Raw genomic sequence first — 56519 nt, forward strand, 5'->3', positions numbered from 1 at the left:
CCACCGCACCCCAAGCCAATCATCCCCCAGCCTTATCGCGCACCATTCACCCCCACCCGTATTTATTGTGACCACAAGCCCCGTGCCTGACACTCCACCCATCCATCCCCATCGCCCCCGGAGTCCCCAATGAGTGAGCCTGTGCAGTTCCAAGACAAGGTCGTGATCGTCACCGGTGCCGGCGGCGGATTAGGCCGCGCCCACGCACTGCTGTTCGCCAAACACGGCGCCAAAGTGCTGGTCAACGACCTTGGCGGCTCCACCCAGGGCGAAGGCGCCAACGCCTCAGCTGCCGACCGCGTCGTAGCCGAAATTCGCGAGGCCGGCGGAATAGCTGAAGCCAACCACGACTCCGTCACCGACGGCCACAAAATCGTCCAGAACGCCCTCGACGCCTTCGGCCGCATCGACGTCGTGGTCAACAACGCCGGCATCCTGCGGGATAAAACCTTCCACAAAATGGAAGACAGCGACTGGGACCTGGTCTACCGCGTACACGTCGAAGGCGCCTACAAAGTCACCCGCGCCGCCTGGCCACACCTGCGCGAACAAGCTTACGGCCGGGTGATCTTCACCGCCTCCACCTCCGGCATCTACGGCAACTTCGGCCAGTCCAACTACGGCATGGCCAAGCTCGGCCTGTACGGCCTGACCCGCACCCTGGCCCTGGAAGGCCGCAAGAACAACATCCTGGTCAACGCCATCGCCCCCACCGGCGGCACACGCATGACCGAAGGCCTGATCCCGCCGCAAGTCTTCGAGCGCCTCAAGCCGGAACTGGTCAGCCCACTGGTGGTGTACCTGGGCAGCGAAGCGTGCCAGGAAACCTCCGGGCTGTTTGAGGTCGGCGGTGGCTGGATCGGCAAGACCCGCTGGGAGCGCAGCCTCGGCGTTGGGTTTGACCCCGAAGCCGGTTTCTCGCCGGATGACGTCGCCGCCCACTGGCAGAAAATCTGCGACTTTGAAGGGGCCGCTCACCCCAAGGACAATATCGAGGCCTTGAAGGAGATGATGGCCAACCTGCAGAAGTACAGCCTGTGATCGTTGCATGAAGAAGTTTTAATCAACCGGGGCGCCATGGCGCCCCGCTTTATTTCAGGCATAAAAAAAGCCGCTGCAAAGGCAGCGGCTGAAGTAAGACGTTTGATCAAGGAGCAATAAATCAACGTCAGTGAACACCGGTAACAGATTGAAAGTAATGATCAATCCATAAAATATTGCTGTTCTTCCAGGTTTTGGAAGCGGGCGGTTCGCCCTGAAAGCCAAGAAATAATAAGCTTTTGTTACAGGATGAAAAATAGCGATTCAGGACAAGGACTGTTACCAAACCGGCAACAGTGTCGGCAACGCCTCATCCATCCTCCTGATAACCCTTCATCCATCTCGTCCATGCCCCCGCCAATACCCCGGCCAGAGCGCCTGTTCATCCTTTCGAGCGACAACACGAATACCTCCTTGGTGCGCTTATCGCTCCTCATCGCGGGCAGTAGGGTGGGGCCTTCTGTCACACCACCGGGGAAGACGCATGACAAAAACAACAATGCGCGCCATCTTCAGGCCACAGGCGCTGGCCGCTGCGGTTGCTTTGGGTTGCTGTGCCCAGGCGCAGGCTGTTTCGTTCAACATCGGCGAGATCGAAGGGCAATTCGATTCCTCGCTGTCGGTAGGTGCCAGCTGGGGCATGCGCGATGCCGACAAAAAACTGGTGGGCATTCCCAACGGCGGCACCGGCCAGGCGTCCACGGGCGATGACGGTCGCCTGAACTTCAAGAAGGGCGAGACCTTCTCCAAGATCTTCAAGGGTATCCACGACCTGGAGCTTAAGTACGGCGACAGCGGCGTGTTCGTGCGCGGCAAGTATTGGTACGACTTCGAACTGCAGGACGAAGACCGCGAATTCAAGCAGATCAGCAATAACCACCGCGACGAGGGTGCGCGCTCTTCCGGCTATGAATTGCTGGATGCGTTCGTCTATCACAACTACTCGATCGGCGATTTACCGGGCAACGTGCGCGTCGGCAAGCAGGTGGTCAGTTGGGGCGAAAGTACCTTCATCGGCAACTCCATCAACAGCATCAACCCCATCGACGTTTCCGCGTTCCGCCGGCCCGGTGCCGAGATCAAGGAAGGGCTGATTCCGGTCAACATGCTGTTTGCGTCCCAGAGCCTGACCAACCAGTTGAGTGTGGAAGGTTTCTACCAGTTGAACTGGGAAAACACCGTGGTGGACAACTGCGGCACCTTCTTCGGCAACGACGTGGTGGCCCATGGCTGTAACAGCAACTACACCGTCGGCAGCCCGGCGATTGCTCCGCTGCAACCCGTGGCGGCGGCGTTTGGCCAGGGCTTCCAGGTAACGAAGGAAGGCGTTGTGGTGCAGCGTGCGCCGGATCGGGAAGCGCGCGATGGTGGCCAGTTCGGTGCCGCCTTGCGCTGGCTGGGCGATGACACCGAGTACGGGTTGTACTTCATGAATTACCACAGCCGCACGCCTACTGTGGGCACCATCACTGCAAACACCAACCTGGCGACGCTCGGCAGAATCATCAACACCGGTAACGCGATTGCACCTGGCAATGGTGTTGGCCTGGCCACCAGCGCGCTGCTCGGCAACGGCCAGTACTACCTCGACTACCCGGAAAATATCCGCCTGTTCGGCGCCAGCTTCTCCACCACCTTGCCCACCGGCACCGCGTGGACTGGCGAGATCAGCTACCGCCCGAACGCCCCGGTACAACTCAACACCACGGACCTGACCCTGGCGATGGTCACTCCGCTGTCGGCTTCGGCCTCACCGATCAAAAGCACCTTCGGCGCCGACAACTCGGGTTACCGGCGCAAGGAAATCACCCAGATCCAAAGCACCATGACCCAATTCTTCGACCAAGTGCTGGGCGCTGAACGCCTGACCCTGGTGGGCGAAGCGGCCTTCGTTCACGTCGGCGGCCTTGAGGCCAAATCCAAGCTGCGTTATGGCCGTGATTCGGTCTACGGCCAGTACGGCTTTGGCGGCGATACCGACGGTTTTGTCACGGCCAACTCCTGGGGTTATCGCGCCCGGGCCATCCTCGATTACAACAACGTGTTCGCCGGGGTCAACCTTAAACCCAATGTGTCGTGGTCCCAGGACGTCAGCGGCTATGGCCCCAACGGCCTGTTCAACGAAGGGGCCAAGGCGATCAGCGTTGGCGTGGATGCGGACTACCGCAACACCTACACCGCGAGCCTGAGCTACACCGACTTTTTTGGCGGGGACTACAACACCCTCACCGACCGCGACTTCATCGCCTTAAGCTTCGGCGTGAACTTCTGATTTGGCTTAAAGAAGGACAAGAGACTATGCGCAAGATGATTCTGCAATGCGGCGTGTTGGCGCTGAGCCTGTTGGCTGCCAACGTGATGGCCGCGGTGTCGCCGGAAGAAGCGGCCAAGCTGGGCACCACCCTGACCCCGGTGGGCGCCGAAAAAGCCGGTAATGCCGACGGCTCGATCCCGCCATGGACCGGTGGCATCCCGAAAAACGCCGGTGCGGTGGACAGCAAAGGCTTCCTCGCCGACCCGTTCGCCAATGAAAAACCACTGTTCGTGATCACCGCCGCCACGGTCGACAAGTACAAGGACAAACTGTCCGAAGGCCAGGTGGCGATGTTCAAGCGCTACCCGCAAACCTACAAGATCCCGGTCTACCCGACCCACCGCACGGTCAACCTGCCGCCGGAGATCTACGACTCGATCAAGCGCAGCGCGCTGAACGTGCATGCGATCAACGACGGCAACGGCCTGGAGAACTTCACCGGCAACCGCTACTACGCGTTCCCGATTCCGAAGACCGGCGTGGAGGTGCTGTGGAACCACATCACCCGTTACCACGGCGGCAACCTGCGCCGCATCATCACCCAGGCCACGCCGCAGACCAACGGCAGCTACACCTCGATCCGCTTCGAAGAAGAAGTGGCCGTGCCGCAACTGATGCCCGACCTGGACCCGGCCAAAGGCGCCAATGTGTTGAGTTTCTTCAAGCAGTCGGTAACCGCCCCGGCGCGCCTGGCGGGTAACGTGCTGCTGGTGTACGAAACCCTCGACCAAGTGAAGGAGCCGCGTCTGGCCTGGATCTACAACGCCGGCCAGCGCCGTGTGCGCCGTGCGCCGCAAGTCTCTTATGACGGCCCGGGTACTGCCGCCGATGGCTTGCGCACCACCGACAACTTCGACATGTTCTCCGGCGCACCCGACCGCTACGACTGGAAGCTGGTGGGCAAGAAGGAAATGTACATTCCGTACAATAGCTACAAGCTCGACTCGCCGACCCTCAAGTACGACGACATCATCAAGGCTGGCCACATCAACCAGGACCTGACCCGCTATGAGCTGCACCGGGTCTGGGAAGTGATTGGTACCGTCAAGCCGAGCGAACGGCACATCTACGCCAAGCGCCACATGTACATCGACGAAGACAGCTGGCAAGTCGCGCTGGTGGACCACTACGACGGCCGTGGCCAACTGTGGCGTGTCGCTGAAGGTCATGCGCAGTTCTACTATGACCACCAGGTGCCGGCCTACACCGTCGAGACCCTGTACGACATCATCGCCGGGCGCTACATCGCCTTGGGGATGAAGAACGAAGAGAAGAGCAGCTTCGTGTTCGGCTTTGCGGCCAAGGCGGCGGACTACACACCGGCGGCATTGCGCTCTGAGGGCGTGCGCTAAAACCGGATTGAAATACAGTCAACCTGTGGGAGCGGGCTTGCTCGCGAAGGCGGTGTATCAGTCATACATGTGCTGGCTGACCCGCCGCCTTCGCGAGCAAGCCCGCTCCCACATTTACTGTGTTCCACCTTTAGGACTGATGCCGGGTTGCCTTTTGGCTCCCGGCTTTTTTATGTCCGGCAATCAGCCTGCTGAATACTCCTCAACAACCGTCAACCATAGGACTAGGGTAGGGCGCACGCCGCCTAATAATAAAAAACAGGGACGCAGTAATGACCGCCATGACCCGTTGTCTGGATCGTCCTGGATTCATGCCACGTTTGTCGCCCCACCACCTGTTGCGCCCGCGACTGGCCGGGCCGTTGCTCAACGCCTCGGCGCGGGTGAAGTTGCTCTGCGCCCCGGCCGGCAGCGGCAAGAGCGCGCTGCTCGCCGAGTGCGCGTTGCAGGCGCCTTCGGATTGCCTGGTGTATTGGCTGCCGCTGAACGGCGCCGCCCTGGATTTGTGTCAGCGCCTGGCCCAAAGCCTCGGCCTGGATTTTGTCGACGAACCCACGCTGCTGCTGGCCCTCAACCGCTGGCAAGCGCCTGCCTGGCTGTTTCTCGATGATTTTTGCCGGGTGCCGGCACCTGAACTGGATGCATTGCTCGATCGCATTCTGGCGGCCAGCAGTCCCGTTTTATCCTGGTGGATTGGCGCGCGGCGGCGGCCGGCCTGTAACTGGCCACGGTTGTTGCTCGACGATGAATTGTGGGAGTGCAGTGCTGCCGAGTTGGCGTTTGATCACACCGAGGTCCAGCACTTGGCCGGACCCTGCGCCGACAAGGTGCTGAAGTTCAGCGCCGGCTGGTGCGCCGGCGTGCGCATCGCATTGCTTGAAGGCGACGGGCACCCCGACAAAACCCTGCTCGACTACCTGCAACACGAACTGTTCAGCGGCCTGGCCCCGGAGCTGGCCGAAGCCTGGCGCGTGCTTGCGCACCTGCCACGCTTCAATCCGAGCTTGTGCGATCACCTGTTCGGCTTTGGCGACGGTGCCGACTACCTGCGTGACTTGCAGACGTTGGGGGCCTTCATCGAGCCCTGGGAAGACGCCACCGACTGGCTGCAAATCTTCCCGCCGCTGGCGCAGCTGTTGCTCGACGAGCCCTGGCCGGCCAAGCGCTCCTGGCACCGGCGCGCCTGCCAATGGTTTACCGCCGCTGAAGACTGGCAAGCGGCGTTTGAACAGGCGCTGCTGGCCGAAGAGTACGAAGTGGCCGTGAGCCTGTTGCAGCATTTCAGTTTTGAAGACCTGTTCCGCCAGCAAAACGCAGTGCTGTTGTTGCGCCTGCATGAACAGCATGGCGATGAGTTGATGCTGGGTTCGGCGCAACTGGTGGGGCTGGTGACGGCGGCGTTGCTGTTTGCCGGGCGTTTCGATCAGGCGGCGTTGTGCATCGATCAACTGGCGCGTTTCACCCCGCAACCGACCGCGCATTTGCAGCGCTATCTGCTGGCCCGCTGGCAGGCGCAATGGGGTTGGCTGCTGCATCTTGGGGGCGAGGCCGCACGTGCCCAGGAACATTTTCTTGAGGCCCTGCAAGACTTGCCGGAAAGCGCCTGGACGTCGCGCTTGATGTGCCTGTCAGGGCTGACCCAGCAGGCCTTGCTGCGTGGAGAACTGGATGTGGCCCAGTCGCTTAACCGCGAGGCGTTGTGCCTGGCGCGTTCCCATGGCTCATTGCTGCTGGAGGCGTTGCTGGAACTGGATCATGCGCAGTTGCTGGAACAGCGCGGTGCGCCGTATCGGGCCCAGAGCCTGCTGGAAAATGTGCAGCAGATGCTGGTTCAGCAACGACTAAAGGCCGGGCCGTTGGTAGGGCGGATTTCGTTGCGACGTGGGCATCTGGCCCTGCGCCAAGGTCACGATGCCGTCGCCGCCGAATGCTTCGAATCCGGCCTGGGCATGTGCCTGCACAGCCAGGACAAACGCGTGCTCTACGGCTACCTCGGCCTGGCACTGCTGGCCGCCAACAAGGGCGATTACGCCCAGGCATTTATCCAATTGCGAGACGCCGAGCGCCTGATGCAGCAACGCCAGGTGCCTGACACCGTGTATCGCGCCGTGTTGTTGTTGCTCAGTGGGCATTTCTGGTTGCAGCAGGGTCGCGCCGAACTGACCCTCGAAGCGGTGACCCGCGTACTGCGTCACTACCGTGGGCCCAAGGCCAAACAGGCGCCGCCGGCCACTCTGGAGCTGATCCCGCGCCTTGAGTATTTGCAGGTGTTGGCCGAAGTGAAACTGCGTCGCGCCGAAGAGCCCATTGCCCGCCTGAATGCCTTGCTGGAGACCACCCGGCAGCGGGGCATGCTGTGCCTGGAAGCGGAATTGCAGTTGGTGTTGGGGGAAGTGGCCTGGCAAATCGGCGATCGACCGTTGGCCGTGCGTTCACTGGAAGCCGGGTTGGAACTGGCGGGGCGTTGTCAGGTGCAACAGGCGATTCGCGAGTTGCGCCTCAGGCAACCGGGGCTGTTGAGTGCGTTGGGGTTGGAGCCGCAGGAGTGCCTGGCGGCGGCGGGGGAGAATCCTCTGAGCCAGCGCGAGCTTGAGGTGCTGCAACTGATTGCCCAGGGCAATTCCAATCTGGAAATCGCCGGCCAATTGTTTATTTCTCTGCACACAGTGAAGACCCATGCGCGGCGCATTCATAGCAAGTTGGGAGTGGAGCGGCGCACCCAGGCAGTGGCCAAGGCGAAAACCCTGGGATTGATGGCCTGAAGCCAAGCGCTATTTCTCAAACAATGAAGAGCAAATGTGGGAGCGGGCTTGCTCGCGAATGCGGCGTATCAGTCACTGATGCGTTAACTGACAGACCGCCTTCGCGAGCAAGCCCGCTCCCACATTTTGCGCTGTTGTGTGCCTGGTACTTAGCGTTACGGCTGATAGCCCATACGCCAACTCACCGCCTGGGTAGCGGCCAACAAACGTTTCGCCGCCGGGCCGTCCTCATCGGCATGGAACAGCGACGTCGGCCCCACGACGGTCAACACCGCCGCCACTTGCCCGACTGCGTTAAACACCGGCGCCGACAACGCGTCCACGCCCGGCATCAGCAAACCGTGCACAAAGTGCAGGCCGCGCTGGCGGATTTGCTCGCAGGTGGTGGCGTAGGCCTGGTCATTCGCCAACGCATGGGCGATGCCCGCCTGAATCTCCCGCTCACGCAAATCCACGGTTTCCCGCGCCGGCAGAAACGCGCTGAACACCAGCCCGGTGGACGAACTGAGCAGCGGCAACACCGAGCCCAATTGGGTGACCACCGTCACCGCGCGCACCGCCGGCTCGATATGCACCACGGTCGCGCCCTGGTTGCCCCATACGGCCAGGAAGCAGGTTTCATTCAACTCGTCCCGCAGTTCTGCCAGGGGCAGGGCGGCGACTTTCAGCACGTCCATGCTGCCCAGCGCGGCGAGGCCCACACGCAAGGCTTCGCGGCCCAGGCCGTAATGGTTGGTGGCGGTGTTCTGCTCGGCAAAACCTGAGGCAATCAGCGCCTGCAAATAGCGGTGGACCTTGCTCGCCGGCATTTGCACGTGTTCGGCCAGGCGCGACAGCGAGGTGGCCGGCGACAGTTCAGCCAGGGCCTTGAGGATGTCGGTGCCCACTTCAGCCGAGCGGACTTTCTGTTTACCGGTGTCGCGGGGAGCGGGCGGCTTTTCCATGGAGGGCATGAATCCGAAAGACGAATGGGCGTCTTTATAGCTTGACGGTCAACAGGTATCAAATTACGTTATGCGTAACTGGATTACGATAAAAACAACTTCCGCTCAGAGGACGATCCATGACCCTCGAATCAACTAGTTCAGAGCCGGTCTACCAGTCGGGCTTCGGCAATGAATTTGCCAGTGAAGCGCTTCCCGGCGCATTGCCCGTCGGCCAGAACGCCCCGCAAAAAGCGCCCTACGGGTTGTACACCGAACTCTTCTCCGGCACCGCGTTCACCATGGCCCGCAGCGAAGCCCGACGCACCTGGCTGTACCGCATCCAGCCGTCGGCCAATCACCCGGCGTTCGCCAAGCTGGAACGGCAGTTGGCCGGTGGCCCGCTCGGTGCCGTGACGCCCAATCGCCTGCGCTGGAACCCGCTGGATATTCCCGCTGAGCCGACAGATTTCATTGACGGGCTTGTAGGCGTGGTCGCCAACTCCGGGTCGGAAAAACCCTCAGGCATCAGCATCTACAACTACCGCGCCAACCGCTCCATGGACCGCGTGTTCTTCAACGCTGACGGCGAACTGTTGATCGTTCCCGAGCAAGGTCGCTTGCGTATCGCCACCGAGCTGGGTGTGCTGGAAGTCGGGCCGCTGGAGATCGTCGTATTGCCTCGCGGCCTGAAATTCCGAGTCGAGTTATTGGATGCCCAAGCGCGTGGCTACGTCGCCGAAAACCACGGCGCGCCACTGCGCCTGCCGGACCTCGGGCCGATCGGCAGCAACGGCCTGGCCAACCCACGGGATTTCCTCACGCCCGTCGCTCATTACGAAGACCTCAAGCAACCGACCACGCTCGTTCAGAAATTCCTCGGCGAACTGTGGGGCTGCGAGCTGGACCATTCGCCGCTGAACGTGGTGGCGTGGCACGGTAACAACGTGCCGTACAAATATGACCTGCGCCGTTTCAACACCATCGGCACCGTGAGTTTCGATCACCCGGACCCGTCGATCTTCACCGTATTGACCTCGCCCACCAGCGTGCACGGCCTGGCCAACCTTGATTTCGTGATTTTCCCGCCCCGCTGGATGGTCGCCGAAAACACCTTCCGGCCACCGTGGTTTCACCGCAACTTGATGAACGAATACATGGGCCTGATCCAGGGCGCCTACGACGCCAAGGCCGAAGGCTTCCTGCCCGGCGGCGCGTCGCTGCACAGTTGCATGAGCGCCCATGGCCCGGATGGCGAGACCTGCACCAAGGCCATTAATGTGGAACTGGCTCCCCACAAGATTGATAACACCATGGCGTTCATGTTTGAGACCAGCCAGGTGCTGCGTCCTACACAGTTCGCGCTGGAATGCTCGCAGCTGCAACCTTCTTACGACGCTTGCTGGGCCTCGCTGCCCGCAACCTTCAACCCGAATCGGAGATAACCCATGACTCAGCCTAAACTCACCCGCAGTTGGGTGCCTTGCGCCAACGGTCACCGGGACTTCCCGCTGCAAAACCTGCCGTTGGGTGTGTTCAGCCTCAACGGTTCTGCGCCGCGCAGTGGCGTGGCGATTGGCGATCAGATTTTCGATCTGCAGGCCGCTTTGGAATGCTTTGAAGGCGAAGCCCGCCGTGCCGTTGAAGCCACCGCTGGCGGCCAACTGAACGCGTTTTTCGAACTCGGCCGCGGCCCGCGCGTGGCCCTGCGTGAGCGCCTGCTGGAACTGCTGGCGGAAGGCAGCAACCTGCAAGGCAAACTGCAAGCCGCGCTACACCCGGCTGCTGATTGCCAGATGCACCTGCCGGCCAAAATCAACGATTACACCGACTTCTACGTCGGCATCGAACACGCGCAAAACGTCGGCAAACTGTTCCGCCCGGACAACCCGCTGCTGCCCAACTACAAGTACGTGCCGATCGGTTACCACGGCCGCGCGTCGACGATTCGTCCGTCGGGCACCGAGGTCCGTCGCCCTAAAGGCCAGACCTTGCCAGCCGGTCAAACCGAGCCGACCTTCGGCCCGTGTGCACGTCTGGATTACGAGCTGGAACTGGGCATCTGGATCGGCCAGGGCAATGCCATGGGCGACTCGATTGCCATCGGCGACGCCGCCGATCACATCGCCGGTTTCTGCCTGCTTAACGACTGGTCGGCGCGGGACATCCAGGCCTGGGAATACCAGCCGCTGGGGCCTTTCCTGTCGAAAAGTTTTATCACCAGCATTTCGCCATGGGTGGTGACGGCTGAAGCCCTGGAGCCGTTCCGCAAGGCACAACCGGCGCGTCCTGAAGGCGATCCGCAACCACTGCCGTACCTGCTGGACAAGCGCGACCAAGCCGCCGGTGGGTTTGATATCGAACTCGAAGTGCTGCTGACCACCGCCTCGATGCGTGAACAGAACCTGCCGGCCCATCGCCTGACCCTCAGCAACACCCAGCACATGTACTGGACCGTGGCGCAAATGGTTGCGCACCACAGCGTCAACGGCTGCCAGTTGCAGGCCGGTGACCTGTTTGGTTCGGGCACCTTGTCGGGGCCACAGGCCGGCCAGTTCGGTAGCCTGCTGGAAATCACCGAGGGCGGTAAAAAGCCGATCGAATTGGCCTCTGGCGAAGTGCGTAAATTCCTCGAAGACGGCGACGAAATCATCCTGCGTGCCCGCTGCACCCGCGACGGGTTTACCTCCATCGGCTTCGGCGAATGCCGGGGTACCGTGGTCGCGGCGCGCTGAGAGGGCAGGGCCATGGAACTCTATACCTACTACCGCTCCACTTCGTCCTACCGGGTGCGGATTGCGCTGGCGCTCAAGGGCCTGGATTTCAGCGCGGTGCCGGTCAACCTGTTGGTGCCCAAGGGTGGCGCCAATCACCAGCCGGAATACCTGGCGATCAACCCGCAAGGTCGGGTGCCGGCCTTGCGCACCGATGACGGCGATGTGTTGATTCAGTCGCCAGCAATCATCGAGTACCTGGAGGAACGTTATCCACAGGTGCCGTTGCTTTCCAGGGATCTGGCGACCCGCGCCCATGAGCGTGCGGTGGCGTCGATCATCGGTTGCGACATCCATCCGCTGCATAACTCCAGCACCCAGAATTTGCTCAAGCAGTGGGGGCACGATGAGGCGCAGGTGCTGGAGTGGATCGGGCATTGGATCAGCCAGGGCTTGGCGGCGGTGGAGCAGTTGATCGGTGATCAGGGTTATTGCTTTGGCGAGCAGCCGGGCATGGCGGATACGTTCTTGATTCCACAGGTGTATGCAGCCGAGCGGTTCAAGGTGTCGCTGGCGGCGTACCCGCGTATTCAGCGGGTGGCGGCATTGGCGGCGCAGCATCCGGCGTTCATGGCGGCTCACCCCGCCAACCAACCGGATACCCCTGACACGCCATAACTCGCCAGGCTTACACCGGCCAAATGTGGGAGCGGGCTTGCTCGCGAAGGCGGTGGGTCAGTTGCCAGATGTATTGACTGATCCACCGCCTTCGCGAGCAAGCCCGCTCCCACATGTGATCTTCAGCGTGTCCAAAATATATAAAAACAATACAGGTCCCTTGCGATGCACAATCAGATTGCCAGCTTTCGTGCGGCACTCGACGCCCGTCCGGTGTCGCGCTATCAGTGGTTGATTCTCCTGTTGCTGGCACTGTTGCTGGTCACCGACGGCTACGACGCCCAAGTCCTGGGCTATGTGGTACCGGCGCTGGCCAAGGACTGGGGCCTGGAAAAGGCCGCGTTCGGCCCGGTGTTCAGCGCCAACCTGCTGGGGCTGACCCTCGGTTCCCTGGCCGTCACGCCGCTGGCGGATCGCTTCGGTGTGCGGCGCATCCTGCTGTGCTGCGTGCTGATCTACGCCAGCCTCACGGTGTTGATGGTGTTCGCCAATTCCCTGAATACCTTGATGGCCGCCCGGTTTATCTGCGGCATCGGCATGGGCGGCGCGATGCCCAGTGCCATGGCCTTGATGTCGGAATATTCGCCGCCACGCTTGCGAACGTTGATGGTGACGCTGGCGGCGTGTGGCTTCTCTTTCGGCGGTGCGGCGGGTGGTTTCGTGGCTGCCGGGTTTATCGACAGCTTTGGCTGGCAGGCGGTGTTCCTCGCTGGCGGCGTGACGCCGCTGCTGCTGTTCCCGTTTCTCGCCTGGAAGTTGCCTGAATCGTTGCCGCGCCTGCTGCGTGATGCGCCGCCGTACGTGCGCCTGCAAAAAGTTACCGCACGGATGCTGCCCGGCTGGCAGCCACCGGCGGCGAGCGCGGAAGAAAACCGCCAGGAGCAAGGTAGCAAACTGACGGTGGTGGAGCTGTTTCGCCATGGTTATGCGCGCCCGACCTTGCTGCTGTGGGCGACGTTTTTCGTCAGCCTGATCCTGCTGTATTTCATGATCAGCTGGTTGCCTTCGCTATTGCTGGAAAGCGGCCTGGGCCTGAACGAAGCTAATCTGGTGACGTCGATGTTCCTGTTTGCCGGGACCTTGGGCGCCATCGGCATGGCGTGGTTTGCTGATCGGCTAAAAAGCAAGGTGCGGCTGTTGTCCGGCGTGCTGGCGGCGGCTGCGGTATGCACCATTCTGCTGGGGCTGAACCACGACAATCCGCGCTATCTGGTGGCCTGCGTATTTGCGGCGGGCTTCTGCATCATCGGCGGTCAGCTGACGCTCAATGCATTCGCCAGTAACTTCTACCCGGCTCACGTGCGCGCTACCGGTACCGGCTGGGCGCTTGGCGTTGGGCGGTTCGGTTCGATCCTGGGGCCGCTGTTCGGCAGCATGTTGCTGGCAATGCACATCCCGGTGCAGCAGATTTTCTTCTTCTGCGCGATTCCGGCGGTGATGGCGGCGCTGTTGATTATTCAGGTGCGCTCGCCCAAGGGCGCGGTGTCACAAGGCGCTGATGCGTTATCGGCGCCTGGCGCTGATCACGCGTAACCCCCACCCGGTGGACACGCTGCCATCGCTCTGCTGAAGGTGGGCGATGGACGCCAGGAAACGCTCTTTCAGGCGGGCCTTGGCGGGCACTGTCAGCCGGTCGATATCGTAGGTTTCTTTCAATGACGTCCACAGCGCCTCTGGTTGAGGCTGCCAGTGGACGTCGATATCTTCGAAGCTGAGGTCGCTGAAGTGATCGTCCAGCAAGGTCCGCCAGCCGTCTTCATTGCGCGTGCGCGGGTCGCCCATCTGCAGGTTGGGTAACCGGTCTTCCTTGGCGATTGGGCGAAAGGCTTCTAGAAACGCGTCACCGACGGGGCCCAGTAGAAAGCTCCTGCCGATCAGCACCGCCAATGTGCCGCCACTGCGCAAGACGCGCTGCACCTCTTGCAGCACCTGTTCGAGATCATCCATCAGCATGATCGCCATGTGCGACAGCAGAACGTCGACGCTGGCTGTGGCCACACTCAATGCCTGGGCGCGCTCCTTGAGCAGGGTGACGTTAACGGGAAGGCGCAAGCGGGCGGCATCCAGTTCCGCCTGGCTCATGTCGACACCGGTCAATTGCAGGCCGGGTTGCTGGCGGTCGGCCAGCAGCTTGAGCAGATAACCGTCGCCGCAGGCCAGGTCGAGCACGCTCAACGGGCTTTGTGCGGTGGGCACGTGTGCAGTCAGGGCGGCATAGGAAGAGCTGTATTTCACGGCCGCCAGTTCGGCGAACGCAGCGCTGGTGGTGCCGGGCTGGCGCTGGTGAAAATCTTCGAGGTAGCGTTCGGCGGGGGAGCGCAGGGGCATGACAACCTCATCCATGGGGCGGTACAGCTTACGCCAAGCGGGTCAATGCACCACAGAGTTGGGCGGCAAATGCCCCAGCCGCTCGGTCAGGCGCAGGCGCTGGATCGGGTCTTCGCTGAGCATCAACGCATGCTCCAGATCAAAACGCTCGGCATTCGGGCAATCCAGGCGCTGATACAAACTGGCCCGGGCCAGGTAATCGGCGGCGCTGGCATTGCCCAGCTCCAGTACCCGCTCGGCATCCACCAGGGCGGCCAGATGCTCGTCGTTGGACAGGTGCAACTGGCGCAGATTACGTGACAGCCGCTGCAGGATCGAACGCGGCTCGGCGGTGTGCAGGTGGTCGGCCTGCAATTTGAGGTTGGGCCCGTACTGGCGAGTCAGCAGCTCGCGGCAGTCGTTGGGGTACAGCCGGCGGCCACCGCACGGGTCCAGCAGATGATCGGCGCCCGGCACGCGCAACAGGAAGTGTCCCGGAAAGTTGACGCCGACCAACGGAATGTCCAGGCGCCGCGCCAGCTCCAGAGCGATCAGCCCCAACGCCAGCGGCTGCCCGCGCTTGCGCTTCAACACCTTGTCCAGCAGGGCGGCGGCGGGGCGCAGCGGGGTGTTGTCATCCTGGGCAAACCCCAGGTCGTTCATGCGCCGCAGCAGCGGTTGCCCCAGTTCATCGGGCGGCAGCATCGGCATGCTGAGGCTGACCAACTGCTGCAACACCTTGAAGTCCTGCAGGATGGCCAAGGGGTCGACTGCCGGGTCGTGTTCGGCCGCCATCCACAGCGCGGCTTCAAACAGTGCGGGCGGTGACCGTTCCAGGCAGGCAAAAAAGGCTTTGCGGGGCTTCATTGGGTTCTCCGGCGGATGTCTCGTTTTAGCCTTGCTGCGAACTTTCGTCCAGTGCCTTAAGACGCCTCTTACCTGTTTATGTCGCAAACCCTTTAAAACCGGTGGGCTTATTCCCGCGTGCTTGGGCAGGTTTGCGCGGGTGGTCCTATACTTGGCGCCTACCAGAAGTGATTCGGGAGCTCGACGATGTTTGCGCTCATGCACAGCACCCGCCTTGAATCGCTGCACCTGAGCGTTGACCCGGCCACCGGGTTGAAGGCGGTCATTGCCATCCATAACAGCCGCCTGGGCCCCGCCCTTGGAGGCTGCCGCTACCTCTCTTACCCCGACGATGAAAGTGCCGTGGCGGATGCCGCGCGCCTGGCCCAAGGCATGAGCTACAAGGCCGCCCTGGCGGGTTTGCCGGTGGGTGGTGGCAACGCGGTGATCATCCGCCCCGCCCATGTGGAAAGCCGCGCTGCGCTGTTTGAAGCCTTTGGCCGCTGCATCGAGCAGCTTGATGGCCGCTACATCACCGCCATCGACAGCGGCACCTCGGTGGCCGACATGGATTGCATCGCCCAGCAGACCCGCTATGTCACCAGCACCACGGCGGCCGGTGATCCGTCGCCGCACGCGGCCATGGGCGTATTTGCCGGCATCCGCACCACCGCCATGGCCCGCCTGGGCAGCGATAATCTTGAAGGTTTACGGGTGGCGATCCAGGGCCTGGGCAACGTCGGTTATGCGCTGGCCGAGCAACTGCACGCCGCCGGGGCTGAATTGCTGGTGAGCGATATCGACCATGGCAAGGTGCAACTGGCCATGGAACAGCTGGGCGCGCACCCGATTGCCAACGAAGCCTTGCTCAGTACCCCGTGCGACATCCTCGCGCCCTGCGGCGTGGGCGCGGTGTTCAACCGCTACACGGTGGCGCAGTTGCGTTGCGCGGCAGTGGCCGGCTCTGCCAGTGCGCAACTGACCAACCTGCAAGTGGCCGATCAGTTGGAAGGGCGTGGGATTCTTTACGCGCCGGACTACGTGATCAACTCCGGCGGGCTGATCTACGTCGCCCTCAAGCACGGCGGCGCAGAGCTGGAAACCATCACCGCGCACCTGTCGAACATCGGCACCCGCCTGACTGAAATCTTCGCCCACGCCCAGGCTGAAAAACGCTCACCCGCGCGGGTGGCGGATGAGCTGGCGGAGCGGTTGCTGTACCGCTGAAGATAATCGCCCCTTAACCGTCGACGTGTAACTGTCATGCGCCCTGCGTGGGAAATAGATGGTTACATCCGCGCGGCCGTGCACTTTACTATTGTGGTTGAACGCTTGGTTTCTCACATCCCGAGACAGAGGTTTGGATGTCCAAACAAACAGCAGGGCGCTCCAGCGGGCGCATGATCAGCTTCAAACGCCCGGATGGCGCAGACGTCAACGGCTACCTGGCCAGCCCGGCGGTACTCGAAGGCGCGCCGGCGATTGTGGTGATTCAGGAATGGTGGGGCGTCAACGATCAGATCAAGGGTGTGGCCAATCGACTGGCCGAATGTGGCTATCGGGTGCTGGTGCCGGATCTTTATCGCGGCGCGTCCACGGTGGAAGAGGAAGAAGCTCATCACCTAATGGATGGGCTGGATTTTGGTGATGCGGTTTCCCAGGACATCAAGGGTGCTGTGCAGTACTTGCAGGCGGACTCGAAAAAAGTCGGCGTGACCGGTTACTGCATGGGCGGGGCGTTGACGCTGTTGGCGTTGAACGCGATCCCGGAATTGGCGGCGGGCGTGGTGTGGTACGGCTTCCCGCCGCTGGAGTATCTGGATGCGTCGAAGATCAAGGCGCCGCTGATGGGGCATTGGGGCACGCAGGATGCCTTCTTCAACATTGAAACCGTGGCTGAGCTGGAGTCAAAACTGCACGCAGGCGGTGTGGATGCGACCTTCCATCGCTACCTGGCGCACCATGCGTTTGCCAACGAAACCGCGATTGGCGATGGCCGTATTTCCGGCACGCAATACGATGCAGCCTGGTCGCAACTGGCGTGGGACCGGACGCTGACGTTCTTTGGCAAGACATTGTGGCAGGCATAAAACACACGGCATAACCCTGTGGCGAGGGAGCTTGCTCCCGCTGGGCTGCGCAGCAGACCCAAAAGCTTGGGAGCGCTGCGCACTCCAGCGGGAGCAAGCTCCCTCGCCACAGCAAGCTACCCCGCCACAACAAGCCCTTTCGCCACTACTGGCAATGCATCACTCAGCCTCTGGCTGCCCAATCTCCGCCAATGCACTCGCATTGTTCTTGAACGCCGCCGCAAACGCTGCGCGGTTCTTGGCCATGAAAATACCGGCATCTTCTGCCTGCTTCTCGCTCAAGCCTTCGACGTTTTTCAGCAGCACTTCCATCAGGGACTCTGCCAGTTCAAGCATCTGGTCGTGTGCGTCGGCAAGTTTGCGATCCACGAATGTAGTCTCCAGGTCACGGGTACTGCGATACAGGGTTTCAACAGCCATTTTTCGGCCTCGTCATCGGTGCAGTATTGAAGGGGGTAGCCCTTGGTTCGGGTGTCGCCAAGCGTTCGTGCGAATACTGTATTTATATACAGCTAAAAGCATAAGCCAATCCATGGGCTTTGGGTAGTGGCTTTTTAATGTAGTTGGAATACGGGGGTTTGCAGCAAGAGAAATTTCTGACAACTTGCCGGGGTTGCGCCGGCTTCGTCCGTTCGCTTACCTTCCTCGGGCGCTGCAAATGCAGCGGACGGGCTTGGCGGCTCGGTAACGAAAGGCGTAACAACGTCCCAACAAGATTGCAGACGCTTCGTGGCGTTTGTATTCCTGTGTCATGACGGGTTGCGCATGGACCCTTCGGGGTGCCGGTTTTCTTCTTTCGTACCGGTCCGCCAACCTTGTGCAATCCGTCACCCAATCTGCTTGGCGGCAGATGGGGACGGTTCTTAATACGGAAGAGTCTGACCATGAAAAAGATTACCCCGAGCCCGCCTTACGATTCACACACTGACATCCGTCTTCAAGCCGCAGCCAACCGCGCGATTGATCACTCTCTGCGCCCTGAAACACCTGAGCCACCTCCCGAACCCTCCTCGATTCTTTTCAGCGTTACGCCCAATGCCGACACGGAAACGTTACTCGCCAACGCCAGCGAAACCTTGAACAGTGCCCGTGAAATGGCCTGTAGCCTGGCTTTTGAGCTTGAGGGCCCACAGCGAAGTTTGCTTCTGGCGATCCATCAACTGCTCGAAATGAGTGGTTTATTGGTCGATCAAGCGTTGGATCAAGTCGCCCCGACCTGACCTAAATCACCCGGTCACCTGGATCGTTCCCACGCTCTGCGTGGGAATGCATACCGTGACGCTCCGCGTCACCTCTACCCGAAACCATGGGGCATGGGACGCGGAGCGTCCGGGGCGGCATTCCCACGCAGAGTGTGGGAACGATCATCAAGCAGCAAGATAAGTGCCTAATGTCACCCCGCCACCATCTCACTCCCTGTTCCCTGGCCTTTTTTCTGCATGCAGAGAAACCGTCACGTCCAACCCGCATTATCCGGTCGAGCCGACCTAAGGAAGCATCATCGTGAAAATCAACTGGGCTGAAAACCTGCGCAAGACCGTGCATCAACTGGCCGAGTCCTTGGGAAATCTGTTCGTCGAGACGTTCCACTACCTGGCGCTGTTCGCCATTGGTGCGGTGACCGCCTATGCAGCGGTGATGGAATTTCTGGGGATGCTGGAAACGGGGCACATCAAGATCGATGACATCTTGCTGTTGTTCATCTACCTGGAACTGGGGGCGATGGTCGGGATTTATTTCAAGACCAACCACATGCCGGTGCGCTTCCTGATCTACGTGGCGATCACGGCGCTGACCCGCCTGCTGATCTCCAACGTGTCCCACCACAACCCGCCCGACATCGGCATCATCTACCTGTGCGGTGGGATTCTGCTGTTGGCGTTCGCGATTCTGGTGGTGCGGTATGCGTCGTCGGCGTTCCCGTCGGTGAAGGTCCAGGGCCCGCAACGTAAAGACGAAGCGAACCTGGAAACCGAGAAGGGCGAGCTCTAAAACCCGGCGTTGAGCGGCGGCCTGCTGACCGGCGGCCGCTGCAATAGCTGGTGACTGTCCCCGTCGGTCATCACGGCCAATATCTCAATCGCGCTGTGGCCCTGCTCAATTGCAATCCCGAACTGCACGCTCTGCACCAGCCGTTTCAGCCGCTGCGGGTCGTTGCGTTGTTCGGCGCTGATCATGCGTTTGGCCACTACGCCGTCTTCATCGGACAGGGTCAGCATGATGCTGCCGTCCAGCCGCTGGATGCTCAAATTAACCCGGTATTTCGGGGCAAAGGTGTCGGTGATGATCTGAAAAGGATTGTCCATGGTGCGTTACCGCCTGATAAGAACATGCAGTCATTGACGACCGGTGTCGGGATTAGTTCGCGTTTCCTGACCACCGGCCATTCTCTCGCTGAGGTTTTCACAAGGTCCGTTTTCCTCCGTAGCTGTACAGCAAGGGGCGTGCCGTACAGCAATCTGCCTGCCATCGAATTACCCCGGTGGGAGCGGGCTTGCTCGCGAATGCGGTGTGTCAGCCAATGAATACTCAGCTGAAGGAACGCTTTCGCGAGCAAGCCCGCTCCCGCATTGGGTCGGTGGTGTTTTGAGCGCGGTGATCCGTTTCAGGGCATCACGGAAAAAACGATCGCAGACAGCGCAATCAACCCGATCAACACCACAAACACGTTGGAGGCCTGGCCCGAATACTGGCGCAAAGATGGCACTCGGCGAATGGCGTACATCGGCATCAGGAACAAAAGACAGGCGATGATCGGCCCGCCCATGGTTTCGATCATGCCGAGGATGCTGGGGTTGAAGGTGGCCACGGCCCAGCAGGTGAGCACCATGAACAGCGCGGTGCAGCGCTCCAGCCACTTGGCCGACATCGAACGGTTGCGGCCACGCAGGGATTTGACGATCAGGCCCTGGAAGCCTTCGCTGGCACCGATGTAGTGGCCCAGGAAGGATTTGGTGATCGCCACCAGCGCGATCAACGGTGCGGCGTAGGCGATCACCGGGGTTTGGAAGTGGTTGGCCAGGTACGACAGGATCGAGATGTTCTGCGCCTTGGCAGCCGCCAGGTCAGCCGGCGACAGCGCCAGCACGCAGCTGAAGCAGAAGAACATCACCGTCAGCACCATCATGCTGTGGGCCATGGCCAGGATGCCGCTGCTTTTGCGCTCGGCTTGCGGGCCGTACACGCGTTTCTGGTCGACGGCGAAGGCGGAAATGATCGGCGAGTGGTTGAAGGAAAACACCATCACCGGGATCGCCAGCCACAACGTTTTGAAGAACGCCGGCAGCGGCATGCCTTCGCTGGCGGAGGCGAAGAACGCGCCGTTCCAGTTGGGGATCAGGCTCAGGGCCAACAGCAGCAGGGCGGCGACGAACGGGTACACCAGCACGCTCATGGCCTTGACGATTACGCCCTGGCCGCAACGCACAATGGCCATCAAGCCGAGGATCAGCACCAGCGACAGGATCGCCCGGGGCGGCGGGGCCATGTGCAGTTGGTGTTCCATGAAGCTGGTCAGGGTGTTGGTCAGCGCCACGCTGTACACCAGCAAAATCGGGAAGATCGCGAAGAAGTACAGCAGGGTGATCAGCTTGCCGGCGCCGATGCCGAAGTGTTCTTCCACCACGTCGGTGATGTCGCCGGATTTGCCCGACAACACAAAGCGCGTCAGCCCACGGTGGGCGAAGAAGGTCATCGGGAAGGCCAGCAGCGCCAGCACGATCAACGGCCAGAAGCCGCCAACGCCAGCGTTGATCGGCAGGAACAAGGTGCCGGCACCGATGGCGGTGCCGTAGAGGCCGAGCATCCAGGTGGTGTCGTGTTTGTTCCAGCCGGTTGTTACGGTGGTCGTGGTCAGGTCTACAGCGGGATTTTCGGCAGCAGGTGTACGTACATCGGTCATCGTTATTGCCTCGTTATTATTTTTGCGCGGGCTCACGTTGGGGCGTTCAGGGAATGCTCCTCAGCATTCCACCCAGTTAACGGCCAGGCCGCCCCGTGAAGTTTCTTTGTATTTGTCGTGCATGTCGGCGCCGGTGTCGCGCATGGTGCGGATCACCCGGTCCAGGGAGATGAAGTGTTTGCCGTCGCCGCGCAGGGCCATTTGCGTGGCATTGATCGCCTTGACCGCAGCGATGGCGTTGCGCTCGATGCACGGCACCTGGACCAGCCCGCCGACCGGGTCGCAGGTCAGGCCGAGGTTGTGTTCCAGGCCGATTTCGGCGGCGTTTTCCAGTTGTTCCGGGGACGCGCCCAGTATGTCGGCAAGGCCGGCAGCGGCCATGGCGCAGGCCGAACCGACTTCGCCCTGGCAGCCGACCTCGGCGCCGGAGATCGAGGCGTTTTTCTTGCAGAGGATGCCGACGGCGGCGGCGGCCAGGAAGAAATTGACCACGTCATCGTCGGACGCGTCCAGGTTGAATTTCATGTAGTAGTGCAACACCGCCGGGATGATCCCGGCCGCGCCATTGGTGGGCGCGGTGACCATGCGCCCGCCGGCGGCGTTTTCTTCGTTGACGGCGAGGGCGAACAGGTTGACCCATTCCATGGCCGACAGGGTTGAAGTGATGACGTTGGGTTTGCCGATTTCCAACAGGCTGCGGTGCAATTTCGCCGCGCGTCGTGGCACATCCAGGCCACCCGGCAAGATGCCTTCATGGCGCAGGCCTTGTTCGACGCATTCACGCATCACCGACCAGATATGCAGCAGCCCGCTGCGGATCTCGGCGTCACTGCGCCAGGCCCGCTCGTTGGCCATCATCAATTCGGAAACCCGCAGGCCGTGCTTGTTGCACAAGGCCAGCAGTTCGACGGCGCTGGAGAAGTCGTAAGGCAATTGCACTTCGCTGGTCGGTGCGATGCCGGATTCAGCTTCCGCCGCGTCAATGATGAAACCGCCGCCCACCGAGTAGTACGTCTGCTCGCTCAATAGGCCGTTGTCACCATAGGCGTGTAGGGACATGGCGTTGGGGTGGTAGGGCAGGCTTTCATCCAGCAGCAGGAGATCGTGTTGCCAGTTGAAGGCAATTTGCGCACGGCCCGCGAGCAGCAAGTGGCCGGACTCGCGCAACTGCTGGATACGGGGGCCAATGCTGGTGGGGTCAATGCTGTCTGGCCATTCGCCCATCAGGCCCATCACGCAGGCGCGGTCGGTGGCGTGGCCCACGCCGGTGGCGGAAAGCGAGCCGTACAAACGCACTTCTACCCGACGGGTTTCGTCGAGCAATTGTTGGTCGGTCAGGGCTTGGGCAAAGGTCGCCGCCGCCCGCATCGGGCCGACGGTATGGGAGCTGGAAGGACCAATGCCTACCTTGAATAAATCGAAAACGCTGATAGCCATGCTAAAGCCTTACAAACAATGGAGTAGGAATCGCTGCCATCTTTTGTAGGACAAGCGGAATTGGCGCGATACTGAGCCTCTGGATCGGCACTGACCAACGAATTATCCTAAGACACCCTTTAGCAGGACTAAACCCTATGGCTCGCCCGCTTCATGGCCAGACCTACGTCTGGCTGCACGTTTTTTCCTGCGCTGCTCGGCATTTGTCGTTCACTCGCTGCGCCGAAGAACTGCACATCACGCCGGGGGCAGTCAGCCAGCAAATTCGCCAGTTGGAGGAGCGTTTGGGTTTCCGGCTGTTCCATCGACGCGCACGCGGGGTTGAGCTGAGCGCAGAAGGCCAGCGGCTGGCGATTACTGTGGGTGAGGCCTATGGCAGCATCGATGCCGAGCTGCAGCGCCTGGACGCCGGGATGATCAGTGGCACCTTGCGCCTGCGCTCGATCCCCTCGTTTCTCGGCAAGTGGCTGACCCCGCGCCTGCCGCGTTTGCAGCAACGCTTCCCGGACATTCAACTGCGCATGGTCGCCGAAGACAGCAGCATCGCCCTGCACGAGGGCGACTTTGACCTGGCCATCGACCTTAATGACGGCAGTTACCCCGGTTTGTTATCCACAGCCCTGTTGGACGAGCAGATCTTCCCGGTCTGCGCACCGAGCCTGCTGCGCGGTCGACCGCCACTGCATGGCCCCGCCGACCTGGTGCATTTCCCGCTGTTGCACGACATCACCGCCTGGCGTGGGAGTTATGAGTACGCGGAGTGGGAGTTCTACCTGAATGCCATCGGTTACGACGCCGCCGACGTACGGCGTGGGCATACCTTCAACCGCAACCACCTGACCATCGAAGCAGCGATTGCCGGCATGGGCGTGGCGATTGCCCGGCGAACGTTGCTCAATGACGAACTGGAGCGAGGCACGTTGATTGTGCCGTTCGGCCTGGCCGTGCCCAATCACAAACGCTACGTGCTGCTGTATGCGCCAGGCGCGCTGAGCCATCCGGGCGTGCGGGCGGTGCATGACTGGCTGGTGGAGGAAGCGGGGATTTTTCGCGGATTGCACCCGCTGGGAGAGGGGCAATTGTAAGGAAAGTGGTCGTAAGAAGATGTGACTAACTCCCCACCCTAACAGCGCTTTTGCTTGTTGTCAGACTTAATTTGTAATGTGGGATTTATCTTTGCAAAGGGCTTGAAATGTTCTTCTGTCTGCTCAATTGTGTAATCAGGAGGTCATGGTTTTCACCCATCCGGTGAAGCAGGAATGGCCTTCGGCGAGCTAGCTGAAATAAGGGAAAACTATGCAAATCCAAGTCAATAGCGATAACCATATTGAAAGCAGCATCCGACTGGAGGAGTGGGTACGTACCACCATTGAGAGCACGCTCGAACGTTATGAAGAAGATCTGACCCGCGTCGAGGTTTACCTGCGGGACGAGAACGGTGACAAGCCCGGTCCCCACGATCTGAGTTGCCGACTGGAAGCACGGCCAAAGGGCCATCAACCGATTTCGGTCCTCCATAAAGCCGATACGCTGGAACAGGCGATCGATGGCGCGGCCACCAAGCTGGAGCATGCCCTGGAGCATCTGTACGGCAAACTGCGTGGCAAACCACGCGCCGCCGGCCAGGCACTGCCTACCACCAAGGCCGATGAGGCCGAGCTTGAAGAGGAATTCCTGGAAAACGAACAGGCTGCACTCAACGGCTGATAGCTGATAGTTTTTTCAACCCCACTGAAAACGGGCCTGCAGATGCAGGCCCGTTTTCGTTTAAGGCCCGATGCGTCAGCGCGGGCTGCGGCGGAAAAAACCGCCGCTCAAGACCGCCAATGCGCACGCGCCCAACCCGGCATACGACATGGCCCAGCCGGCACCGCTGCGCAGCGCGGCTTGGGCGATCAGTTGGCCCTGCGGTAACACATCCAGTTTGCCGGCGGCGATGTCCTGGCTGAGCGTGGCCAGCTGTGCCGTGTCGGGCAATACGCCAGCCAGGTAGTGAGCGATCCCGAGTATCAACACCAACCCCATCAGCGCGATGTTGAGTGCCAGGGTGATCAGCCGTGCGCTGAAGTCGATGCCCGAGGCCATCCCCGCGCGGTCGGGCGAGACCGAGCCGGTGGTGGTATTGGTGGTGGGCGAGTTGGTCAGCGCCAGTCCGCTGCCGGCAATCCCACAGGCGATCAGGATCAATACCACACTGGGCTGGCCGCTATGGTTGATCGCGGCCATGGCCACAAATCCCGCACCCATCAGGCCCAGGCCCAGCGGGATGATGCGTTCGGCGCCGTAGCGCAGGGCCAGGCGTTCAGCCAGTGGCGGCACCACCAGCGTGGGCAGGGTGTAGGCGAGCAGGGCGAGCCCGGTGAGCGTCGTGTCGTAGCCCAGGCCGGCCTGGAAATACAGCGGCAGGTAGATCATGAAGGGCCAGAAGCTGAAGTTCATGCCGATCGAGCCCATCAGCGCGCCGTTGAAGCGCGGGAGGCGAAACACCGAGAAATCGAACATCGGGTGCGGGCTGCGCCGCTCAATCACGATGAACAGCAGCAGGCCGGCCACCGACAACCCGGCCCAGCCGAGCATGGCCGGTGTAGTAAAGCCGCTCGCGGTGCCTTGGATGATGAAGTAGACCAGGGCGAACACCGCCAGGGTCAGGGTGGCCATGCCGGCGATGTCGAGGCGATGGGCCGCCGGGTCGCGCGACTCCTGCACGCTGATGCGCAGCAAGGCCAGGGTGAATACGGTGAGCGGTACATGCACCAGAAACACCCAGCGCCAATCTGCGACCGCCAGGATCAACGCGCCCACCATCGGCCCGAAGCCCAGGCCCACACCGGCGATCACGCCCCACACCGCAAAGGCCCGCGCCCGCGCCGCCGGCTCGCGGAACTGGTGCGAAAGAATCGCGAACTGGCAGATCATCATCGCCCCGCCACCCACGCCCTGAACAAAACGCGCCGCAATCAGCGTGGAGGCATCGCCGGCCAACCCACAGGCCAACGAAGCCAACCCGAATACCCACAGGCACAGCACCAGCATGCGCCGCCGGCCAAAGCGATCGGCCAAGGTGCCCGCCGCCATCAGCACGCTGGTGCAGGCCAGGGTGTAGGCATTCATGATCCATTGGGCGTCCTGGAAGCCGGTGCCCAGTTGCTGTTCAAGGGTGGGCAGGATGACCGGCACGCTGGAAATCTCCAGCCCGAACATCAGTGCCACCAGGCACACGGCGGTGAGCGCCAGGCCATCTCTTGCGGTGCGCGGCGGGCTGATGGCGGATACAACGGCGTCGGATGGCATGGCCTCTTCCTTTCGATGGGGGAAGATGTCATTTTCACGGGAATCTGATTCTTTATTAGCGATACTTATTCCATCGATAAGGGATATAAGGGCGACAATCGACCATGGCCACCCCGCGTTTTGATGGTGTTGAACTGTTTTTGCAGATCGTCGAGAGCGGCAATCTGACTGAGGCCGCCGAACGGCTTAACCTCACGCGCTCGGCGGTGGGCAAAGGCCTGGCGCGCCTGGAGGCGCGGCTGGGTACGTGCCTGTTGCAACGCTCCACCCGCCGCCAGCGCTTGACCGAGGACGGGCAGGCCTATTACGAGCATTGCCTGCGTGCGCTGGCCGAACTGGAAGCCGCCGAATCGGTGCTGGAAAGTGGCCGCCAGCAGCCACGTGGAAGGTTGAGGGCGAGCTTGCCGCTGGCGTTCGGTCACCACTATGCGGCGCCTGCGTTGTGGGGGTTGATGGACCATTTTGCGCAACTGGAGATCGAGATTTCCTTCTCCGACCGACTGATCGACCTGGCCCAGGAAGGCTTCGACCTGGCAGTACGCATCGGGGCGTTGCCCGACACCGACCGTTTGAGCGCACGCCGCCTCGGCGAACAGGCCATTGCCCTGGCGGCCTCACCCGCTTATTTGCAGCGAACAAGTCGGATCGAATCCATCGAGGACCTTGCCGGGCATCGGGGCATTGCCTATCGCTGCAATGCCCCTTACCGGGAACGGGTGGCCTCGCCTTTGATACTGGATGACCTGCAGGCCGTGGCCGACGCCGCCATTGCCGGAGTCGGCCTGGCCTGGTTGCCCAGTTGGCTGATCGCCCACTACGTGCTGCGCGGGCAACTGCAAGCGGTACTGCCGGGCCACCGTGAGCAGCCGATGCCGATCCATGTTATCTGGCCCACGGCGACGCACATGCCAGCCAAGACCCGGTGTGCGATCGACGCGCTGGTGGCCGGCACACCTTCGTGCCTGGCGGGTAGCTGATCAGAACGCGATGGACGTCTGCACATACAGCGTGCGCGGCTCACCGACGTATTTGCCTTTGTTGTTATCGTCAAACGAGCGGGTGTAGTACTGCTTGTTGAAGATGTTTTTCACACCCACCGCCACGTTCAAGTCCGACAGCTGCGGGCCAAAGTCATACGCGGCGCGGCTGCTGAACAGCATGTAGCCAGGGATGCGTCCGGTGCTGCCGTCGGCGCTTTCAGCCTCGGTATTGGCATTGTCGGCGAACTGGCTGCTCTGGTAGCTGCTGTCCACATTCAACTTCCAGCGACCTTCGGTGTAGCCCACGCCCAGCGTGCCTTTGTGCTTGGAGGAGAAGGGCACGCGGTTGCCTTTGTTCGGGCCGTCTTCGCGGATGGTGGCGTCGACGTAGGCGTAGGTCGCGTACACATCAAAACCTGCGAGCGCCGGGCTTAAACCGTCGAGGGCATAGTTGATGCTGGACTCGATGCCCTGGTGACGGGTTTCGCCACGGGCGATCACGGTGTCGTTGGTCTGGTTGCTGTCGTACTGGTTGTCGAAGTTGATCAGGAACGCGCCGATCTCGGCCCGCAAGTTACCGTTGTCATAGCGCGTGCCGAGTTCCCAGGTACGGGCTTTTTCCGGTTTCACTTCGCCGCTGGTCACGCGGTTGGGCATCTGGCTGTACTGCACGCTGCCGAACGAGCCTTCGGTGTTGGCATACAGGTTCCAGTCGTCGGTCAGGTGGTAGAGCACGTTCAATGCCGGCAGGGCGGTGTTGTAGTCGCCCTTGTATTTGACGTTGCTGAGGTTGTTGGTCTGCTGGGACTCGATCATCTCGTAGCGGATGCCCGGGGTGATGGTCCACTTGCCGATATCAATCCGGTCATCGACGAAGAATGCATTGGCTTCGGTACTGCCCCGAGTGTCGCGGTCGTTGCGGCTGTCGGTGGTGGGCAGTTGCTGATTGGTCGCAATCGGCGTGCGGTAGCGCATTTCATGCCCGGCTTCGTTGATGTAGCGGTAGCCCACGCCCACTTCGTGGCTGGTTGGGCCGAGGTCGAAGCCTTGGGCGAAACGGGTTTCGAGGCCGCGCACCCAGTACTCGCGCGGCGACAGGGAAAGGAAGCTGCCCTGGTCCAGGTAACCACTGCGCAGGGTGGTGGTGAAGAAGCTGTTGACGGTGAATTCCCGGCGATCTTCCTGGTAGCGATAGCCCGCGTTGAACATCGTGCGGCGGCCCCAGAACTGGTCGTAGGGGCGGGTCGACTGATACGGGTCGGCCTTGTAGGCCGCAGTGCTCAAGCCACCGGGCATATCGGCCTTGCCTTCGTAGTACTGCGCCATGGCGTTGAAGCTGTTGGCGTCGTCCAGCTGGTATTTGCCCTTCAGGATCAGGTCGTCGATGCGGGTGTCGCTGTTTTCGCGCCAGTCACCGCCACGGGTGCCGGAATACAGGATCGCGCCGCCCAGGCCGTTGTCCGCTGTGCCGCCCGCCAGCAGGTTGCCGGTGGTCTTGAAGCCGTCGTGGCTGGAAGACGGGCTGGTTTCGGTCTGCAGGCCGCCTTTCACGGTTGGCGCATCGGGAATCGCGCGGGTGACGAAGTTGACGATGCCGCCGACGTTCTGCGGGCCATAACGCACCGCGCCGCCGCCACGTACCACGTCGACCGCGTCCATGTTGCCCATGCTGATGGGGGCGAACGACAACTGCGGCTGGCCATACGGCGCGAACGGTACCGGGATGCCGTCCATCAGCACCGTGGAGCGCGAGGCCAGGCGAGGATTGAGCCCGCGGATGCCGAAGTTCAGCGCCATGTCGTGGCTGCCGGTGCCGTTGTTATCCGGGGCGTTGACCCCGGGAATGCGGTTGAGCACGTCGCGGGCCTGGGTGGCGCCTTGGCGTTCGAATTCTTCGCGGCGGATCACGTCCCGTGCGCCTGGGTGTTCGAAAACATTGGTTTGTGCCGCATCCCCCAGCCAGTCGCCGACGACATTAGAGGTGCCCAGTTCTAGGTTGGCCGGAGCATTCGCCGGTTGCAGGCTGAAGGCATTGTTGCCCTCGGCGCGGGCTTGCAGGCCGGTGCCTTTGAGCAGGGCGTTCAAACCTTCTTCGGCGGTGTAGTTGCCCGACAGGCCGTGGCTTTGCACGCCGGCGGTGACGTGCGAGCCAAACGAAATCAATACGCCGGCCTCACGGCCAAATTGATTCAACGCCGCTTCCAGTGAAGTAGGGGCGATACGGTAGGGCTTGGCGTCGGCCGCGATCACGTAGGGCACGGCGCTGAAACTGAGGCTGGCCCCCAGCAACAAGTGGCGCAGGGTGCGGGCGAGGGGCGTCAGGCGAGTCGGTTGCTGGGGCATGAAGTGCGGTCCTGAGAAGGAAGGATCAAGGTGGCTTTCCTTCTCTGTCACGCGAGGGCTGGAAAACGGCTCACGGTTTTTGAAAATAATTCAGGCACGGGCTTCGACGGTCACCCAGTAGCGGGTAAAACGCCTCACTTTGACAGGCAGGCTGACTTGCAGCAGGTCCAGGATTCGCTCGCTATCGTCCAGCGGGTAGCTGCCGGAAATCAGCAGGTTGGCCACTTGCGGGTCGCAGTTGAGCTGGCCGCGACGATAACGGCTCAGTTCGGCGAGGAAATCGTCCAGGCGCATGTGGGCCGCCACCAACATACCGTCGGCCCAGGCACCGCTGCCGGCGTCGGTGGGGCGGGCGGTGTCCCAGCCTTTGCGGGTGAAATTGACCTGGTGGGCGTTCTCGACGGTCAGCGGCAAGCCGTTGTAGGTGTTGGGCGTTACGTCGACATGCCCGTCAAACACCGCCAATTGCGTGTGATCGTTGAGTTGCCGCACGTTCAGCCGCGCCGCCTGGGCGCTGAGCAAGCCCTGTGTGGTGACGATCCGCAGCGGGGCGTTACCGGGTTTGGCGGTCAGCAGGATTTCGCCTTCGAGCAGGCGGATCAGGCGTTGCTGGCCGTCAAAATGCACATCCACCGCACTGCCGGTGTTGAGCTGCAGCTGGCTGCCATCCGCCAACTGGAACTGGCGTCGCTGGCCGATGGGGCTGCGGTAGTCGGCGGTGAGCGGCGGCAATATATGTTGCTGGCGCAAACCCCAAGCCGCGGCCGACCCGGCGCCGAGAATCAGCAACAACTTCAGGGCCTGACGGCGACTGCTGGATTTCGGTGCATTCAAGGCGGCGTGGGCCAGCGGCGATGGCATGCCGCGCAACCGCTGGTTCACCCGCTGGATTTGCTCCCAGGCCCGCTGATGTTCGCTGTGGGCGTCCAGCCATTGTTGCCAGGCCGCCTGTTTGCGCGGGTTGAGCGGGCCCTGCTGCATTTCCATCAGCCAGCGCACCGCTTGTTCGGCGACCTGCGTAGAGAAACTCATAAGGCGAAGTAGCAGCGCATCGCCGCTTTATTCAGGTGCCGCTTGACCGTGGCGATGGAGATGCCCAGTTCCGCGCCGATTTGCGCGTAGGTCAGGCCGTCGAGTTGGGACAGCAGGAACGCGCGTTTAACCAGGGGCGCCAAACCATCCAGCAATTGGTCCAGTTCCATCAGGGTTTGCAGGATGATCGCCCGCTCTTCCTCCGACGGCGCCACGTGCTCGGGCATTTGCGCCAGGGCGTCGAGGTAGGCGCGCTCCAGGTCCTGGCGGCGGTAATGGTTGAACAGCACGCGCTTGGCGATGGTAGTGAGGAAGGCGCGGGGCTCGATCAGCGTCGGGGTTTCCCGTGCGGTGAGCACGCGGATGAAGGTGTCCTGGGCGAGGTCAGCAGCACTTTGCGGGCAGCCGAGCTTACGTCGCAACCAGCCGGTGAGCCAGTGGTGATGGTCGTGGTACAGGACTTCGACGGTGTTGGACGGCTGCAACGCGAACACTCCGGCAGCATACGCACGCTTCAGAGAACAAGAATTGTTCGCATTGTAGGGCTCGAAAGCGGGTTCGGCAATTGGCAAGGATACGTTCTCTTTTGCTTATGAGAATATTTATCATTAATATTGCGCCCTGACGAACCTGGCGCCCTGTGCATGAAACGCAAAACCTCACTTCCCGTTACCTACCGTCTTGCCGTGACATCGCGCGTGCTGGCGGCTGTGGTCGGCGGTTATCTGCTGGCGTCGTTGGCCAGCGTATGCATGACGTTGTGGCTGCCCACCCGCCGCGCCGATGCAGTGATCAGCGGCATGCTGAGTTCGTTTGTGTTTTATCTGTTGGCGGTGATCTGGTGTTTTGCCTGCCGCACAGCCTGGCGCGCCTGGTTTGGCGTGTTGCTGCCCAGTGCGATTCTGGCCACGCTCGCCGGGTTGGCGTATTGGATGGCGCGCACATGAAAGAGGGTTTTCGTCAGGCCATGGCCTGGTTGCACACCTGGGCCGGGTTGATCTTTGGCTGGCTGCTGTTTGCGATTTTTCTGACGGGCACCTTGTCCTATTTCAAGGACGAAATTACCCACTGGATGCAGCCGGAAGTCCAGGCACACCCCCTCGACGATGCGCGCAGCCTGGCCGCCGCCCAAACGTATCTGCAGCAACAGGCGCCCAACGCCGCCCGCTGGTTTATCAACTTGCCAACCAGCCGTGAGCCGGGTTTGTCGGTGATGTGGCAAGACAAAGTCGACCCGGGCAAGCGCGGCAATTTCGTCGAAAAAATCATTGACCCCATCAGCGGCCAGCAGGTCCAGGCCCGGGAAAGCATGGGCGGCGAATTCTTCTACCGCTTCCACTTCCAGTTGCAAATGCCGTATCCGTGGGGCCGCTGGCTGTCGACCATCGCCGCGATGGTGATGTTTGTGGCGTTGATCAGCGGGATCATCACCCACAAGAAAATCTTCAAGGACTTCTTCACCTTCCGCCCGCGCAAGGGCCAGCGTTCGTGGCTCGACGGGCATAACGCAGTAGGTGTGCTGGTGTTGCCGTTCCACTTGATGATCACCTACAGCAGCCTGGTGATTTTCATGAGCATGGTGATGCCGGCGAGCATCCTCGCCTCTTACGGCAACGACACTCGTGCGTTCTTCAATGATGTGTTTCCGGCCACCGACAACGCGCCGGCCCTTGGTCAGCCGGGGCAGTTATTGCCGCTGGGGCCCATGTACGAGCAGGCGCGCGGGCAATGGGCCGGTGGGCATGTCGGACGGCTGGTGGTGAATAATCCAAGCGATGCGAATGCTTCGGTCAACGTGTTCCGCGCCGGATCGGACCGAGTGGTGCACGACTTTGGCAGCACTGTCTCATTCAACGGCACCACCGGCGAGCTGCTGCGGGTCAGCGGCGAGCAATCCCTGCCGGCGGCCATTGGTGGCAGTTTCTACGGTTTGCACATGGGCCATTTCGCCGGGCCAGTGTTGCGCTGGCTGTATTTCATTTGCGGCCTGGCGGGCACGGCGATGATCGGCACCGGGTTGGTGATGTGGCTGGGCAAGCGTCAGCTCAAGCACGCCAAAACCGGTGTGATGCCGTTTGAACTGCGGCTGGTGGCAGTGCTGAACATCGCCAGCATGTCTGGCTTGATGATCGCCATCGCGGTGTTTTTCTGGGCCAACCGCGTGTTGCCTGCAAGCTTTGCCGGGCGGTCGGGCTGGGAAGTACAAGCCTTCTTTATTGCCTGGGGCTTGAGTGTTTTGCACGCCATCGTCCGCCAGGGTCGCCGTGGTTGGGTCGAGCAACTGAGCATGGGCGCGCTGCTGTTTATCGGCGTGCCGGTGCTCAACGCGCTGACCACTACGCAGCACTTGGGTGTGTCCCTGGCTAACGGCGATTGGGCCATGGCCAGCGTCGACCTGACGTGCCTGGGCAGCGGCGTATTCCTCGCCTGGGCTGCCTGGAAAATGCAGCACCGCCGCGTCGCCCAGCCCAAGGCCGAGCGTGCCCGGCCGTGACCCTCAAGGGTGAGGTGAACTGAATGCTCCTGGCGCTGCTGATGTGTTACTCAGGGTTTACCGCGTTGTGCTTGTCCACGGACCGTCACCATGGCGAACTGCTGCGCAGTAAACCCGCGCCCCGTCGACGCCTGGGTTTGCGCGTGGGCGGTTGGCTGCTGTTGATTGTCTCGATCTGGCCGGCGGTGCTTGCGACCGGTTGGAGCCAGGGCCTGGTGGAGTGGTGCGCAGTATTGATGCTCAGCGGGTTGTTGCTGGTGTTGCTGTTGCCGTATCGGCCAAGGCTGGCCTTGATCCTGGCGGGTATTGGCCTGCTGGCCAGCCCGGTCGCAGCCTTCGCCACCCTTTGAGCTCACCCTTGATGATCATCACGCCTCCCGAATCCAAAGAGCAGCATGCAGACGCGGCAGGCGGGCGGGCGCATTTTCTGCAGGTGTTCCTGTCCCAGCGTTCGCAGATGGAGGCGTTAGTCAGCCGCCGCGTGGGTTGCCGTGCGACGGCGGCGGACCTGGTGCAGGATTTGTTCCTGCGCTTCTGGCGCCGGCCGCTGGTGCAGGTCGAAGAACTCAGCACCTATTTGCTGCGCTGCGCCGGCAATATCGCCATCGACCACCTGCGCAGCGAAGGCGCCCGGGTGCGCAGCAGCGAAGGCTGGCTGCCGGAACAGCAGGATAACCAGGGCTCCGAGCCCCAGGCCGCACTGGAGGCGGGCAATGATCTGCGCCATGTCGAAGCGGCCTTGCGCAGCCTGCCGGAGCGCACCCGGCAGATTTTCCTGCTCAACCGCATCCATGGCCGCAAGTATGCGGAAATCGCCAAGGCCATGGGCCTGTCCCAAAGCGCCGTGGAAAAACATATGATGCGTGCCCTCGAAGCCTGCAAGGCCAGCCTTCGTGAACCATCGCCAAGGAAAGCTCCGTGAACGCCACCGCCCGCGTCACCCCGACGCCCGACCAGGAACAGGCCGCATTGGCCTGGCTGAGCCTGTTGCACGACCAGCCCAGCAGTGGCGACCAGGCCACCTTCAGTCACTGGCTGCGAGCCGACCCGGCGCATGTCGAGGCCTACGCCCAGGCTCAGGTGCTGTGGGAATTGAGTGAAGTGCCGGCGAGAAAGTTGGCAGACGAGGAGGCCCTGGCGTTGCAGGGCTACTTGACCGCGATGAACACCTCGAAGCGTTCCAGTGTGCGGCGCTGGTCCGGCGCGTTGGCCATGGCCGCCTGCCTGATTGTGATGATCTCGATGGGGGCCGGGTGGCAGCCGTCGCGCTGGGTCGATGATTTCGGTGCTGATTACGTCACCGCGCCGGGCGAGGTGAAGACCGTCACCCTGGCCGACCAAAGCCAGGTCACCCTGGATACCGACAGCGCCATCGCCGTGGACTTCAAGCATGGCGAGCGCCATATCCAGCTGCGCCGTGGCGCCGGGTTTTTCAGCGTGACCCACACGGGTGAGTCGTTTGTGGTTGAGGCCGGCAGTGGCGAAGCGCGGGTGCTGGGCACGCAGTTTGAAGTGCGCTTGCAGCCGGCGGGCGCCCAGGTGACGGTGTTGTCCGGCCGGGTTGGCGTCACGCCGTCCAAGTATGGCCAGCAACAAATTTTGACGGCGGGCCAGCAAGTGGCCTACGCCGACGGTGTCTCCGATGAACTGCACGCGGTCGACAGCGAGTTGCGCCTGGCCTGGCGCGACGGCTGGCTCAACTACTACAAGGCCCCGCTGGCCGATGTGGTGCAAGACCTCGGCCGCTACTATCCCGGGCGCATCCTGCTGCTCAACGACGACCTCGCCGCCAGGCGGGTCAGCGGCAGTTTCCCGAGCAAGGATCCCCAAGCAGTGCTCAATGCATTGCAAGCGGTACTTGGGTTTGAGCAACACAACGTCTTCGGGCACATGATCGTGGTGCGCTGATTACTTCAGCGCCGCCATGATCGCTTCCGGGTTGTAGTCCCGAATCAGCGTGCCGTTTACGTCCACGAACGGAATCCCGCCGCCCCCCAGCGCCTCATACGCCTTGCGCGCCTGGGCGTCCTTGTCGATATCAAACTCCCGGTAGGGAATCCCTTTCGAATCCAGAAAGCGCCGGGTCTGCTTGCAGTAGCCGCACCACTCGGTGGAATACAGCACCACACGCGCCGAGGCCTGGGTCTGCTGCGGCACCACCTGCGAGGGGTTGAACAGCCGCTCGATCTTGCCCCAGTTCTGGAAAACCACCACCACCAGCAACACCAGCAGGACTTTCTTCAGAACCCCGCCCAGCATCAGTTGCGACGCTTGAGCTGGTCGGTCAACTGGGTCGGCAGGCCCTTGATGATCAAGGTGCCGGCGGCTTCGTCGTATTCGATCTTGTCGCCCAACAGGTGCGCTTCAAAGCTGATGGACAAGCCTTCGGCGCGGCCGGTGAAGCGACGGAATTGGTTCAGGGTGCGTTTATCCGCCGGAATTTCCGGCGACAGGCCGTAGTCCTTGTTGCGGATGTGGTCGTAGAAGGCTTTAGGCCGCTCTTCATCGATCAGCCCCGACAGCTCTTCCAGGCCCATCGGCTCGCCGAGTTTGGCCTGGCTGCTGGCGTAGTCCACCAGGGTCTTGGTTTTCTCGCGGGCGGACTCGTCCGGCAGGTCTTCGCTTTCGACGAAGTCACTGAAGGCCTTGAGCAGGGTGCGGGTCTCGCCCGGGCCATCGACGCCTTCCTGGCAGCCGATAAAGTCGCGGAAGTACTCCGAGACCTTCTTGCCGTTCTTGCCCTTGATAAACGAGATGTACTGCTTGGACTGCTTGTTGTTCTGCCACTCGGAGACGTTGATCCGCGCAGCGAGGTGCAACTGGCCCAGGTCCAGGTGGCGCGAAGGGGTCACGTCCAGTTGATCGGTCACGGCCACGCCTTCGCTGTGGTGCAGCAGGGCAATCGCCAGGTAATCGGTCATACCCTGTTGATAGTGGGCAAACAGCACGTGGCCGCCGGTGGAGAGGTTGGACTCCTCCATCAGCTTTTGCAGGTGTTCCACCGCGATGCGGCTGAAGGCGGTGAAATCCTTGCCGCCGTCGAAATATTCCTTCAACCAGCCGCTGAACGGGTGCGCGCCGGACTCGGCATGGAAAAAGCCCCAGGCCTTGCCTTGTTTGGCGTTATAGCTCTCGTTGAGGTCGGCAAGCATGTTCTCGATCGCGGCCGACTCGGCGAGCTCGGAGTCGCGGGCGTGCAGAACTGCGGGTGTGCCGTCGGGTTTTTTGTCGATCAGGTGGACGATGCAATGACGGATCGGCATGGGCTTCTCGGCTGGTGAAGGGGAGTGGTTGGGCTCCCGGAAAAAGTCGCCAGTGTACCGCACCCGTTAGGGATGGCGCTGTTCGGAGGGTGTTTTGAGAGGCCTCCGACGGGCTATATGCCTTTTTTTCACGGTTTAGAGCGATAAAGCTGACCAAATGGGTATGTTGAGGCGGATATTTCCCCGTCTCTGTGCTAGTTTTGCCCCGTCTTACGCGATGTCTCGGCGTTAAGCGTGCATTCAGCATTTGTCAGGTCGAACCAAACCCGGTTTCAGGTATCTATAACCCCGATCTTCGTGGTTATAGCCCTTGGGTGCCAGGCCTTGATGGCAGGGCTCGATGGCTGACACTGCACTCTGCAATCCAAATGAATTTGATAGGGAAGGAACACCACAATGGCTATTACTAAAGACCAACTGATCGCTGACCTGGCTGAAGCTGTAGACGCACCGAAAACCACCGTGCGTGCTCTGCTGGACCAACTGAGCCAGATCGTTGCTGATCAGCTGGAAAACGGCGGCGAAATCACTCTGCCAGGCGTTGGCAAACTGAAAGTGACCGAGCGTCCTGCCCGTACTGGCCGTAACCCTTCGACTGGCGCTGCCATCGAAATCGCTGCCAAGAAAGTTATCAAGCTGGTTGTGGCCAAAGGCCTGACCGACGCTGTTAACAAGTAAGACGCAGCAAAAAAACCGCGCTCCGGAGTGATCCGGGCGCGGTTTTTTGTTGCCTGCGATTTTGCTTTATCTGTGGGAGTGGGCTTGCCCGCGAAGATCGTCAACGATAACGCAGGGCATCTGATACCCCGCGGCGCCTGTTCGTTCTTCGCGAGCAAGCTCGCTCCTACAGTGATCGGCAGTGTGGCTTAGTCTTTGCGCGCCCAACGCTGGCGCCACACTTGTTGCTCGCTCGGGGTCTGGAAGGTCCAGGCGACGAAGCGGCTTTGCTTCTGGCCCTGGGACATCTCCACCACTTGGCTTTCCAGTACGCCAGCCTTCTTCAGCGCTGTCTGGATAGCCGGCAGGTTCGACGCCTTCGACACCAGGGTGCTGAACCACAGCACTTTATGCTGGAAATGCGCGCTTTCAGCGATCAACTGCGTCACAAACCGTGCTTCACCGCCTTCACACCATAACTCCGCCGACTGGCCACCGAAGTTCAGTACCGGCAATTTGCGCTTCGGATCAGCCTTGCCCAGTGCGCGCCATTTACGCTCGCTGCCCTTGGTCGCTTCATCCATGGAGGCGTGGAAGGGCGGGTTGCACATGGTCAGGTCAAAACGCTCGCCCGGCTCCAGCAGGCCCAGCAGGATCTGCTTGGGATTGGTTTGCTGGCGCAACTGGATGGCTTTGTTCAGCCCGTTGGACTGCACGATCGCCTTGGCGGCGGCCACGGCTGTGGGGTCGACTTCCGAGCCGAGTAAATTCCAGCGGTATTCGCTGTAGCCAATCAACGGATAGACGCAGTTGGCGCCCATGCCGATGTCCAGCACCTTCACCGGCGCGCCACGCGGGATCACGCCTTCGTTGACGCTGGCCAGCAGGTCGGCGAGGAAGTGCACGTAGTCGGCACGCCCCGGTACCGGCGGGCACAGGTAATCAGCCGGGATGTCCCAGTGATTGATGCCGTAGAACGCCTTGAGCAATGCCCGGTTGAACACCCGCACCGCGTCGGGGCTGGCGAAGTCGATGCTTTCCTTGCCGTACGGGTTGATGATCACGAATTGCGCCAGTTCCGGCGTGGTCTTGATCAGCGCCTGGAAGTCGTAACGGCCCTGGTGGCGGTTACGCGGGTGCAAGGTGGCTTCTTTCCGGGGCACGACAGGCTTGGCTGGCGTGGTGGGTTTTGGCTTCTTGCGCGGTGCTTTGGGTGTGCTGGGGGCGGTCATGGGCTGCGTCGATTCTGGGGTTTGGCTCAAAGTGGCGGGCATTGTCCCACATTCCTGAGTCAAACTCGGTCAAATGTGGGAGCTGGCTTGCCTGCGATGGTATCGGCTCGGTCTGACAGATACACCGAGTCGTCTGTATCGCAGGCAAGCCAGCTCCCACATTGATCGGGTTTCCAAAGAGAAATAGCGGTGTTTTCCAAGGCAAAAAAAGAGACCCGAAGGTCTCTTTTTTCACACGGGCTGCACCTTACAGGCTGGAAATCCGTGCGTGCTGCTCGGCCAGCTTGCCCAAAGCCTGTTCCGCTTCGGCCAGTTTGGCGCGTTCCTTGTCGATGACTTCAGCCGGAGCCTTGTCGACGAAGGCGGCGTTGGACAGCTTGCCGCCCACCCGCTGCACTTCGCCTTGCAGGCGCAGGATTTCCTTGTCCAGGCGCGCCAGTTCGACGCCTTTGTCGATCAGGCCGGCCATCGGCACCAGCACTTCCATCTCGCCAACCAGTGCGGTGGCGGACAGCGGTGCTTCTTCGCCCGGTGCCAATACAGTGATCGACTCCAGCTTCGCCAGCTTCTTGAGCAGCGCATCGTTCTCGGTGAGACGGCGCAGGTCTTCGCTGCTGGCGTTCTTCACGAACACGGCCAGTGGCTTGCCCGGGCCGATGTTCATCTCGGCGCGGATGTTGCGCGTGCCCATCATCAGGGTCTTGAGCCATTCGATGTCGCTTTCGGCCGCCTCATCGATGCGTGCTTCGTTGGCCACCGGCCAAGGTTGCAGCATGATGGTCTTGCCGTCTTTGCCGGCCAGCGGCGCGAGGCGCTGCCAGATTTCTTCGGTGATGAACGGCATGAACGGGTGCGCCAGGCGCAAGGCCACTTCCAGCACGCGCACCAGGGTGTGACGGGTGCCGCGCTGACGTTCGATCGGCGCGTTCTCGTCCCACAGCACGGGCTTGGACAGTTCCAGGTACCAGTCGCAATACTGGTTCCAGATGAACTCGTACAAGGCCTGCGCCGCCAGGTCGAAGCGGAACTGGTCGAGTTGACGGGTCACTTCGGCTTCGGTGCGTTGCAACTGGGAGATGATCCAGCGATCCGCCAGGGACAGCTCGATGGCCTCGCCGTTCTGGCCGCAGTCTTCGCCTTTATCCAGCACGTAGCGCGCGGCGTTCCAGATCTTGTTGCAGAAGTTGCGATAGCCTTCGACGCGGCCCATGTCGAACTTGATGTCGCGACCGGTGGACGCCAGCGAGCAGAAGGTGAAGCGCAGGGCGTCGGTGCCGTAGCTGGCGATGCCGTCGGCGAACTCGTCGCGGGTCTGCTTCTCGATCTTCTTCGCCAGTTTCGGCTGCATCAGGCCCGAGGTGCGTTTCTGTACCAGGGTTTCCAGGTCGATGCCGTCGATGATGTCCAGGGGGTCCAGGACGTTGCCCTTGGACTTGGACATCTTCTGGCCCTGGCCGTCGCGTACCAGACCGTGTACGTACACGGTCTTGAACGGTACCTGCGGCGTGCCGTCTTCGTTCTTCACCAAGTGCATGGTGAGCATGATCATCCGGGCAACCCAGAAGAAAATGATGTCGAAACCGGTCACCAGTACGTCGGTGGAGTGGAATTTCTTCAGGAACTCGGTCTGTTGCGGCCAGCCCAGGGTGGAGAACGTCCACAGGCCCGAGCTGAACCAGGTGTCCAGTACGTCGTTGTCCTGTTGCAGCGCCACGTCCGGGCCGAGGTTGTGCTTGGCACGTACTTCGGCTTCATCGCGGCCCACGTAGACCTTGCCCGACTCGTCGTACCAGGCCGGAATCCGGTGGCCCCACCACAGCTGGCGGCTGATGCACCAATCCTGGATATCGCGCATCCACGAGAAGTACATGTTTTCGTACTGTTTAGGCACGAACGCGATGCGGCCATCTTCCACGGCAGCAATTGCAGGCTCAGCCAACGGCTTGGTAGACACGTACCACTGGTCGGTCAGCCAAGGCTCGATGATGGTGCCGGAACGGTCGCCCTTCGGCACTTTCAGGCCGTGGTCGTCAACGCTCACCAGCAGGCCGGCGGCGTCGAAGGCAGCAACGATTTGCTTGCGCGCTTCAAAACGGTCGAGGCCGGCGTATGCAGCCGGGATCTTGCCGTCGATGCTTTCGTTCAGCGTGCCGTCGAGGTTGAACACCTGGCAGGCCGGCAGAACGGCGGCGTTCTTGTCGAAGATGTTCAGCAGCGGCAGGTTGTGGCGCTTGCCGACTTCATAGTCGTTGAAATCGTGGGCCGGGGTGATTTTCACGCAGCCGGTGCCGAATTCAGGGTCGCAGTAGTCATCCGCGATGATCGGGATGCGGCGGCCAACCAGTGGCAGCTCAACGAATTTGCCGATCAGCGCCTGGTAGCGCTCATCGTTCGGGTTAACCGCGACGGCGGCGTCGCCCAGCATGGTTTCCGGACGGGTGGTGGCGACGATCAGGTAGTCGTTGCCTTCGGCGGTCTTGGCGCCGTCGGCCAGCGGGTATTTCAGGTTCCACAGGAAACCTTTCTCGTCGTGGTTTTCCACTTCAAGGTCGGAAATCGCCGTGTGCAGCTTGGTGTCCCAGTTGACCAGGCGCTTGCCGCGGTAGATCAGGCCGTCTTCATGCAGGCGCACAAAGGCTTCTTTCACGGCTTCCGACAGGCCGTCGTCCATGGTGAAGCGCTCGCGGCTCCAGTCTACGGACGAGCCCAGGCGACGGATCTGACGGCTGATGTTGCCACCTGACTGGTCCTTCCATTCCCAGATCTTTTCCAGGAATTTCTCGCGGCCGAGGTCGTGGCGACTTTGGCCGGTGGCTTCCAGTTGGCGTTCCACCAGCATCTGGGTGGCGATACCGGCGTGGTCGGTGCCTGGCTGCCACAGGGTGTTGCGACCCTGCATGCGGCGGAAACGAATCAGGGCATCCATGATCGCATTGTTGAAGCCATGGCCCATGTGCAGGCTGCCAGTGACGTTCGGTGGCGGAATCATGATGGTGTAGGCATCGCCCGCGCCTTGCGGAGCGAAATAATTCTCGGACTCCCAGGTCTGGTACCAGGAAGTTTCAATAGCGTGCGGCTGGTAGGTCTTATCCATGCGCGGCGGGACCCTAGTTGGCATTAATTCAGGAAAGCCGACAAGTATAGCGAGGGATAGGGGAGAGGGCGAGGTGAAGACGGGCTTAAGGTGGCGGCCGATCAAATGTGGGAGCGGGCTTGTGTGGGAGCGGGCTTGCTCGCGAAGACGGTGTAACAGTCACCCAATGTATCGACTGAACCACCGCTTTCGCGAGCAAGCCCGCTCCCACAGGGGGATATGTCAGTCTTAGTTCTGGTACTGGCTCAGCAACCGTTCCATGCGCGCATCCAGTCGGCGCTTGATCTCGGTTTCGATATGCGGGGCAAAATCGTCGATCACGTCTTGCATGATCAGTTGCGCGGCGGCGCGCAGTTCGTTGTCCAGGTGCAGCAGCAGGGCGTCGGGCGCTTTTTCGGCGGCAGGTACGGCCACCGCCGCAGCAGGCGCGGCTTGCACCACGGGCGTTTCGACAGGCTGCGGCGCAACAGGCTTGCCACCGACCATATCGAACAGCAAGGGAATTTGTACGTCACCGTTGACGGTGTCGGTCAGCAGCGGCGGTTGCAGCTCATCATCACCGAGCAGCTTGCGGATCGACTCAAGGTCATCCAGCAGGTGGTCAGAGTCTTTTAGCGGGTTTGGAGTGTCCATCATGTGCTCAAAGTCGTTGTAGCCGGTGATCTTGCAGAGAATAGCCCTGTTCGCGGTAGAAACGGAAACTCTCCCGCGCGGCCTGACGAATAGCCGGGTCTTCCACCACTACTTCCGCCACACGGGTGAAACCCTTGGCGAAGGCCGGTACTTTCAGGTCGAGGTTGACCAGCAGGTCTGTGTGATCGCCACAGCTGTCGCCCAAACCCAGCACCACCAAGCCTTCTGGCTCTGATTCGGCGGGGCCGTGAGGCACGAAGCTTTCGCCCTTGAAGCGCCACAAGCGGGCGTCGAGGTCGTCACGCTGGGCGGCATCGCTGCAATGCAGGTAGATGCGGTGGCCCATGCGCCAGGCTTTTTCGGTGAGCTTGCAGGCAAAGTCCAGGCGCGCAGAAGGATCGGCGCTGGGCAATATATAGAAGTCGACTTGGGTCATTGCGGTTCCTGGGCCCGGGACGGCGTTGAAGCCGCCGCCCCGGGATCCTCATTTTCAGGCTTTGGCGCGGTCCAGCAGGTACTGGGTCAGCAACGGAACCGGACGGCCAGTGGCGCCCTTGTCCTTGCCGCCGCTGGTCCAGGCAGTGCCGGCGATGTCCAGGTGGGCCCAGTTGAAGTTCTTGGCGAAGCGCGACAGGAAGCACGCGGCGGTGATGGTGCCGGCTTTCGGGCCGCCAATGTTGGCGATATCGGCGAACGGGCTGTCCAGCTGTTCCTGGTACTCATCGAACAACGGCAGTTGCCAGGCGCGGTCGTCCGCAGTCTGGCCGGCGCTGAGCAGTTGGCCGATCAGCTCGTCGTTGTTGCCCAGCAGGCCCGACGTATGGGCGCCCAGGGCAACCACGCAAGCACCGGTCAAGGTGGCGATGTCGATCACGGCTTGCGGCTTGAAGCGCTCGGCGTAGGTCAGGGCGTCGCACAGCACCAGGCGGCCTTCGGCGTCGGTGTTGAGGATTTCCACGGTCTGGCCGCTGAGGGTGGTGACGATGTCGCCCGGACGCGCCGCGCCGCCGCTCGGCATGTTCTCGGCGCAGGCCAGGATGCACACCAGGTTGATCGGCAGCTTGAGTTCCAGTACGGCACGCAGGGTACCGAACACGCTGGCAGCGCCGCCCATGTCGTACTTCATCTCGTCCATGCCCAGGCCCGGCTTGAGGCTGATGCCGCCGGTGTCGAAGGTGATGCCTTTACCCACCAGGGCAAATGGCTTCTCGGACTTCTTGCCGCCGTTGTATTGCATCACGATCAGGCGTGGCGGCTGGTCGCTGCCCTGGCCTACGGCATAGAACGAGCCCATGCCCAGCTCCTTGATCTTCTTCTCATCCAGGACCTCGACTTTCAGGCCCTTGAATTCCTTGCCCAGCGCCTTCGCTTGCTCGCCGAGGTAGGTGGGGTGGCAGATGTTCGGTGGCAGGTTGCCCAAATCACGAGTGAACGCCATGCCGCCGGCGATGGCCTGGGCGTGGGTCACGGCGCGTTCGACTTCAGCCTGGGCCGCCTTGATGGTCAGCAGGGTGACTTTCTTCAGGGCGCGGGGTTCGGCCTTGATGCTCTTGAACTGGTCGAAGACGTATCCGCCGTCCAGCAGGCTTTCGGCCAGCAGGCGGGTCTTGCCATAGCTGTCGCGGCCCTTGACCACAACTTCGTCCAGCGCCAGGGCTGCATCGGTGCCGCCCAGGCCTTTCAGGGTGTTGAGGATGCTGCTGATGATCTTGCGGAACGGGCGGTCGCCCAGTTCGGCGTCTTTGCCCACGCCCACCAGCAATACGCGGTCGGCTTTAAGGTTGGGCAGGCTTTGCAGCAGCAGGCTTTGGCCCACTTTGCCGGCCAGGTCACCGCGCTTGAGGACCGCGCTGATGGCGCCGCCGCTCAGTTCGTCCAGTTGCTTGGCGGCAACGCCGAGCTTGCGGCCTTCGCCGACAGCGACCACGAGGGTGGCGGTTTTCAACGTTTCGGGGCTAACGCTTTTTACAACCAGTTCCATTTTCGGGTCCCTTATAAAGGTCAGTGAGCCAGGAGTCTGTACTCCGGCTTGTAAGCTTGGCAGCCTGTAGGCCGCCCGCGACAAAGGCCGCAGTTTGAACCTCGCCGCCCGAGGCTGACAACCCTTGTGGGCAGCTTTGTGCACGTGCACGAGTAAGCTCCGTGACAGGCGCGGCCAATCACAGGATAATGCGCCATCTTTTTAGCCGGCCTGTAGCAATGGGTCGACTCGATATGCTTGCTTGTTTGGCCGCCTTAGCCTGACAACCCTGGAGTGTCTGGTTTGATCGTCTTCCGTTATCTGTCCCGCGAAGTCCTGTTGACCCTGAGTGCCGTGAGTGCGGTATTGCTGGTCATCATCATGAGTGGTCGCTTCGTCAAATACCTCGCCCAGGCCGCCTCGGGCGCCCTGGATCCGGGTTCGTTGTTCCTGATCATGGGCTTTCGCCTGCCGGGTTTTTTGCAGCTGATCCTGCCATTGGGCCTGTTTCTCGGGATTTTGCTGGCCTACGGCCGCTTGTACCTCGAAAGCGAAATGACCGTGCTGTCGGCCACCGGCATGAGCCAGCAGCGTCTACTGGCCATGACCATGGTTCCGGCCACCGGTATCGCGCTGATCGTGGCCTGGTTGAGCCTGAGCCTGGCGCCCCAGGGGGCCTTGCAGTTCCAGCTGGTGCTCAACAAACAGGACGCCATGACCGAATTCGACACCCTGGAGCCGGGCCGCTTTCAAGCGCTCAATGACGGCACCCGGGTGACCTACACCGAACAACTGTCGGATGACCGAGCCAACCTGGGCGGTGTGTTCATCTCCCAGAAAAACCTCGGCCAGAACCAGAAAGACCGTGGAATTTCGATACTGGTGGCCGACAGCGGGCGCCAGGAAGTGCGTCCCGACGGCAGTCGTTACCTGATCCTGGAGAACGGCTATCGCTATGACGGCAGCCCTGGGCAGGCCGATTACCGGGCGATCAAGTACGACACTTATGGTGTGATGCTGGCCCGGCCGGATGTCAGCGACGAGGTGACCGACCGCGACGCGATTCCGACGACAGACCTGATCGGCAGCAAGGAACTGCGCTCGATTGCCGAGCTGCAATGGCGGATTTCCCTGCCGCTGCTGGTGTTTATCGTCACCTTGATGGCCGTGCCGCTGTCCCGGGTCAACCCGCGCCAGGGCCGCTTCCTCAAGCTGTTGCCGGCGATCCTGCTGTATATGGCCTACCTGACCATCCTGATTTCCGCCCGCGGCTCCCTTGAGAAGGGCAAGCTGTCGCCGACCCTCGGGTTGTGGTGGGTTCACGGAATCTTCCTGGCGATTGGCCTGGGCCTGCTTTATTGGGAACCGTTGCGCTTGAAGATGCAGAGTCGTCGCAGCATGAAGGAGATGGCTCGTGGTTAAGCTCGACCGCTACATTGGTAGCAGCGTCCTGGTCGCAATCCTTGCGGTACTGGGCATTATTTTGGGTTTGGCCTCGTTGTTCGCCTTCATTGATGAAGTCGGCAACGTCAGCGAGACCTACACCGTGACCAACGTTCTGAGCTACGTGGCGCTCACCGCACCTCGTCGTCTCTACGACATGATGCCGATGGCTGCGCTGATCGGCTGCCTGATCGGCCTGGGCAGCCTGGCCAGCAACAGCGAACTGACCATCATGCGTGCGGCGGGTGTTTCCATCGGCCGCATCGTGTGGGCGGTCATGAAACCCATGCTGCTGCTGATGGTGGTCAGCGTGCTGATCGGCGAATACGTGGCGCCCCCGGCCGAATCCACCGCCCAGGCCAACCGTGCCCTGGCCCAGGGTTCGGGTGATGCCCAGAGCTCCAAACATGGCTTGTGGCACCGCCAGGGTGATGAATTTATCCACATCAACGCCGTGCAACCGGGCGGCCTGTTGATCGGTGTCACCCGCTACCACTTCGATAAAGAACGTCACCTGCTGTCGTCCAGCTTCGCCAAACGTGCGCAGTACAGCGGCGAAAAGTGGGAGCTGAGCGATGTGAGCACCACCTATTTCCGTGATATCGGTAAAGGCGCGGCATCGAGCACTGAAGTGATCAATGTGCCTACAGAGCAGTGGGATATTTCCCTCAAGCCTGAATTGCTGAACACCGTGGTGATGATCCCGGAAAGCCTGCCTATCTCCGGCCTGTGGGGTTATATCCACTACCTCAAGGACCAGGGCTTGAACAACGGTCGTTACTGGCTGGCGTTTTGGGTCAAGGTGTTGCAGCCGGTGGTGACTGCCGCGCTGGTGCTGATGGCGATCTCGTTCATCTTCGGCCCGCTGCGTTCCGTAACCCTCGGCCAGCGTGTGTTTACCGGCGTACTGGTGGGCTTCACCTTCCGTATCGCCCAGGACCTGCTGGGGCCGTCCAGCCTGGTATTCGGCTTCTCGCCGCTGTTTGCGGTGCTGGTGCCGACCGCGATCTGCGCCGTGGCCGGGTTCTGGCTGTTGCGTCGGGCCGGTTGAGCCCGCGCTTATGAACAAAAAATGCCCCGTTCGAACGATCGGGGCATTTTTGTTCTTGGTCACCATGGATGACGTCTGGTCTGCGCATCAGGTACAATTCCCGGCTATTTTTCAGCGGGCAGTCTGCCTGCAGCCTTTTTGAGTGTTGATCCGTGAGTGATTTGAGTCATATCCGCAATTTCTCCATCATCGCCCACATTGACCATGGCAAGTCGACGCTGGCCGATCGCTTCATCCAGATGTGCGGCGGCCTTGCCGAGCGTGAAATGGAAGCCCAGGTGCTGGACTCCATGGACCTCGAACGCGAGCGCGGGATCACCATCAAGGCCCACAGCGTTACTCTGTATTACACCGCCAAAGACGGTATCAAGTACCAGCTCAACTTCATTGACACCCCGGGCCACGTTGACTTCACCTATGAAGTCAGCCGCTCCCTGGCTGCCTGTGAGGGTGCGTTGCTGGTGGTGGACGCGGGCCAGGGCGTTGAAGCCCAGTCCGTAGCCAACTGCTACACCGCCATCGAGCAAGGCCTGGAAGTGATGCCGGTGCTGAACAAGATCGACCTGCCACAGGCCGATCCGGACCGCGTCAAGGAAGAGATCGAGAAGATCATCGGCATTGACGCCACCGACGCCGTCGAGTGCAGCGCCAAGACCGGCCTTGGCGTCGACGAAGTGCTCGAGCGCCTGGTCAAGACCATTCCAGCCCCTACCGGCAACTACGAAGATCCGCTGCAAGCGTTGATCATCGACTCCTGGTTCGACAACTACCTGGGCGTTGTTTCCCTGGTACGCGTGCGCCACGGCCGTGTGAAGAAGGGCGACAAGATCCTGGTTAAATCCACCGGCAAGATCCACCTGGTGGACAGCGTTGGTGTGTTCAACCCCAAGCACACCGCAACCGTTGATCTGAAAGCCGGTGAAGTAGGCTTCATCATCGCTGGTATCAAGGACATCCACGGTGCACCGGTGGGTGACACCCTGACCTTGAGTTCAACCCCTGACGTCGACGTGCTGCCGGGCTTCAAACGCATCCAGCCGCAGGTTTACGCCGGCCTGTTCCCGGTCAGCTCCGACGACTTCGAGGACTTTCGCGAAGCCCTGCAGAAGCTGACCCTCAACGACTCGTCGTTGCAGTACACCCCGGAAAGCTCCGACGCCCTGGGCTTCGGCTTCCGCTGTGGTTTCCTGGGCATGCTGCACATGGAAATCATCCAGGAGCGCCTCGAGCGCGAATACGACCTGGACCTGATCACCACCGCCCCGACAGTTATTTTTGAGCTGTTGCTGAAAACCGGTGAAACGATTTACGTCGACAACCCGTCCAAGCTTCCGGATCTGTCTTCCATCGAAGACATGCGCGAGCCGATCGTGCGGGCCAATATTCTTGTGCCGCAAGAGCACCTGGGCAACGTCATTACCCTGTGTGTTGAAAAGCGTGGCTTACAGCACGACATGCTGTTCCTCGGTAGCCAGGTGCAAGTGACCTACGATTTGCCGATGAACGAAGTGGTCCTGGACTTCTTCGACCGTCTCAAATCCACCAGCCGCGGCTATGCTTCGCTGGATTACCATTTTGATCGTTACCAATCAGCTAATCTGGTGAAGCTGGATGTGCTGATCAACGGTGACAAGGTCGATGCCTTGGCGCTGATCGTGCACAAGGACAACGCGCACTACAAAGGTCGCCAGTTGACCGAAAAGATGAAAGAACTGATCCCGCGCCAGATGTTCGACGTCGCGATCCAGGCCGCCATTGGCGGGCAGATCATTGCACGGACCTCCGTCAAGGCACTCAGAAAGAACGTACTGGCCAAATGCTATGGCGGCGACGTCAGCCGTAAGCGCAAGCTGCTCGAGAAGCAAAAGGCCGGTAAAAAACGCATGAAGCAAGTGGGCAACGTGGAAATTCCACAAGAAGCCTTCCTTGCGGTGCTCAGGTTGGATAGTTAGGTCCTATGTCACTAAATTTCCCGCTGTTGCTGGTCATCGCCGTTGCCGTTTGCGGTCTCCTGGCGTTGCTCGATCTGGTGTTCTTCGCCCCGCGTCGCCGGGCAGCCATCGCGTCCTATCAGGGCAGCGTCAGCCAGCCCGATGTGGCGGTGGTCGAGAAACTGAACAAAGAGCCAATGCTGGTTGAATACGGCAAATCGTTCTTCCCGGTGTTGTTCATCGTGCTGGTGCTGCGTTCGTTCCTGGTGGAACCGTTTCAGATCCCTTCGGGCTCGATGAAACCGACCCTGGACGTGGGCGACTTCATCCTTGTGAACAAGTTTTCTTACGGGATCCGCTTGCCGGTGATCGACAAGAAAGTTATCGAGATCGGTGACCCGCAGCGCGGCGATGTGATGGTGTTTCGCTACCCAAGCGACCCTAACGTCAACTACATCAAGCGTGTAGTGGGCCTGCCGGGCGACGTGATTCGCTACACCAGCGACAAGCGCCTGTTCGTCAATGGCGAGTCGGTGGCAGAGAAACTGATCGGTTCCGAGCCGAACACCCTGGGCAGCGCCGAGCTGTACCAGGAGAAACTCGGGGCGGTAGAGCACGAAATCCGCAAGGAAATGAGCCGCTACCGTTCGCCGCCTGACAACCAGTGGACAGTGCCTGCCGGGCACTACTTCATGATGGGCGACAACCGCGACAACTCTAATGACAGCCGCTACTGGGATGATCCCAATATTCCCAAGGACCTGCTGGGCATGGTCCCCGACCAGAATATCGTCGGCAAGGCCTTCGCGGTCTGGATGAGTTGGCCGGAACCCAAGCTCAGCCACCTGCCGAACTTCTCGCGGGTCGGGCTGATCAAGTAATCCATGCGGCGCTGTGAACACAGCGCCGAATGCTTTTCTGGGGCTTGGACAAACCGTCCGGCCTCAAGCAGCAACAGCCAGGATTTGAATTTGAACACAGCGTTAATCGTCGCAGGCCACCGGTGCCGCGAACTGAATGTGGGTAAACCGTGAGCGTTTCTCTAAGCCGTCTCGAGCGTCAGCTCGGTTACACCTTCAAGGATCAGGAATTGATGATCCTTGCCCTCACACACCGCAGTTTTGCCGGGCGTAACAACGAACGCCTGGAATTCCTCGGTGATGCCATCCTCAATTTCGTTGCCGGTGAAGCCCTGTTCAATCGCTTCCCGCTGGCCCGCGAAGGCCAGTTGTCGCGTTTGCGTGCGCGCCTGGTGAAAGGCGAGACCCTGGCCGTACTGGCCCGTGGTTTCGACTTGGGCGATTACCTGCGGCTGGGTTCCGGCGAGCTGAAGAGCGGCGGTTTCCGTCGTGAGTCGATCCTGGCCGACGCCCTTGAAGCGCTGATCGGTGCGATCTACCTCGATGCAGGCATGGAAGCGGCCAAAGAGCGCGTCGTCGCCTGGCTGGCGACCGAGATCGAAAGCCTGACGCTGGTAGACACCAACAAAGATCCGAAGACCCGCCTGCAGGAATTCCTGCAGTCCCGTGGTTGCGACCTGCCGCGTTACGAAGTGGTGGATATACAGGGTGAGCCGCATTGCCGAGTCTTCTTCGTCGAATGTGAAATCACCTTACTGAATGAAAAAAGCCGAGGTCAGGGTGTGAGCCGTCGTATTGCCGAACAGGTAGCGGCCGCTGCAGCACTGATTGCCCTGGGCGTGGAGAATGGCCATGACTGATTCAACCGCAACTCGCTGTGGCTATGTTGCCATCGTCGGCCGTCCGAACGTGGGCAAGTCCACGTTGCTGAACCACATCCTGGGACAGAAGCTGGCGATCACCTCGCGCAAGCCGCAAACCACCCGCCACAACATGCTGGGCATCAAGACCGAAGGCGCGGTACAGGCTGTGTACGTTGATACCCCGGGCATGCACAAAGGTGGCGAAAAGGCCCTTAACCGCTACATGAACAAAACCGCTTCGGCGGCGTTGAAAGACGTCGACGTGGTGATCTTCGTGGTCGACCGCACCAAGTGGACCGACGAAGACCAGATGGTTCTGGAGCGCGTGCAGTACGTCACCGGCCCGTTGATCGTCGCGTTGAACAAGACCGACCGCATCGAAGACAAGGCCGAGCTGATGCCGCACCTGAGCTGGCTGCAGGAACAACTGCCGAACGCCCAGATCATGCCGATCTCGGCCCAGCACGGGCACAACCTCGAAGCCCTGGAGCGCGTGATCGCCGGGTACCTGCCGGAGAACGAGCACTTCTTCCCGGAAGACCAGATCACCGACCGCAGCAGCCGTTTCCTCGCCGCCGAACTGGTACGCGAGAAAATCATGCGCCAGATGGGCGCCGAGCTGCCGTACCAGATCACCGTCGAAATCGAAGAGTTCAAGCAGCAGGGCAAGACCCTGCATATCCACGCGCTGATCCTCGTCGAACGTGACGGCCAGAAGAAAATCATCATTGGCGACAAGGGCGAGCGCATCAAGCGCATCGGTACCGAAGCGCGCAAGGACATGGAATTGCTGTTTGATTCCAAGATCATGCTCAACCTGTGGGTGAAGGTTAAGGGTGGTTGGTCTGATGATGAGCGCGCGTTGCGTTCGTTGGGTTACGGCGACCTGTAAGCCCCGGCCGGATTTGTGGATGAGGGGCTTGTTGTGGCGAGGGGGCTTGTCCCCCGTTGGGCTGCGAAGCAGCCCTAAAAGCAAACAATGAGGTCTTTCTGAAAGACTGCAGCTACTTTGTTTGGGGCTGCTGCGCAGCCCAACGGGGGACAAGCCCCCTCGCCACAGGAAAAGCTCCCGTCTCATGTCCTCCACCCCACCCACCGGCCAACCCGCCTACGTCTTGCACAGCCGCGCCTACCGCGAGACCAGCGCCCTGGTGGACTTCCTCACGCCTCAAGGCCGCCTGCGCGCCGTCTTGCGCAGTGCACGCGGCAAGGCCGGCACCCTGGCGCGGCCTTTCGTGGCCCTCGAAGTGGAGTTTCGCGGACGCGGCGAGTTGAAGAACGTCGGTCGCATGGAAGCCGCCGGCGCCTCCAACTGGCTCAACGGTGAGGCGCTGTTCAGCGGCCTCTATCTCAACGAATTGCTGATTCGCCTGCTCCCCGCCGAAGACCCACACCCCGGCGTATTCGACCACTACGCCGCCACCTTGCTTGCCCTCGCTGAAGGCCGCCCTTTGGAGCCGCTGCTGCGCGCATTCGAATGGCGCCTGCTGGATGACTTGGGCTACGGCTTCGAACTGAGCCAGGACCTGCACGGCGACCCCATCGCTGCCGACGGTATGTACCGCCTGCAAGTCGACGCCGGTCTGGAGCGGGTCTACCTATTGCAACCCGGCCTGTTCCAGGGCACCGAGCTTTTGGCCATGAGCAAAGCCGACTGGACCGCCCCCGGCGCTTTGTCGGCCGCCAAGCGCCTGATGCGCCAGGCGCTGGCCGTGCATTTGGGCGGTCGGCCACTGGTCAGCCGCGAGTTGTTTCGAAAGCCCTGACATCCCCGTGTATGCTGTGCAGCGATTCCTTCCCTCTTCAGGAGCGCTTTTCGTGACCACCAGCAATCGCATTCTTCTCGGCGTGAACATCGACCACGTAGCCACCCTGCGCCAGGCCCGGGGCACCCGTTACCCGGATCCGGTCAAGGCCGCGCTGGACGCCGAAGAAGCAGGCGCCGACGGCATCACCGTGCACCTGCGCGAAGACCGCCGCCACATCCAGGAGCGCGACGTGCTGTTGCTCAAGGACGTGCTGCAAACCCGCATGAACTTCGAAATGGGCGTGACCGAAGAAATGATGGCGTTCGCCGAACGCATCCGCCCGGCGCATATCTGCCTGGTGCCGGAAACCCGCCAGGAACTGACCACCGAAGGTGGCCTTGATGTGGCCGGCCAGGAAGCGCGGATCAAGGCCGCGGTGGAGCGCTTGTCGAAGATCGGCAGTGAAGTCTCGCTGTTCATCGACGCCGACGAGCGCCAGATCGAAGCCTCGCGCCGTGTGGGTGCCCCGGCCATCGAACTGCACACCGGCCGTTACGCCGATGCCACCACGCCGACCGAAGTCGCCGACGAATTGCAGCGCATCATCGACGGCGTCAACTGCGGCCTGGGCGAAGGCCTGATCGTCAATGCCGGCCATGGCCTGCACTACCACAACGTCGAAGCCGTGGCCGCGATCAAGGGCATCAACGAGTTGAACATCGGCCATGCGCTGGTGGCGCACGCGCTGTTCGTCGGTTTCAAAGGTGCCGTCGCCGAGATGAAAGCCTTGATTCTGGCTGCTGCCAAACATTAAAAAAGCGCTGAAGATCAAATGTGGGAGCGGGCTTGCTCGCGAAGGCGGTGTGCCAGGGTCAGATGGGCCGACTGACACACCGCCTTCGCGAGCAAGCCCGCTCCCACATGGGTCAATGCGAACCCTTACTGTTTAGGTGATGCCGGTGTATGGTATCTGCCCTTTGCGGGTCTCGGACTCGCGGCAGATACGTGAGGTTGTTGTGTCCCAATCGTTTTCCCGTCGACAAATCCTGGGTGGTCTGGCCGGTCTCGCCGTAGTGGGCGTCGGCGCCGGTGGCGCTTACCGCTACTGGCTGGGCAAGGTCGCCGAGGCCGAAGCGGGGCACGATTACGAACTGATCGCTGCACCGCTGGACGTGGAACTGGTGCCGGGGCACAAGACCGAAGCCTGGGCCTTTGGCCCTTCGGCGCCGGGCACCGAATTGCGGGTGCGCCAGGGTGAATGGCTGCGGGTGCGGTTTATCAACCACTTGCCGGTTGCCACCACCATCCACTGGCACGGCATTCGCCTGCCGCTGGAAATGGACGGCGTGCCCTACGTCTCGCAACTGCCGGTACTGCCGGGCGAATACTTCGACTACAAATTCCGCGTGCCCGATGCCGGCAGCTACTGGTATCACCCGCACGTGAACAGCAGCGAAGAACTGGGCCGTGGCCTGGTGGGCCCGCTGATCATCGAAGAGCGCGAACCCACCGGTTTCAAACACGAACGCACGCTGAGCCTGAAAAGCTGGCACGTGGACGAAGAGGGCGCCTTTGTCGCCTTCAGCATTCCCCGCGAAGCGGCCCGTGGTGGCACCGCCGGGCGCCTGTCGACCATCAATGGCGTGTCCCAGGCGGTGATCGATTTACCGGCCGGGCAGATCACCCGCGTGCGCCTGCTCAACCTCGACAACACCCTGACCTATCGCATCAACATCCCCGACGTTGAAGCGCAGATCTATGCCCTGGACGGCAACCCCGTCGAGCCGCGCCCGTTGGGCAAGGAATACTGGCTGGGCCCCGGCATGCGCATTTGCCTGGCGATCAAGGCGCCTCCCGCCGGTGAAGAGTTGTCGATCCGCAACGGGCCGGTACGCCTGGGCACCTTCCGCTCGGTCGCCAGCACCGACGCGCCCACCGAATGGCCGCCCGCGTTGCCCGCCAACCCGATTTCCGAGCCGGACCTGGCCAATGCCGAGAAACTCAACTTCAATTTCGAATGGGTTGGATCGGTCTCGGTGAACGTGGACAATAAGCCGCCGAGCCTGTGGCAGATCAACGGCCAGGCCTGGGACATCACCGACAAGACCTGCGCCGACCGCCCGATTGCCAAGCTTGAAAAGGGCAAGAGCTACATTTTCGAATTGAAAAACATGACCCAATACCAACACCCGATCCACCTGCACGGCATGAGTTTCAAGGTCATCGCCTCGAACCGCCACAAGGTGATTCCGTACTTCACCGACACCTACCTGCTGGGCAAGAACGAACGTGCCCGCGTGGCGTTGGTGGCGGATAACCCGGGTGTCTGGATGTTCCACTGCCATGTGATCGACCACATGGAAACCGGCCTGATGGCCGCCATCGAGGTGGCGTGATGCGCCAGATTCGCCCTATGGCGATTATCGACCGCAGCCGCGATCAGGACTTCATGCGTGAAGCGCTGGCCCTGGCCGCCCAGGGCGCCGCGCTGGGCGAAGTGCCGGTGGGCGCGGTGCTGGTGCAGGATGGCGCAATCATCGGGCGCGGCTTCAACTGCCCCATCAGCGGCAACGACCCCAGTGCGCATGCCGAGATGGTTGCGATTCGCGCGGCTGCCCAGGCCGTGAGCAATTACCGGCTGCCGGGCAGTACGCTCTATGTGACGCTGGAGCCGTGCAGCATGTGCGCCGGGCTGATCGTGCACTCGCGGATTGCCCGCGTGGTGTACGGCGCGCTGGAGCCGAAAGCCGGGATTGTGCAAAGCCAGGGGCAGTTTTTTACCCAGGGCTTTCTCAACCATCGGGTGCTGTATGAGGGCGGCGTGTTGGCCGAAGAGTGCGGGACGGTGTTGAGCGAGTTCTTCAAGGCGCGAAGAGCCAAGCCAACACTCTAGAGAACACCGAGGGCCAATGTGTGTGGGCTTGCTCGCGAATGCGGTGTGTCAGTCAATACAGGTGCTGACTGATCCACCGCATTCGCGAGCAAGCCCGCTCCCACATTTTTGATCTCCACTGCTCTGGGAGATTGGGGGTTACTTCTTGGCGACAATCACTGCCCGCATCGGCGCTGGCAGCCCTTCGAGGGTCTTGCTGTGATCTTCAGGGTCCAGGAAGTCGCTGAGGGACTGATACTTCATCCACTCCGTGCCGCGCTGTTCCTCGATCGTCGTCACGCTCACATCCACACAACGCACATCACTGAAGCCTGCACGCCGTAGCCACAGCATCAGCGCCGGCACCGACGGCAGGAACCACACGTTGCGCATCTGCGCGTAGCGATCTTCCGGCACCAGCACCTGTTGCTGATCGCCTTCAACCACCAACGTCTCCAACACCAATTCACCGCCCTTCACCAGGCAATCTTTCAGCGCCAGCAAATGCTCGATCGGCGAACGACGGTGATAGAACACGCCCATGGAAAACACTGTGTCGAAGCCTTCCATATTCGGCGGCAGGTCTTCAAACGGGAATGGCAGGTGCCAGGCCTTAGGCGTCGACAGGTAACGCTGCACCGCCTGGAACTGGCAGAAGAACAGCCAGTTGGGGTCGACGCCAATCACGCTGTCTGCCCCCGCGCCGAGCATGCGCCACATGTAATAGCCGTTGCCGCAGCCCACATCGAGGATGCGTTTGCCCTTGAGGTCCAGGTGCGGCGCGACCCGCGACCACTTCCAGTCCGAGCGCCATTCGGTGTCGACGTGCACGCCGAACAGATCAAACGGACCCTTGCGCCACGGGCACAACCCCATCAGTGCGGTGCGCATTTGCGCGCGGGTTTCATCGTCGCAATCGGTGTCCAGCACCAGGCCGTTCAGCAGGTCGATTTCACTGGGCATGATCTTCGGCAGCGCATCCAGCGCGCTTTGCCAGCGTTCCAGGTCGCCGTGACCCTTCTCCATCTTCGCATCGAGTTGCGCTTGCAGGCCTTGGGCCCATACGGCCAGGGGAGTGCCGACCAGATGGCGGGCGAGGGGAGACAGATCAATCATGGCAAGGCAATCAACGAGGAAAAGTTAAGACACTGGAACCACGGCACGACTTTCGAGAACCCGGCCGCCAGCAGGCGTTCGCGGTGTTCTTCGAGGCTGTCGGGCTTCATGACGTTTTCGATGGCGCTGCGCTTCTGGGCGATTTCCAGTTCGCTGTAGCCGTTGGCGCGCTTGAAGGCGATATGTAAATCGGTGAGCAGCGCGTGTTCTTGCGAATCATTGAAGCGCAGCTTTTCCGAGAGGATCAACGCGCCGCCCGGCAGCAGCGACTGGCGAATGCGCGAGAGCAAGGCCAGGCGCTGTTCGGGGGCGATAAATTGCAGGGTGAAGTTCAGCGCCACGACCGAAGCTGGCTGGAATTGCAGCGCGAGGATATCGCCCTCGATCACGTCCACCGGCAGCAACTCCTGGAACATCGAGTCCTGGCCATTGAGGTATTCGCGGCAACGCTCGACCATCGCCGCCGAGTTATCCACAGCGATCACCCGGCAACCGTCGGTGCGCACGTGACGGCGCAGGGCCTGGGTCACCGCGCCGAGGGACGAACCAAGGTCGTAGAGCACGCTATTGGGCTGGGCAAACTGCGCCGCCAGCACGCCGAGGTTCTCGACGATGGTCGGGTAACCGGGCACCGAGCGCTTGATCATGTCCGGGAAAACCCGCACCACGTCTTCGTTGAAGGCGAAGTCCGGCACCTGGGGCAGGGGCTGGGCGAATAGGCGATCGGGTTCTTTGCTCACGGCTGTTCCGGCGACGAGGGGGAAAAGGCCGGCATTTTAGCCAAATTGGTCTTCGGATGCGCGGGTTGTCTGATGGAACGCCGATGCGGTGATTCCCCACTGCCCCAGCCAATAGCTGACGATCAGCAAATACGGCGCCGCTTCAAACGCCACCACAAACCGATTGATCCCGATCAGCGTGTCGGAAAACACAAACGACACCGCGCCCGCCGCCGCCAGGTACGCCGAGCGTTTGGGCACTTCGCTGCCCAATCGCGCCAGCGCCCGCCAGAGCATGGCGCTGATCACCAATGCGTAAACCACCACCGGCACCAGCAATGGGCCAAGGCCGTGGGATATCAGGATGCTCAGCAAGATCGCGCCAACCACCAGCGCCAACACCAGTGGCAAGATCGCCGGGCGGCGGCAGTCGCTCAAGTAGGCTTTCAGGTACGCCAGGTGCGCGAACAAAAACGCGCCGAGGCCAAAGATGAACAAGTCGCCGGGCCAGGCCAGCAGCACATCGCCCACCAGTGAAAAAATCAGCCCCAGGCTGATCCAGCGTCGATAGT

52 protein-coding genes and 1 pseudogene (1 of these 53 running past the window's edge) are annotated in these 56519 nt (G+C 61.3%); 32 read left to right on the forward strand and 21 right to left on the reverse strand.

Annotation, left to right across the window (positions count from 1 at the left end):
- Positions 1–129: 129 nt before the first annotated feature.
- The 4 genes from CEC48_RS12575 (at position 130) to CEC48_RS12590 (ending at position 7469) form a co-directional block, all read left to right on the forward strand.
- Positions 130–1041, forward strand: coding sequence for an SDR family oxidoreductase (locus CEC48_RS12575; protein ID WP_088424040.1), 912 nt, complete (start codon positions 130–132; stop codon positions 1039–1041).
- A 484-nt stretch (positions 1042–1525) separates the two neighbouring features.
- Entirely contained in the window at positions 1526–3313 is a 1788-nt protein-coding gene (locus tag CEC48_RS12580) for a DUF1302 domain-containing protein (RefSeq protein ID WP_088424041.1), read from the forward strand.
- Positions 3314–3339: 26 nt separating this feature from the next.
- On the forward strand, positions 3340–4707 hold the full coding sequence (locus tag CEC48_RS12585) for a DUF1329 domain-containing protein (protein WP_088424042.1): 1368 nt from the start codon (positions 3340–3342) through the stop codon (positions 4705–4707).
- Positions 4708–4979: 272 nt separating this feature from the next.
- A complete protein-coding gene (locus tag CEC48_RS12590; protein ID WP_088424043.1) occupies positions 4980–7469 on the forward strand; it encodes a LuxR C-terminal-related transcriptional regulator in 2490 nt (829 codons plus the stop codon).
- Between the two features lie 155 nt (positions 7470–7624).
- Here CEC48_RS12590 and CEC48_RS12595 read toward each other — a convergent pair whose 3' ends face one another.
- Positions 7625–8413: an IclR family transcriptional regulator gene (locus CEC48_RS12595; RefSeq protein WP_088424044.1), complete on the reverse strand. Its 789-nt coding sequence runs from the start codon at positions 8411–8413 to the stop codon at positions 7625–7627.
- Positions 8414–8532: 119 nt separating this feature from the next.
- Here CEC48_RS12595 and hmgA point away from each other — a divergent pair, with 119 nt between their 5' ends.
- From hmgA to CEC48_RS12615, 4 genes are all read left to right on the forward strand, one after another.
- Positions 8533–9837, forward strand: a complete 1305-nt coding sequence (gene hmgA, locus CEC48_RS12600; RefSeq protein ID WP_088424045.1) for a homogentisate 1,2-dioxygenase — start codon at positions 8533–8535, stop codon at positions 9835–9837.
- 3 nt (positions 9838–9840) lie between these two features.
- Positions 9841–11127 (forward strand): fumarylacetoacetase, encoded by a 1287-nt coding sequence (gene fahA / locus CEC48_RS12605; protein ID WP_088424046.1) that lies wholly within the window; start codon positions 9841–9843, stop codon positions 11125–11127.
- A 12-nt stretch (positions 11128–11139) separates the two neighbouring features.
- Positions 11140–11784 carry a maleylacetoacetate isomerase gene (maiA, locus tag CEC48_RS12610; protein WP_088424047.1) on the forward strand — a complete coding sequence of 215 codons (645 nt, stop codon included), beginning with the start codon at positions 11140–11142 and terminating at the stop codon, positions 11782–11784.
- Positions 11785–11949: 165 nt separating this feature from the next.
- On the forward strand, positions 11950–13317 hold the full coding sequence (locus tag CEC48_RS12615; protein ID WP_088424048.1) for an aromatic acid/H+ symport family MFS transporter: 1368 nt from the start codon (positions 11950–11952) through the stop codon (positions 13315–13317).
- On the opposite strand, the gene CEC48_RS12620 is transcribed toward CEC48_RS12615, so the two are convergent.
- Together CEC48_RS12620 and CEC48_RS12625 are read right to left on the reverse strand one after the other, a co-directional pair.
- Positions 13288–14112, reverse strand: a complete 825-nt coding sequence (locus tag CEC48_RS12620; RefSeq protein WP_088424049.1) for a class I SAM-dependent methyltransferase — start codon at positions 14110–14112, stop codon at positions 13288–13290. The two genes, CEC48_RS12615 and CEC48_RS12620, sit on opposite strands and share 30 nt — an antisense overlap.
- Positions 14113–14154: 42 nt before the next feature.
- A complete protein-coding gene (locus CEC48_RS12625) occupies positions 14155–14958 on the reverse strand; it encodes a SirB1 family protein (protein WP_088424050.1) in 804 nt (267 codons plus the stop codon).
- A gap of 186 nt (positions 14959–15144) precedes the next feature.
- On the opposite strand from CEC48_RS12625, the gene CEC48_RS12630 reads away from it, so the two are divergent.
- Together CEC48_RS12630 and CEC48_RS12635 are read left to right on the forward strand one after the other, a co-directional pair.
- Positions 15145–16164, forward strand: a complete 1020-nt coding sequence (locus CEC48_RS12630) for a Glu/Leu/Phe/Val dehydrogenase dimerization domain-containing protein (RefSeq protein WP_010176963.1) — start codon at positions 15145–15147, stop codon at positions 16162–16164.
- Positions 16165–16301: 137 nt separating this feature from the next.
- Positions 16302–17027, forward strand: a complete 726-nt coding sequence (locus CEC48_RS12635; RefSeq protein WP_088424051.1) for a dienelactone hydrolase family protein — start codon at positions 16302–16304, stop codon at positions 17025–17027.
- 159 nt (positions 17028–17186) lie between these two features.
- On the opposite strand, the gene CEC48_RS12640 is transcribed toward CEC48_RS12635, so the two are convergent.
- The gene (locus tag CEC48_RS12640) at positions 17187–17447 is read right to left on the reverse strand and encodes a YebG family protein (RefSeq protein ID WP_010176960.1); all 261 of its coding nucleotides are present in this window, start codon (positions 17445–17447) and stop codon (positions 17187–17189) included.
- A gap of 464 nt (positions 17448–17911) precedes the next feature.
- On the opposite strand from CEC48_RS12640, the gene CEC48_RS12645 reads away from it, so the two are divergent.
- The gene (locus CEC48_RS12645) at positions 17912–18247 is read left to right on the forward strand and encodes a DUF6124 family protein (protein ID WP_088424052.1); all 336 of its coding nucleotides are present in this window, start codon (positions 17912–17914) and stop codon (positions 18245–18247) included.
- Between the two features lie 283 nt (positions 18248–18530).
- A complete protein-coding gene (locus tag CEC48_RS12650) occupies positions 18531–19019 on the forward strand; it encodes a phosphate-starvation-inducible protein PsiE (protein WP_088424053.1) in 489 nt (162 codons plus the stop codon).
- Here CEC48_RS12650 and CEC48_RS12655 read toward each other — a convergent pair.
- From CEC48_RS12655 to CEC48_RS12665, 3 genes are all read right to left on the reverse strand, one after another.
- Positions 19016–19333, reverse strand: a complete 318-nt coding sequence (locus CEC48_RS12655) for a DUF3509 domain-containing protein (protein WP_088424054.1) — start codon at positions 19331–19333, stop codon at positions 19016–19018. The two genes, CEC48_RS12650 and CEC48_RS12655, sit on opposite strands and share 4 nt — an antisense overlap.
- A 299-nt stretch (positions 19334–19632) precedes the next feature.
- Positions 19633–20928 (reverse strand): serine/threonine transporter, encoded by a 1296-nt coding sequence (locus tag CEC48_RS12660; protein ID WP_088424055.1) that lies wholly within the window; start codon positions 20926–20928, stop codon positions 19633–19635.
- Between the two features lie 60 nt (positions 20929–20988).
- Positions 20989–22365, reverse strand: a complete 1377-nt coding sequence (locus tag CEC48_RS12665) for an L-serine ammonia-lyase (RefSeq protein WP_088424056.1) — start codon at positions 22363–22365, stop codon at positions 20989–20991.
- Positions 22366–22502: 137 nt separating this feature from the next.
- Between CEC48_RS12665 and CEC48_RS12670 the strand changes: the two genes are divergently transcribed.
- Together CEC48_RS12670 and CEC48_RS12675 are read left to right on the forward strand one after the other, a co-directional pair.
- Positions 22503–23450: a LysR substrate-binding domain-containing protein gene (locus CEC48_RS12670; RefSeq protein WP_010176953.1), complete on the forward strand. Its 948-nt coding sequence runs from the start codon at positions 22503–22505 to the stop codon at positions 23448–23450.
- 211 nt (positions 23451–23661) lie between these two features.
- A complete protein-coding gene (locus CEC48_RS12675; protein ID WP_088424057.1) occupies positions 23662–24072 on the forward strand; it encodes an HPF/RaiA family ribosome-associated protein in 411 nt (136 codons plus the stop codon).
- 75 nt (positions 24073–24147) lie between these two features.
- Here CEC48_RS12675 and CEC48_RS12680 read toward each other — a convergent pair whose 3' ends face one another.
- Positions 24148–25656, reverse strand: coding sequence for an MFS transporter (locus CEC48_RS12680; RefSeq protein ID WP_088424058.1), 1509 nt, complete (start codon positions 25654–25656; stop codon positions 24148–24150).
- Positions 25657–25760: 104 nt separating this feature from the next.
- Here CEC48_RS12680 and CEC48_RS12685 point away from each other — a divergent pair, with 104 nt between their 5' ends.
- Positions 25761–26633: a LysR family transcriptional regulator gene (locus tag CEC48_RS12685; RefSeq protein WP_088424059.1), complete on the forward strand. Its 873-nt coding sequence runs from the start codon at positions 25761–25763 to the stop codon at positions 26631–26633.
- On the opposite strand, the gene fecA is transcribed toward CEC48_RS12685, so the two are convergent.
- The 3 genes from fecA to CEC48_RS12700 all read right to left on the reverse strand — a co-directional run bounded on the left by fecA (position 26634) and on the right by CEC48_RS12700 (position 30496).
- Entirely contained in the window at positions 26634–28979 is a 2346-nt protein-coding gene (gene fecA, locus CEC48_RS12690; RefSeq protein WP_088424060.1) for a TonB-dependent Fe(3+) dicitrate receptor FecA, read from the reverse strand.
- A gap of 90 nt (positions 28980–29069) precedes the next feature.
- On the reverse strand, positions 29070–30011 hold the full coding sequence (locus CEC48_RS12695) for a FecR domain-containing protein (protein ID WP_088424061.1): 942 nt from the start codon (positions 30009–30011) through the stop codon (positions 29070–29072).
- Positions 30008–30496 (reverse strand): sigma-70 family RNA polymerase sigma factor, encoded by a 489-nt coding sequence (locus CEC48_RS12700; protein ID WP_088424126.1) that lies wholly within the window; start codon positions 30494–30496, stop codon positions 30008–30010. Before CEC48_RS12700 ends, CEC48_RS12695 begins: the two co-directional genes overlap by 4 nt.
- A gap of 159 nt (positions 30497–30655) precedes the next feature.
- On the opposite strand from CEC48_RS12700, the gene CEC48_RS12705 reads away from it, so the two are divergent.
- The 5 genes from CEC48_RS12705 to CEC48_RS12725 are packed head-to-tail and all read left to right on the forward strand — an operon-like array spanning position 30656 to position 34413.
- On the forward strand, positions 30656–30958 hold the full coding sequence (locus tag CEC48_RS12705) for a DUF3649 domain-containing protein (RefSeq protein ID WP_088424062.1): 303 nt from the start codon (positions 30656–30658) through the stop codon (positions 30956–30958).
- Positions 30955–32505, forward strand: a complete 1551-nt coding sequence (locus tag CEC48_RS12710) for a PepSY domain-containing protein (protein ID WP_088424063.1) — start codon at positions 30955–30957, stop codon at positions 32503–32505. The genes CEC48_RS12705 and CEC48_RS12710 overlap by 4 nt, the downstream gene beginning before the upstream one ends.
- 23 nt (positions 32506–32528) lie before the next feature.
- On the forward strand, positions 32529–32855 hold the full coding sequence (locus CEC48_RS12715; RefSeq protein WP_088424064.1) for a DUF3325 domain-containing protein: 327 nt from the start codon (positions 32529–32531) through the stop codon (positions 32853–32855).
- Between the two features lie 11 nt (positions 32856–32866).
- Positions 32867–33427 (forward strand): RNA polymerase sigma factor, encoded by a 561-nt coding sequence (locus CEC48_RS12720; RefSeq protein ID WP_076017617.1) that lies wholly within the window; start codon positions 32867–32869, stop codon positions 33425–33427.
- Positions 33424–34413: a FecR family protein gene (locus tag CEC48_RS12725; RefSeq protein ID WP_088424065.1), complete on the forward strand. Its 990-nt coding sequence runs from the start codon at positions 33424–33426 to the stop codon at positions 34411–34413. The genes CEC48_RS12720 and CEC48_RS12725 overlap by 4 nt, the downstream gene beginning before the upstream one ends.
- Here CEC48_RS12725 and CEC48_RS12730 read toward each other — a convergent pair whose 3' ends face one another.
- On the reverse strand, positions 34414–34764 hold the full coding sequence (locus tag CEC48_RS12730; protein ID WP_088424066.1) for a glutaredoxin family protein: 351 nt from the start codon (positions 34762–34764) through the stop codon (positions 34414–34416).
- Positions 34764–35768: a nucleoid-associated protein YejK gene (yejK, locus tag CEC48_RS12735; RefSeq protein ID WP_010176940.1), complete on the reverse strand. Its 1005-nt coding sequence runs from the start codon at positions 35766–35768 to the stop codon at positions 34764–34766. The genes CEC48_RS12730 and yejK overlap by 1 nt, the downstream gene beginning before the upstream one ends.
- A 396-nt stretch (positions 35769–36164) precedes the next feature.
- Between yejK and CEC48_RS12740 the strand changes: the two genes are divergently transcribed.
- Both CEC48_RS12740 and CEC48_RS32195 read left to right on the forward strand, forming a co-directional pair.
- A complete protein-coding gene (locus CEC48_RS12740) occupies positions 36165–36446 on the forward strand; it encodes an HU family DNA-binding protein (protein WP_003212743.1) in 282 nt (93 codons plus the stop codon).
- A gap of 84 nt (positions 36447–36530) precedes the next feature.
- Positions 36531–36620, forward strand: a pseudogene (locus tag CEC48_RS32195) (outer membrane lipoprotein carrier protein LolA); the annotation flags it as partial.
- A 14-nt stretch (positions 36621–36634) separates the two neighbouring features.
- Here CEC48_RS32195 and rlmF read toward each other — a convergent pair.
- The 5 genes from rlmF to CEC48_RS12765 all read right to left on the reverse strand — a co-directional run bounded on the left by rlmF (position 36635) and on the right by CEC48_RS12765 (position 43365).
- Positions 36635–37657, reverse strand: a complete 1023-nt coding sequence (gene rlmF, locus CEC48_RS12745; RefSeq protein ID WP_088424127.1) for a 23S rRNA (adenine(1618)-N(6))-methyltransferase RlmF — start codon at positions 37655–37657, stop codon at positions 36635–36637.
- A 247-nt stretch (positions 37658–37904) separates the two neighbouring features.
- Positions 37905–40751, reverse strand: a complete 2847-nt coding sequence (locus tag CEC48_RS12750; RefSeq protein ID WP_088424067.1) for a valine--tRNA ligase — start codon at positions 40749–40751, stop codon at positions 37905–37907.
- A gap of 228 nt (positions 40752–40979) precedes the next feature.
- Entirely contained in the window at positions 40980–41384 is a 405-nt protein-coding gene (locus CEC48_RS12755; RefSeq protein ID WP_088424068.1) for a DNA polymerase III subunit chi, read from the reverse strand.
- Between the two features lie 7 nt (positions 41385–41391).
- On the reverse strand, positions 41392–41820 hold the full coding sequence (locus CEC48_RS12760) for a DNA polymerase III subunit chi (protein WP_088424069.1): 429 nt from the start codon (positions 41818–41820) through the stop codon (positions 41392–41394).
- 54 nt (positions 41821–41874) lie between these two features.
- Positions 41875–43365 (reverse strand): leucyl aminopeptidase, encoded by a 1491-nt coding sequence (locus CEC48_RS12765; protein ID WP_088424070.1) that lies wholly within the window; start codon positions 43363–43365, stop codon positions 41875–41877.
- 282 nt (positions 43366–43647) lie between these two features.
- Here CEC48_RS12765 and lptF point away from each other — a divergent pair, with 282 nt between their 5' ends.
- The 10 genes from lptF to tadA all read left to right on the forward strand — a co-directional run bounded on the left by lptF (position 43648) and on the right by tadA (position 54133).
- Positions 43648–44766 (forward strand): LPS export ABC transporter permease LptF, encoded by a 1119-nt coding sequence (lptF, locus tag CEC48_RS12770; protein ID WP_088424071.1) that lies wholly within the window; start codon positions 43648–43650, stop codon positions 44764–44766.
- A complete protein-coding gene (gene lptG / locus CEC48_RS12775; protein ID WP_088424072.1) occupies positions 44759–45838 on the forward strand; it encodes an LPS export ABC transporter permease LptG in 1080 nt (359 codons plus the stop codon). Before lptF ends, lptG begins: the two co-directional genes overlap by 8 nt.
- A gap of 152 nt (positions 45839–45990) precedes the next feature.
- Positions 45991–47790, forward strand: a complete 1800-nt coding sequence (gene lepA, locus CEC48_RS12780) for a translation elongation factor 4 (protein WP_088424073.1) — start codon at positions 45991–45993, stop codon at positions 47788–47790.
- Positions 47791–47795: 5 nt separating this feature from the next.
- Positions 47796–48650 (forward strand): signal peptidase I, encoded by an 855-nt coding sequence (gene lepB / locus CEC48_RS12785; RefSeq protein ID WP_088424074.1) that lies wholly within the window; start codon positions 47796–47798, stop codon positions 48648–48650.
- A gap of 149 nt (positions 48651–48799) precedes the next feature.
- The gene (gene rnc, locus CEC48_RS12790) at positions 48800–49489 is read left to right on the forward strand and encodes a ribonuclease III (RefSeq protein ID WP_088424075.1); all 690 of its coding nucleotides are present in this window, start codon (positions 48800–48802) and stop codon (positions 49487–49489) included.
- Complete coding sequence (gene era / locus CEC48_RS12795; RefSeq protein ID WP_003210432.1) at positions 49482–50384, forward strand: GTPase Era; 903 nt, start codon at positions 49482–49484, stop codon at positions 50382–50384. Before rnc ends, era begins: the two co-directional genes overlap by 8 nt.
- Before the next feature lie 184 nt (positions 50385–50568).
- On the forward strand, positions 50569–51258 hold the full coding sequence (gene recO, locus CEC48_RS12800) for a DNA repair protein RecO (protein ID WP_088424076.1): 690 nt from the start codon (positions 50569–50571) through the stop codon (positions 51256–51258).
- A 52-nt stretch (positions 51259–51310) separates the two neighbouring features.
- Entirely contained in the window at positions 51311–52054 is a 744-nt protein-coding gene (gene pdxJ / locus CEC48_RS12805) for a pyridoxine 5'-phosphate synthase (protein WP_003210427.1), read from the forward strand.
- Between the two features lie 202 nt (positions 52055–52256).
- Positions 52257–53636 carry a multicopper oxidase family protein gene (locus CEC48_RS12810; RefSeq protein ID WP_088424077.1) on the forward strand — a complete coding sequence of 460 codons (1380 nt, stop codon included), beginning with the start codon at positions 52257–52259 and terminating at the stop codon, positions 53634–53636.
- On the forward strand, positions 53636–54133 hold the full coding sequence (tadA, locus tag CEC48_RS12815) for a tRNA adenosine(34) deaminase TadA (RefSeq protein ID WP_088424078.1): 498 nt from the start codon (positions 53636–53638) through the stop codon (positions 54131–54133). The genes CEC48_RS12810 and tadA overlap by 1 nt, the downstream gene beginning before the upstream one ends.
- A gap of 138 nt (positions 54134–54271) precedes the next feature.
- Here the strand turns inward: tadA and cmoB are convergent, their stop codons facing one another.
- The 3 genes in view from cmoB to CEC48_RS12830 are tightly spaced (at most 36 nt apart) and all read right to left on the reverse strand, a layout consistent with a single transcriptional unit that may run on beyond the window.
- Complete coding sequence (gene cmoB, locus CEC48_RS12820) at positions 54272–55228, reverse strand: tRNA 5-methoxyuridine(34)/uridine 5-oxyacetic acid(34) synthase CmoB (RefSeq protein ID WP_088424079.1); 957 nt, start codon at positions 55226–55228, stop codon at positions 54272–54274.
- On the reverse strand, positions 55225–55968 hold the full coding sequence (gene cmoA, locus CEC48_RS12825) for a carboxy-S-adenosyl-L-methionine synthase CmoA (RefSeq protein ID WP_088424080.1): 744 nt from the start codon (positions 55966–55968) through the stop codon (positions 55225–55227). The genes cmoB and cmoA overlap by 4 nt, the downstream gene beginning before the upstream one ends.
- A 36-nt stretch (positions 55969–56004) precedes the next feature.
- Positions 56005–56519, reverse strand: partial view of a lysoplasmalogenase gene (locus CEC48_RS12830; RefSeq protein WP_088424081.1) — the 3' portion only. It continues 142 nt past the right edge of the window; 515 of the gene's 657 nt are visible here — the last part of the coding sequence; the start codon falls outside the window, past its right edge; it ends in the stop codon at positions 56005–56007.

Source organism: Pseudomonas sp. K2I15 (genome assembly GCF_002204795.1).
Taxonomy (GTDB): Bacteria; Pseudomonadota; Gammaproteobacteria; order Pseudomonadales; family Pseudomonadaceae; genus Aquipseudomonas.

Bases quoted from the DNA above. Each gene is read 5' to 3' on its own strand.
- CEC48_RS12575 (WP_088424040.1), top strand. From the start codon at position 130: ATGAGTGAGCCTGTGCAGTTCCAAGACAAGGTCGTGATCGTCACCGGT.
- CEC48_RS12580 (WP_088424041.1), top strand. From the start codon at position 1,526: ATGACAAAAACAACAATGCGCGCCATCTTCAGGCCACAGGCGCTGGCC.
- CEC48_RS12585 (WP_088424042.1), top strand. From the start codon at position 3,340: ATGCGCAAGATGATTCTGCAATGCGGCGTGTTGGCGCTGAGCCTGTTG.
- CEC48_RS12590 (WP_088424043.1), top strand. From the start codon at position 4,980: ATGACCGCCATGACCCGTTGTCTGGATCGTCCTGGATTCATGCCACGT.
- CEC48_RS12595 (WP_088424044.1), bottom strand. From the start codon at position 8,413: ATGGAAAAGCCGCCCGCTCCCCGCGACACCGGTAAACAGAAAGTCCGC.
- hmgA (WP_088424045.1), top strand. From the start codon at position 8,533: ATGACCCTCGAATCAACTAGTTCAGAGCCGGTCTACCAGTCGGGCTTC.
- fahA (WP_088424046.1), top strand. From the start codon at position 9,841: ATGACTCAGCCTAAACTCACCCGCAGTTGGGTGCCTTGCGCCAACGGT.
- maiA (WP_088424047.1), top strand. From the start codon at position 11,140: ATGGAACTCTATACCTACTACCGCTCCACTTCGTCCTACCGGGTGCGG.
- CEC48_RS12615 (WP_088424048.1), top strand. From the start codon at position 11,950: ATGCACAATCAGATTGCCAGCTTTCGTGCGGCACTCGACGCCCGTCCG.
- CEC48_RS12620 (WP_088424049.1), bottom strand. From the start codon at position 14,112: ATGCCCCTGCGCTCCCCCGCCGAACGCTACCTCGAAGATTTTCACCAG.
- CEC48_RS12625 (WP_088424050.1), bottom strand. From the start codon at position 14,958: ATGAAGCCCCGCAAAGCCTTTTTTGCCTGCCTGGAACGGTCACCGCCC.
- CEC48_RS12630 (WP_010176963.1), top strand. From the start codon at position 15,145: ATGTTTGCGCTCATGCACAGCACCCGCCTTGAATCGCTGCACCTGAGC.
- CEC48_RS12635 (WP_088424051.1), top strand. From the start codon at position 16,302: ATGTCCAAACAAACAGCAGGGCGCTCCAGCGGGCGCATGATCAGCTTC.
- CEC48_RS12640 (WP_010176960.1), bottom strand. From the start codon at position 17,447: ATGGCTGTTGAAACCCTGTATCGCAGTACCCGTGACCTGGAGACTACA.
- CEC48_RS12645 (WP_088424052.1), top strand. From the start codon at position 17,912: ATGAAAAAGATTACCCCGAGCCCGCCTTACGATTCACACACTGACATC.
- CEC48_RS12655 (WP_088424054.1), bottom strand. From the start codon at position 19,333: ATGGACAATCCTTTTCAGATCATCACCGACACCTTTGCCCCGAAATAC.
- CEC48_RS12660 (WP_088424055.1), bottom strand. From the start codon at position 20,928: ATGACCGATGTACGTACACCTGCTGCCGAAAATCCCGCTGTAGACCTG.
- CEC48_RS12665 (WP_088424056.1), bottom strand. From the start codon at position 22,365: ATGGCTATCAGCGTTTTCGATTTATTCAAGGTAGGCATTGGTCCTTCC.
- CEC48_RS12670 (WP_010176953.1), top strand. From the start codon at position 22,503: ATGGCTCGCCCGCTTCATGGCCAGACCTACGTCTGGCTGCACGTTTTT.
- CEC48_RS12675 (WP_088424057.1), top strand. From the start codon at position 23,662: ATGCAAATCCAAGTCAATAGCGATAACCATATTGAAAGCAGCATCCGA.
- CEC48_RS12680 (WP_088424058.1), bottom strand. From the start codon at position 25,656: ATGCCATCCGACGCCGTTGTATCCGCCATCAGCCCGCCGCGCACCGCA.
- CEC48_RS12685 (WP_088424059.1), top strand. From the start codon at position 25,761: ATGGCCACCCCGCGTTTTGATGGTGTTGAACTGTTTTTGCAGATCGTC.
- fecA (WP_088424060.1), bottom strand. From the start codon at position 28,979: ATGCCCCAGCAACCGACTCGCCTGACGCCCCTCGCCCGCACCCTGCGC.
- CEC48_RS12695 (WP_088424061.1), bottom strand. From the start codon at position 30,011: ATGAGTTTCTCTACGCAGGTCGCCGAACAAGCGGTGCGCTGGCTGATG.
- CEC48_RS12705 (WP_088424062.1), top strand. From the start codon at position 30,656: ATGAAACGCAAAACCTCACTTCCCGTTACCTACCGTCTTGCCGTGACA.
- CEC48_RS12710 (WP_088424063.1), top strand. From the start codon at position 30,955: ATGAAAGAGGGTTTTCGTCAGGCCATGGCCTGGTTGCACACCTGGGCC.
- CEC48_RS12715 (WP_088424064.1), top strand. From the start codon at position 32,529: ATGCTCCTGGCGCTGCTGATGTGTTACTCAGGGTTTACCGCGTTGTGC.
- CEC48_RS12720 (WP_076017617.1), top strand. From the start codon at position 32,867: ATGATCATCACGCCTCCCGAATCCAAAGAGCAGCATGCAGACGCGGCA.
- CEC48_RS12730 (WP_088424066.1), bottom strand. From the start codon at position 34,764: ATGCTGGGCGGGGTTCTGAAGAAAGTCCTGCTGGTGTTGCTGGTGGTG.
- yejK (WP_010176940.1), bottom strand. From the start codon at position 35,768: ATGCCGATCCGTCATTGCATCGTCCACCTGATCGACAAAAAACCCGAC.
- CEC48_RS12740 (WP_003212743.1), top strand. From the start codon at position 36,165: ATGGCTATTACTAAAGACCAACTGATCGCTGACCTGGCTGAAGCTGTA.
- rlmF (WP_088424127.1), bottom strand. From the start codon at position 37,657: ATGACCGCCCCCAGCACACCCAAAGCACCGCGCAAGAAGCCAAAACCC.
- CEC48_RS12750 (WP_088424067.1), bottom strand. From the start codon at position 40,751: ATGGATAAGACCTACCAGCCGCACGCTATTGAAACTTCCTGGTACCAG.
- CEC48_RS12755 (WP_088424068.1), bottom strand. From the start codon at position 41,384: ATGGACACTCCAAACCCGCTAAAAGACTCTGACCACCTGCTGGATGAC.
- CEC48_RS12760 (WP_088424069.1), bottom strand. From the start codon at position 41,820: ATGACCCAAGTCGACTTCTATATATTGCCCAGCGCCGATCCTTCTGCG.
- CEC48_RS12765 (WP_088424070.1), bottom strand. From the start codon at position 43,365: ATGGAACTGGTTGTAAAAAGCGTTAGCCCCGAAACGTTGAAAACCGCC.
- lepB (WP_088424074.1), top strand. From the start codon at position 47,796: ATGTCACTAAATTTCCCGCTGTTGCTGGTCATCGCCGTTGCCGTTTGC.
- era (WP_003210432.1), top strand. From the start codon at position 49,482: ATGACTGATTCAACCGCAACTCGCTGTGGCTATGTTGCCATCGTCGGC.
- recO (WP_088424076.1), top strand. From the start codon at position 50,569: ATGTCCTCCACCCCACCCACCGGCCAACCCGCCTACGTCTTGCACAGC.
- tadA (WP_088424078.1), top strand. From the start codon at position 53,636: ATGCGCCAGATTCGCCCTATGGCGATTATCGACCGCAGCCGCGATCAG.
- cmoB (WP_088424079.1), bottom strand. From the start codon at position 55,228: ATGATTGATCTGTCTCCCCTCGCCCGCCATCTGGTCGGCACTCCCCTG.